Annotated in this window: 48 protein-coding genes and 2 pseudogenes (1 of these 50 running past the window's edge); 34 read left to right on the top strand and 16 right to left on the bottom strand. The window is 54.6% G+C overall.

The features are described 5' to 3' along the window. The 7 genes from DMG62_03540 to DMG62_03510 all read left to right on the top strand — a co-directional run. Nucleotides 1-1719, top strand: partial view of a hypothetical protein gene (locus DMG62_03540; GenBank protein ID PYY24374.1) — the 3' portion only. The gene continues 1473 nt to the left of window position 1, outside the view; 1719 of the gene's 3192 nt are visible here — the last part of the coding sequence; its start codon lies off the left edge, out of view; its stop codon occupies nt 1717-1719. Continuing rightward, nucleotides 1713-4298: a hypothetical protein gene (locus tag DMG62_03535; GenBank protein ID PYY24373.1), complete on the top strand. Its 2586-nt coding sequence runs from the start codon at nt 1713-1715 to the stop codon at nt 4296-4298. Before DMG62_03540 ends, DMG62_03535 begins: the two co-directional genes overlap by 7 nt. A 99-nt stretch (nt 4299-4397) precedes the next feature. Then, complete coding sequence (locus DMG62_03530; GenBank protein ID PYY24372.1) at nt 4398-4823, top strand: hypothetical protein; 426 nt, start codon at nt 4398-4400, stop codon at nt 4821-4823. 171 nt (nt 4824-4994) lie between these two features. After that, nucleotides 4995-5768, top strand: a complete 774-nt coding sequence (locus DMG62_03525) for a hypothetical protein (protein ID PYY24371.1) — start codon at nt 4995-4997, stop codon at nt 5766-5768. A 165-nt stretch (nt 5769-5933) separates the two neighbouring features. Further along, on the top strand, nt 5934-6350 hold the full coding sequence (locus DMG62_03520; protein ID PYY24370.1) for a hypothetical protein: 417 nt from the start codon (nt 5934-5936) through the stop codon (nt 6348-6350). 32 nt (nt 6351-6382) lie between these two features. Next, nucleotides 6383-6871: a hypothetical protein gene (locus DMG62_03515; GenBank protein ID PYY24369.1), complete on the top strand. Its 489-nt coding sequence runs from the start codon at nt 6383-6385 to the stop codon at nt 6869-6871. A gap of 722 nt (nt 6872-7593) precedes the next feature. Further along, nucleotides 7594-10770, top strand: a complete 3177-nt coding sequence (locus DMG62_03510; GenBank protein ID PYY24368.1) for a hypothetical protein — start codon at nt 7594-7596, stop codon at nt 10768-10770. 51 nt (nt 10771-10821) lie between these two features. Here the strand turns inward: DMG62_03510 and DMG62_03505 are convergent, their stop codons facing one another. Together DMG62_03505 and DMG62_03500 are read right to left on the bottom strand one after the other, a co-directional pair. Further along, complete coding sequence (locus DMG62_03505; protein PYY24367.1) at nt 10822-11841, bottom strand: hypothetical protein; 1020 nt, start codon at nt 11839-11841, stop codon at nt 10822-10824. Nucleotides 11842-12092: 251 nt separating this feature from the next. Continuing rightward, nucleotides 12093-15314: a hypothetical protein gene (locus tag DMG62_03500; GenBank protein PYY24366.1), complete on the bottom strand. Its 3222-nt coding sequence runs from the start codon at nt 15312-15314 to the stop codon at nt 12093-12095. A gap of 317 nt (nt 15315-15631) precedes the next feature. Between DMG62_03500 and DMG62_03495 the strand changes: the two genes are divergently transcribed. After that, a complete protein-coding gene (locus DMG62_03495; protein PYY24365.1) occupies nt 15632-16654 on the top strand; it encodes a hypothetical protein in 1023 nt (340 codons plus the stop codon). Between the two features lie 178 nt (nt 16655-16832). Here DMG62_03495 and DMG62_03490 read toward each other — a convergent pair. The 3 genes and pseudogenes from DMG62_03490 to DMG62_03480 all read right to left on the bottom strand — a co-directional run bounded on the left by DMG62_03490 (nt 16833) and on the right by DMG62_03480 (nt 18845). After that, nucleotides 16833-17024: pseudogene (locus tag DMG62_03490) on the bottom strand (hypothetical protein). Nucleotides 17025-17364: 340 nt separating this feature from the next. Then, nucleotides 17365-18255 (bottom strand): hypothetical protein, encoded by an 891-nt coding sequence (locus DMG62_03485; GenBank protein PYY24364.1) that lies wholly within the window; start codon nt 18253-18255, stop codon nt 17365-17367. Continuing rightward, complete coding sequence (locus tag DMG62_03480; GenBank protein PYY24363.1) at nt 18228-18845, bottom strand: hypothetical protein; 618 nt, start codon at nt 18843-18845, stop codon at nt 18228-18230. The genes DMG62_03485 and DMG62_03480 overlap by 28 nt, the downstream gene beginning before the upstream one ends. Nucleotides 18846-18878: 33 nt before the next feature. Between DMG62_03480 and DMG62_03475 the strand changes: the two genes are divergently transcribed. Then, on the top strand, nt 18879-19151 hold the full coding sequence (locus DMG62_03475; GenBank protein ID PYY24362.1) for a hypothetical protein: 273 nt from the start codon (nt 18879-18881) through the stop codon (nt 19149-19151). Between the two features lie 142 nt (nt 19152-19293). On the opposite strand, the gene DMG62_03470 is transcribed toward DMG62_03475, so the two are convergent. Continuing rightward, on the bottom strand, nt 19294-19983 hold the full coding sequence (locus tag DMG62_03470; GenBank protein ID PYY24361.1) for a transcriptional regulator: 690 nt from the start codon (nt 19981-19983) through the stop codon (nt 19294-19296). A gap of 64 nt (nt 19984-20047) precedes the next feature. On the opposite strand from DMG62_03470, the gene DMG62_03465 reads away from it, so the two are divergent. The 3 genes and pseudogenes from DMG62_03465 to DMG62_03455 all read left to right on the top strand — a co-directional run bounded on the left by DMG62_03465 (nt 20048) and on the right by DMG62_03455 (nt 21807). Continuing rightward, nucleotides 20048-20452 (top strand): amino acid-binding ACT domain-containing protein, encoded by a 405-nt coding sequence (locus DMG62_03465; protein ID PYY24360.1) that lies wholly within the window; start codon nt 20048-20050, stop codon nt 20450-20452. A gap of 31 nt (nt 20453-20483) precedes the next feature. Beyond that, nucleotides 20484-20969 carry a peroxiredoxin gene (locus DMG62_03460; GenBank protein PYY24359.1) on the top strand — a complete coding sequence of 162 codons (486 nt, stop codon included), beginning with the start codon at nt 20484-20486 and terminating at the stop codon, nt 20967-20969. 105 nt (nt 20970-21074) lie between these two features. Beyond that, nucleotides 21075-21807, top strand: a pseudogene (locus DMG62_03455) (YfcE family phosphodiesterase). A gap of 65 nt (nt 21808-21872) precedes the next feature. On the opposite strand, the gene DMG62_03450 reads toward DMG62_03455, so the two are convergent. Beyond that, nucleotides 21873-22085, bottom strand: a complete 213-nt coding sequence (locus DMG62_03450) for a hypothetical protein (GenBank protein PYY24358.1) — start codon at nt 22083-22085, stop codon at nt 21873-21875. Nucleotides 22086-22104: 19 nt separating this feature from the next. Between DMG62_03450 and DMG62_03445 the strand changes: the two genes are divergently transcribed. The 4 genes from DMG62_03445 (at nt 22105) to DMG62_03430 (ending at nt 25076) form a co-directional block, all read left to right on the top strand. After that, complete coding sequence (locus tag DMG62_03445; protein PYY24357.1) at nt 22105-22887, top strand: hypothetical protein; 783 nt, start codon at nt 22105-22107, stop codon at nt 22885-22887. Between the two features lie 98 nt (nt 22888-22985). Beyond that, entirely contained in the window at nt 22986-23432 is a 447-nt protein-coding gene (locus DMG62_03440; GenBank protein ID PYY24356.1) for an ATPase, read from the top strand. Between the two features lie 48 nt (nt 23433-23480). Next, on the top strand, nt 23481-24392 hold the full coding sequence (locus tag DMG62_03435) for an RNA polymerase subunit sigma-70 (protein PYY24414.1): 912 nt from the start codon (nt 23481-23483) through the stop codon (nt 24390-24392). A 294-nt stretch (nt 24393-24686) separates the two neighbouring features. Further along, nucleotides 24687-25076 (top strand): helix-turn-helix domain-containing protein, encoded by a 390-nt coding sequence (locus DMG62_03430; GenBank protein PYY24355.1) that lies wholly within the window; start codon nt 24687-24689, stop codon nt 25074-25076. A 46-nt stretch (nt 25077-25122) separates the two neighbouring features. Here DMG62_03430 and DMG62_03425 read toward each other — a convergent pair whose 3' ends face one another. Then, the gene (locus DMG62_03425) at nt 25123-25524 is read right to left on the bottom strand and encodes a DUF3224 domain-containing protein (GenBank protein ID PYY24354.1); all 402 of its coding nucleotides are present in this window, start codon (nt 25522-25524) and stop codon (nt 25123-25125) included. Nucleotides 25525-25742: 218 nt separating this feature from the next. Between DMG62_03425 and DMG62_03420 the strand changes: the two genes are divergently transcribed. After that, complete coding sequence (locus tag DMG62_03420; GenBank protein ID PYY24353.1) at nt 25743-26594, top strand: AraC family transcriptional regulator; 852 nt, start codon at nt 25743-25745, stop codon at nt 26592-26594. 835 nt (nt 26595-27429) lie between these two features. On the opposite strand, the gene DMG62_03415 is transcribed toward DMG62_03420, so the two are convergent. After that, nucleotides 27430-27690 (bottom strand): hypothetical protein, encoded by a 261-nt coding sequence (locus DMG62_03415; GenBank protein PYY24352.1) that lies wholly within the window; start codon nt 27688-27690, stop codon nt 27430-27432. 163 nt (nt 27691-27853) lie between these two features. On the opposite strand from DMG62_03415, the gene DMG62_03410 reads away from it, so the two are divergent. Together DMG62_03410 and DMG62_03405 are read left to right on the top strand one after the other, a co-directional pair. Then, nucleotides 27854-28807: a hypothetical protein gene (locus DMG62_03410; GenBank protein PYY24351.1), complete on the top strand. Its 954-nt coding sequence runs from the start codon at nt 27854-27856 to the stop codon at nt 28805-28807. A 12-nt stretch (nt 28808-28819) separates the two neighbouring features. Further along, nucleotides 28820-29827 carry a hypothetical protein gene (locus tag DMG62_03405; GenBank protein ID PYY24350.1) on the top strand — a complete coding sequence of 336 codons (1008 nt, stop codon included), beginning with the start codon at nt 28820-28822 and terminating at the stop codon, nt 29825-29827. Between the two features lie 98 nt (nt 29828-29925). Here the strand turns inward: DMG62_03405 and DMG62_03400 are convergent, their stop codons facing one another. Both DMG62_03400 and DMG62_03395 read right to left on the bottom strand, forming a co-directional pair. After that, the gene (locus tag DMG62_03400) at nt 29926-33855 is read right to left on the bottom strand and encodes a hypothetical protein (protein ID PYY24349.1); all 3930 of its coding nucleotides are present in this window, start codon (nt 33853-33855) and stop codon (nt 29926-29928) included. A gap of 105 nt (nt 33856-33960) precedes the next feature. Next, the gene (locus tag DMG62_03395) at nt 33961-35064 is read right to left on the bottom strand and encodes a LacI family transcriptional regulator (GenBank protein PYY24348.1); all 1104 of its coding nucleotides are present in this window, start codon (nt 35062-35064) and stop codon (nt 33961-33963) included. Between the two features lie 308 nt (nt 35065-35372). On the opposite strand from DMG62_03395, the gene DMG62_03390 reads away from it, so the two are divergent. The 5 genes from DMG62_03390 (at nt 35373) to DMG62_03370 (ending at nt 43099) form a co-directional block, all read left to right on the top strand. Beyond that, a complete protein-coding gene (locus tag DMG62_03390; protein ID PYY24347.1) occupies nt 35373-37361 on the top strand; it encodes a hypothetical protein in 1989 nt (662 codons plus the stop codon). 129 nt (nt 37362-37490) lie between these two features. Continuing rightward, nucleotides 37491-39107 carry a hypothetical protein gene (locus DMG62_03385; protein ID PYY24346.1) on the top strand — a complete coding sequence of 539 codons (1617 nt, stop codon included), beginning with the start codon at nt 37491-37493 and terminating at the stop codon, nt 39105-39107. Between the two features lie 59 nt (nt 39108-39166). After that, entirely contained in the window at nt 39167-40063 is an 897-nt protein-coding gene (locus DMG62_03380) for a hypothetical protein (GenBank protein PYY24345.1), read from the top strand. After that, nucleotides 40060-41877, top strand: a complete 1818-nt coding sequence (locus tag DMG62_03375) for a CRTAC1 family protein (GenBank protein ID PYY24344.1) — start codon at nt 40060-40062, stop codon at nt 41875-41877. The genes DMG62_03380 and DMG62_03375 overlap by 4 nt, the downstream gene beginning before the upstream one ends. Nucleotides 41878-41896: 19 nt before the next feature. Then, nucleotides 41897-43099 (top strand): hypothetical protein, encoded by a 1203-nt coding sequence (locus DMG62_03370; GenBank protein PYY24343.1) that lies wholly within the window; start codon nt 41897-41899, stop codon nt 43097-43099. A 65-nt stretch (nt 43100-43164) separates the two neighbouring features. Here the strand turns inward: DMG62_03370 and DMG62_03365 are convergent, their stop codons facing one another. The 3 genes from DMG62_03365 to DMG62_03355 form a co-directional block, all read right to left on the bottom strand. Next, nucleotides 43165-44820 carry a CRTAC1 family protein gene (locus DMG62_03365; protein PYY24413.1) on the bottom strand — a complete coding sequence of 552 codons (1656 nt, stop codon included), beginning with the start codon at nt 44818-44820 and terminating at the stop codon, nt 43165-43167. Between the two features lie 199 nt (nt 44821-45019). Continuing rightward, on the bottom strand, nt 45020-45331 hold the full coding sequence (locus DMG62_03360) for a hypothetical protein (GenBank protein ID PYY24342.1): 312 nt from the start codon (nt 45329-45331) through the stop codon (nt 45020-45022). Between the two features lie 108 nt (nt 45332-45439). Continuing rightward, nucleotides 45440-45841, bottom strand: coding sequence for a hypothetical protein (locus DMG62_03355; GenBank protein PYY24341.1), 402 nt, complete (start codon nt 45839-45841; stop codon nt 45440-45442). A 114-nt stretch (nt 45842-45955) separates the two neighbouring features. Between DMG62_03355 and DMG62_03350 the strand changes: the two genes are divergently transcribed. The 4 genes from DMG62_03350 to DMG62_03335 all read left to right on the top strand — a co-directional run bounded on the left by DMG62_03350 (nt 45956) and on the right by DMG62_03335 (nt 49172). Then, entirely contained in the window at nt 45956-46627 is a 672-nt protein-coding gene (locus DMG62_03350) for a hypothetical protein (protein ID PYY24340.1), read from the top strand. Next, nucleotides 46627-47925, top strand: a complete 1299-nt coding sequence (locus tag DMG62_03345; protein ID PYY24339.1) for a hypothetical protein — start codon at nt 46627-46629, stop codon at nt 47923-47925. The genes DMG62_03350 and DMG62_03345 overlap by 1 nt, the downstream gene beginning before the upstream one ends. Before the next feature lie 245 nt (nt 47926-48170). After that, entirely contained in the window at nt 48171-48737 is a 567-nt protein-coding gene (locus tag DMG62_03340) for a hypothetical protein (protein ID PYY24338.1), read from the top strand. A 42-nt stretch (nt 48738-48779) separates the two neighbouring features. Continuing rightward, a complete protein-coding gene (locus tag DMG62_03335; protein PYY24337.1) occupies nt 48780-49172 on the top strand; it encodes a hypothetical protein in 393 nt (130 codons plus the stop codon). A 544-nt stretch (nt 49173-49716) separates the two neighbouring features. On the opposite strand, the gene DMG62_03330 is transcribed toward DMG62_03335, so the two are convergent. Further along, nucleotides 49717-49938 (bottom strand): hypothetical protein, encoded by a 222-nt coding sequence (locus DMG62_03330; GenBank protein ID PYY24336.1) that lies wholly within the window; start codon nt 49936-49938, stop codon nt 49717-49719. Nucleotides 49939-50070: 132 nt separating this feature from the next. Between DMG62_03330 and DMG62_03325 the strand changes: the two genes are divergently transcribed. Both DMG62_03325 and DMG62_03320 read left to right on the top strand, forming a co-directional pair. Continuing rightward, the gene (locus DMG62_03325) at nt 50071-50631 is read left to right on the top strand and encodes a hypothetical protein (protein PYY24335.1); all 561 of its coding nucleotides are present in this window, start codon (nt 50071-50073) and stop codon (nt 50629-50631) included. A 40-nt stretch (nt 50632-50671) separates the two neighbouring features. Then, complete coding sequence (locus DMG62_03320; GenBank protein PYY24334.1) at nt 50672-51223, top strand: hypothetical protein; 552 nt, start codon at nt 50672-50674, stop codon at nt 51221-51223. Between the two features lie 525 nt (nt 51224-51748). Here the strand turns inward: DMG62_03320 and DMG62_03315 are convergent. Then, nucleotides 51749-52222: a hypothetical protein gene (locus tag DMG62_03315; GenBank protein ID PYY24333.1), complete on the bottom strand. Its 474-nt coding sequence runs from the start codon at nt 52220-52222 to the stop codon at nt 51749-51751. 70 nt (nt 52223-52292) lie between these two features. Here DMG62_03315 and DMG62_03310 point away from each other — a divergent pair, with 70 nt between their 5' ends. The 4 genes from DMG62_03310 to DMG62_03295 all read left to right on the top strand — a co-directional run bounded on the left by DMG62_03310 (nt 52293) and on the right by DMG62_03295 (nt 57300). Continuing rightward, nucleotides 52293-52760, top strand: a complete 468-nt coding sequence (locus tag DMG62_03310; protein ID PYY24332.1) for a hypothetical protein — start codon at nt 52293-52295, stop codon at nt 52758-52760. Nucleotides 52761-53002: 242 nt separating this feature from the next. Continuing rightward, nucleotides 53003-53674 carry a hypothetical protein gene (locus DMG62_03305; GenBank protein PYY24331.1) on the top strand — a complete coding sequence of 224 codons (672 nt, stop codon included), beginning with the start codon at nt 53003-53005 and terminating at the stop codon, nt 53672-53674. Nucleotides 53675-54038: 364 nt separating this feature from the next. Further along, nucleotides 54039-56855, top strand: coding sequence for a membrane protein (locus DMG62_03300; protein PYY24330.1), 2817 nt, complete (start codon nt 54039-54041; stop codon nt 56853-56855). A 67-nt stretch (nt 56856-56922) separates the two neighbouring features. Further along, nucleotides 56923-57300: a hypothetical protein gene (locus DMG62_03295; GenBank protein ID PYY24329.1), complete on the top strand. Its 378-nt coding sequence runs from the start codon at nt 56923-56925 to the stop codon at nt 57298-57300. Nucleotides 57301-57671 lie beyond the last annotated feature (371 nt).

The raw sequence follows: 57671 nt of genomic DNA, 5'->3' as shown, positions 1-57671 counted from the left end.
CAGTATCCAGGTGGATTCGGCGCGACCGGCGAATACGATTTTCACTTTAATTCTTTCCAGGTATATGACGACGCGTTCGTAACGAAAGGTGCACACAGCCTGAAATTCGGCGCCGTAATCGAACGCATTCAGGCGAATCAGGAAGGCAGAGCAAATCCCGCCGGTTTCTTCCAGTTCGGTTCATTGGCCAACTTTCTCACCAACAAGCCCACGGCTTTTACGGCCGCAATCCCCGGATTGATTTCGCCCCGTGATTTACGACAGACAATCTTCGGGACTTACGCAGCAGATGACATCCACTTTCGTCAGAACCTGACTTTTAACCTCGGGCTCAGGTACGAAATGGCCACCGTGCCGACCGAGGTAGCGGGAAAACTATCGAATCTTCGCAATCTGACGGATGCCGCACCTCACCTTGGTTCACCATACTTTTCTAACCCAACATTGCTCAATTTCGAACCGCGCGTCGGGTTTTCCTGGGATCCTTTCAGCACCGGCAAGACCGCGATACGCGGAGCGCTTGGGATGTATGACGTCTTACCGCTCACCTACATGTTTGAGACCCTGACGATCTTGCCAGCTCCGTTTTTTGCTCAAGGGCGGGTGACGGGACTGGCGCAGGGAAGTTTTCCAACCGGAGCCTTTCCGCGCTTAGGAGCAACGACTTTCCGCTACGCGCATGTGGACCCAGACCCTTCGCGCGCGTACGTCTTCCAATGGAACTTCAATATTCAGCGCGAACTTGCCCCGAACCTTACGGCGCTCGTCGGATATGTAGGTTCAAGAGGTGTTCACCTGCCATATCGCACCGAAGACGCCAATATGGTGCTCCCTACGCTAACGCAGCAAGGATACGTGTGGCCTTCCCCCGTCGGCAGCGGCAAAGTGCTTAACCCCAGTTTGGGACAGATCAGCGCGCTGTTTTGGGATAACAATTCCATTTACCATTCTCTACAAGTCCGTCTCTCCAAGCGAATGGCACACGGTTTCCAAATTGGTGGGTCTTACACTTGGTCTAAGAGCATCGATGATGGGTCCTCTACGCTCGCCGGAGACGCGTTAGCGAATGCCATTGGAAGTCCTCCTTTTTTTGATGTGAGACTGACTCGCGGTGTCTCGGATTTCGACATCACCCACAATGCCGTGATTAACTACACGTGGATAATTCCCTCTCCGTCAACGTTTTCTGGCCTCGCGCACTGGCTCACCGACGGGTGGCAGTTAGGCGGAATTTATCAAGCTAGCACTGGAGAGCCATTCAGCGCGCTGGTAGGCGGAGACCCGCTTGGCGTGAACAACGGGATCGTCTTTGATTATCCTGACAGGATTCGGGGATCGGCTTGCGATTCGCTCACCAATTCCGGTGATCCGATTAATTATGTTCGAACTCATTGCTTCCAGTTCCCCAATCCCAGTAACCGCCTCGGCAATGCGGGCCGGAATATTCTCAGAGGTCCCGGTTTATCAGCCTTTGACTTTTCGGTCTTCAAGAACAATCGCATTCGCAGGATTTCCGAACAGTTCAATGTCCAGTTTCGCGTCGAGGCCTTTAACATCTTGAACCACACTAACTTTGCCCCGCCGCTCAAAAACAATGCCCAAAATTCAGCGTGCTGCGTGTTCTTTGATCAAACTGGGAATGTGATTTCAAGTGGAAAGCTCGATTCGACTTCGACGACGTCGCGACAGCTTCAATTCGCTCTAAAGCTCACATGGTGAGCGACAGAAAACGTGCAAAACTCAGGGTCGCCATTGCCTTTGTAGCTGCAGCTCTGCTCGCTACTCTAGACTCAGCCAGCGCAGGTTCACGTTTGCCTGAAGACCGCGGTTCTACCGCCCTGGCTCAATCTTTGCGCAAGCTGCAGACTACCGGCCGTGTTGTGTACATGATTGCGCACCCCGACGATGAAGATGGCGGGACCGTCACCATGCTTACGCGTGGGAAGGGATACGAGGTCAGCCTTCTTGCTCTGAGTCGCGGCGAAGCTGCTGGTGACGCTGTCAGCAGCGATGCCGGTCCGCCACTTGGCATTCGCCGCACGTTGGAGATGATGCGGTCCAGCGAGTACTACGGCGCTAGGCTTCGTATGTCACGCTTCCTTGATTTCGGCCTATCCAAGACACTAGCGAAAACCTTGCGTTATTGGAATGAAGAAGACGCGCTGCGCGACATGGTCCGATTTATCCGCCGAGAGCGCCCGCACATTGTGCTTTCACGCTGGCAGGGCAATCCGGGTGACAGATTAGGGAATCACGAGATCGACGGACTCGTTGCCCGACAGGCATTCGATGCGGCCGGCGATCCGACGCGCTTCCCTGAGCAGATCGCCGAAGGATTGTCAGCATGGCAGCCTTTGAAGTTTTATAACGATAATCGAACAGAAAAAGACGACTGGACAATCAAGATCGATTCGGGGATGTACGATCCGATACTGGGACGCACTTATGGAGACATCGCGAACGAGGGCTTAGGACAACAGATTTCTCAAGCCGCTGCCGGTGCCATACTCCCTGTCGGCTGGCCCTCGGTGAGTTATTACAAGCTCATTGCTTCAAAAGTGGGAATGGCCGACAAGGAGTCAGAGCTCTTCGAGCGCATCGATGTTTCTTTGGCCAAGTACCCGATACTAGAAAAGCACGTCCAGGCGGCGACGAAAGGGTTCGATGCACAGCACCCGGAAACGTGTGTTCCACATTTGAGTGCGGCTCTCATCGAAGTACGACGTCTGAGGCAGTCAGACGCCAAGAATTTCGATCTCGAGCTCAAGGAGCGTCAACTTGAAACCGCATTGTCTCAAGCCTTGGGCCTGGAGTTCGAAGCTTTAGTTGAACCGGCGAAGCCAGGACGCAGCTCGGGCGAGTACAAAGCGATCCGAACACCGTTAACCTTTGTGCCGGGAGACAGCTTTCGTGTCACAACTAATTTCCATGCTGCTGATAGTGCAAAGGTGAATCTGAAGCAGACTCGGCTGCGCGGGCCGGCAGACTGGAAGATAGCAGAGTTGGCGCCGAATCGATTCGAAATAACGCTTCCGCACGATACGAGTTTCACTAGCGCCTTTTGGGTCCGCAATTCCCCGGATGAGGGCTTCTATCGCATCACCCGGCGGGAACTGTTGGGTGAACCGATCACTCCAGATCCTCTCAAGGCCGAACTGACATATTCGATTAGCGGCGTAGACTCTGTGATCAGCGCAAACGTAGAAACAAGTTCGATCGGAAAGATTGGGACACAGTATCGACACGAAGTTGCCATTGCCCCACCGGTTTCTGTTCGCTTTCATCCTGAGGCGATTGGGTTTCCGCTGGGCCGCCAGCGACAAAAAGTTGTTTGTTCGATTCGCAATTACGTGAACGGTCAAAATCAAGGAACCGTTCATCTAGAGCTCCCGCAGGGCTGGCGGTCGGAGCCGGAATCGGCATCCTTTGCATTCCAAAAGCAGGACCAGGAGGCAGACGTTGTCTTTGAACTGGTGGCTCCTTCGGATGCGAAAGATTCTGAATATCACATTCAAGCAGTAGCTGAACTAAACGGAAAAAGTTATCGGAACAGCTTCGTGCCCGTAACAGAACCGGGACTGGAAACGGTATATATGGAGAATGCCGCGACGTTGCTGGTCCGTGCGGTCAACGTGGTGATTCCGAATGTGCGAGTCGGGTACGTGATGGGCACAGGAGATGAGGTTCCGGATTCACTGCGCTTGCTCGGCATCGATGTCGATCTGCTCGACCGCGGAGCGTTAGCGCAAAGTGACCTTTCCCGTTACGGTACGATCGTTTTGGGAGTACGCGCCTACCTAGCGCGAGAGGACCTCAGGGCTTACAACTGGCGCTTGCTTGAATACGTGAAAGGCGGAGGCGTCCTGATTGTGCAATACAACACTGAGGAATTCGACGAAAGCTTCGGGCCGTATCCATACGCCGGGGCGGGCGCGGCTCAGGACGTGACTGAAGAGGACTCTCCGATCGAAATTCTTCAGCCACATCACGCTGTCCTAAACCAACCCAACAAGATCGGCCCATCGGATTTTCAAGGGTGGGTCGAGAAACGAGGGCTCCGGTTCTTATCGTCCTGGGACGATAGATACGTTCCAATTCTGTTAACACATGACCAAGGACAGAAGCCTCAAGCCGGTGGTTTGTTGACGGCCCGATACGGCAATGGGTTGTGGGTTTACAACGGCTACTCTCTATACCGCCAACTCGCGTTCGCAATTCCCGGCGGTGTACGTTTGTTCGCGAATCTTATTCAGCTAGGCTCTGACAAGGCAAGTTGGCGAGACTCCCAACCAAAGTAACTTCTCGCTCACCATGAGGGATCTCTTCACCTCCTCCATCGTTGATGTCGAGCATTCGCGTCCCGGAACGATGCGCTCTGGGTTGTGGCTCGGTAGGGATTGTCTGTGAAAATTCGGGTACTCGTGGTGGATGACTATGAACCTTGGCGTCGTTACGTCTCAACGGCGCTTCAAACACAGCCGGACTTGGAGATAGTCGCCGAAGCGGTGGATGGGTTAGAGGCAGTTAAGGATGCCGAACAACTGAAACCAGATTTGATTTTGCTAGATATTGTGCTTCCGGAGCTGAACGGAATCGAAGCCGCTCGCAGAATCCGAAAGCTCTCGGACAATTCCAAAATTCTTTTTGTCAGCATGGGTCGAAATCCGGAGGTTGTATGGGGAGCTCTAGGCACAGGCGCTCATGGCTATCTCGTTAAGTCCGATGCCGGAAGCGAACTCTTCGTTGCAATCAGGACCGTTATGGGAGATAAACGATTTGTCAGTAGCAGCGTGGATTTGGCAAAAAGCCGCCTCAAGTTATGAAAGATTCCCGATGACTTTATTCTCGTGAATGATCTGCCCCAACATGTACATCAAAGCGGGAATTGAGTACGTTGTAAATTGGCATCAGCGAAGCCCGACGTTGAGTTTTGGTCGGATTCAAGTGATTACGGAGACTTAAACTTGAGACGGCTTCAAACCCTATCGAGGTCCTTGCTGTGGGTGCCAATCGCGATTGGGTTCCTTGCGATGTCGGCAACGACTTTTTCGCAAACGGACGAAATCCAGGTGTACGATGCCGAAATTGCTGAGCCGGGAGTCTTCAATTTGATGATCCACACCAACTTCACTCCTGTCGGCCGGAAAACTCCCGCATTTCTCGGAGGCATCATCGCCAACGACTCCGTCAACGGCGCTGCGGAATGGGCTTACGGCGTGAAGCCATGGTTCGAACAAGGCTTGTATCTCCCCGTGTACAGTTTCAACTCAACCAATCATGGCGCAACTCTTAATGGATTCAAGATTCGCGAGCTCTTCGTAAGTTCTCACGCTCATGATCGCAAGTTGTTTTACGGGCTGAATTTCGAATTCAGCGTCAATGCTCTTTATTGGGAAGGGAGACGCATTACGTCTGAGCTTCGACCCATTGTCGGTCTACACCTTCATCGTTGGGATCTCATCTACAACCCAATTATGGATACGGATTACACCGGAGGCGTGAAAGGTCTGGAATTTAATCCGGCAGGACGAGCTGCTTACAATCTCAGCAGCAAATGGGCGGTCGCCGTAGAGGAATACGACGGCTTCGGTCAACTGCGTGGCTTCGTTCCTTCCGACCGGCAGTTCCATGAAACTTGGGCGGTCTTGGATCGTAATAGCAGATTCGTGAATGTCGAGACGGGAATCGGCGTGGGCTGGAGCGGAGGCGCCGATAGGGTAACTCTAAAGTTGATGCTATCCCGCGATCTAAACGTCCATTCTCACTAAAATCGAGTTGAGTTTCTCGCTCCGAAAATGATAGGCGCATCACAATCGCGTTCACGTCACCCCTTTCTGCCGGCAAAATGCATTCATAGGTTCTTTCAGAAAGCCTTAAGACTTTGCTGTTACGATCACGCTCGGTAAGTCTGAAAGCTTGATTCACGGAGTCTGATGAAGCTGATTTCCTTTTTGGCAGGCGCCTTGCTGCTGACACTGCCCGTGTTCGCACAGAAGGCAACACTCCGAGGCCAAGTGACAGATGAAACCGGCGCTATCGTTCTTGGCGCTCAAGTGACACTTAGCGAACCGGCTGCCGGACTTTCGAAGACGAGTACGGTAGATAGCAATGGCTCGTATTCATTCAGCGATGTGCCGCTCGGAAATTACACGCTGCAGGCATCGGCGCCTGACTTGGCGCTACGGCAACCAGCGCAGATCTCGCTGAAGGCGGGCGTGCAGTTTGAATCTCGTATTGAGTGTGGTCACAGTAAAACAGCAGATCGCTGTCGAGGAAGATTCTTCACCCACGATCAATACGGACGCCGGAAGCAATGCGAGCGCGACGGTAATCAGGGGAGCGGACCTTGACGCGCTGTCCGACAATCCAAACGACCTGGCGGATGATCTTCAGGCTATTGGCGGGACCTGCTGCCGGACCAAAGGGGGATTACATCGATGGATTCAGTGGTGGCCAGTTGCCACTGAAGAACGCGATTCGCGAGATTCGCATCAACCAGAATCCGTTTTCTCCGGAGTACGACAAACTCGGTTTTGGCCGAATCGAAATCTTCACTAAGCCCGGTTCGGACAAGTTTCATGGCACGTTTGGCTACAACTTCGCGAACGACTTCTGGAACTCGCGCAATCCATATGCGGCAGAGAAAGCTCCTTTCCATTTGCACGAAGTCGGCGGAAACGTGAGCGGTCCGCTCAATAGGCGGGCATCGTTCAACATCGATGTGACTCGCGAGATGAACGACAACGGCAAGGTGATCAATGTCGTCGCACTCGATCCCTTGACGCTGATCACAGCTCCTCTCACCGGCAGTGTGCTTTCCTACGATCGCTGGAAGTACGTGAAAAGCGGAGGCGTTCTGATTGCACAATAAAACACAGAAGAATTCGACGAAAGCTTTGGGCCTTACCGGTATTCAGCAGCCGGCGCGGCCCAGGACGTGACTGAAGAGGACTCACAGATCGAGGTTCTTCAGCCAAATCATGCAGTCCTGAACCAGCCCAACAAAATCGGCTCCCAACAGACTTTCAAGGGTGGGTCGAGAAACGAGGACTCCGATTCTTGGCGTCATGGGATGACAGATACATTCCAATTCTTTCGACGCATGATCAAGGACAGAAGCCACAGGCCGGGGGTTAATTGATGGCCCATTACGGCAATGGACTATGGGTTTACAACGGCTACTCTCTCTACCGTCAGCTCCAATTCGGAGTTCCAGGCGGTGTGCGTTTATTCGCGAACCTGATTCACCTGGGCTCTGCCAACGCAAGCTGGCGAGACTCGCAACCACATTACTAACTTCTTGCGCATCATCAGGTAACTGCGGCATCCGCTCTCCATCCGTGATGGTTCTCTATTCGAGCATTAGCATGGACGATCAATGCAGCTTCGGATAGCGGTTGGCTGATAAATAACAATTAATCTTATGTTTCTGTTCTGCAGAGCTATGCTTTGCGGCGACGAACAGAGTTCCGATACCGCAAGAACCACTTACGCCTGAAGCGGTTCTCGATCTCCTATTTTGGCGAATCGCCACTCAGTCGCGTCGTCTTCCGAAATCGGCCTTGTCCCGCAGCTTGAGAGGAGGCATTGTCAATGCACTCGAAGAAACAATTGTGCCTTTTGCTTCACTGGTTGGCAGTTGTGGTTCTTGCTCCTCTGTTGGCAAGCAATCTATGGTCGCAAGTCGCGGCTGGGACGATTCTGGGTACCGTCACAGATACTTCTGGAGCGCGTGTTCCCAGGGCGAACATAACGATCAAGAACGTCGCGACCGGCTCGGTCCGAGTGGTCACGACGAACAGTGATGGCCTCTACCGTGCGCCGGATCTGTCACCTAGTACGTACGAGATTGCGGCCGGAGCTACTGGGTTTGCGACGGTTGTTCGGGCAGGTGTTCAACTCGACGTTGGTGTCGAACTTGTCATCGACTTGCGATTGCCTGTCGGAAGCGTTATCGAAAGGGTTGAGATTAAGGAGGAAGTGCCTTCCATTGAAACGTCGAGTTCCACGATGAGCGCTGTAATAGGCTCAAACATCGTGCGCGAGTTGCCGCTGAATGCGAGAGACTGGACGCTACTTGCAAACCTTGAGCCTGGCGTTGCCACGGTTCGTACGCAGAACGTCGCTGCGACCAGTGGCTTTGAAAGAAGCAATCGTGGATTCGGAACCCAACTCACCGTGGGCGGAAACCGACCACAGCAAAATAACTATCGATTGGACGGAATCAACATCAACGATTACTCAAATGGTGGTCCCGGCAGTGTTCTTGGTGGAGACTTAGGCGTTGATGCGATTCAGGAATTTTCTGTGGTGACAAGCAACGCTACGGCGGATTATGGGCGCACGTCGGGAGGCGTCATTAACGCCGTCACACGTTCTGGAACAAACACGTTCCACGGCTCTGCTTATGAATTCCTACGCAACAGTGCGCTCGACGCTAGTAATTATTTCGATCTAAAAAAGCCGCCCTTTAAACGCAATCAGTTCGGCGCAACAGCTGGTGGGCCATTTCGAAAAGACAGGGTATTCATCTTTGGTGACTACGAGGGACTTCGCCAAAGCCTAAACATAACGCAACGATCCACAGTACCCTCAGTCGCAGCGCGCAGCGGCCAATTGACTAGTGGGAATCTAACTGTCGATCCAAAGGTTCAGCCTTTTCTAGCCATCTTTCCGTTGCCTAACGGCCCTGCATCGGGTGACTTTGCTACGTTCACCTTCTCCATTCCTCAAGTGTCACGAGAGAACTTCTTTACGACTCGGCTAGATGGCAAGCTGTCGGAGAAGGACAATCTTGCCGCAACATTCATGTTCGATGACAGCAATATCACGAATCCCGATGTCTACAACTTCGTTCTCATGGAATCCATTTCAAGGCGGGAGCTGGTAACGCTTGACCATACTCACACGTTCACGCCGAATGCCATCAATTCCCTGCGATTTGGATTCAGTCGAGTGATTTCCGAGTCCCCTAAGACTCTTTCGGCGATTAACACTCTGGCAAAGGATCCATCTTTAGGTTTCTTGCCCGGACGTAACGTGGGACTCATCAATGTCTCGGGCCTGCCGATTTTTCCGGGCGGACTAGGTGCAACCGGAGAGTTCGATTACCACTTCAACACCTTCCAGTTGTATGACGATGTATTTCTGACTCGAGGAAGAAATTCCTTTTCTTTCGGCGGATATGTCGAACGCATCCAAGCCAATCAACTTGGACGATCGAATCCCAGCGGCAATTTCCAATTTGGATCGCTGCTGAATTTCTTAACCAACAAGCCGCGATCTTTTAATGCCGCCCTACCTGGTTTAATCACTCCTAGGGACTTACGGCAAACGATTGCGGCAGGATACGTTCAGGACAACGTACAGCTCTTCTCGAACCTCACAGCCAACCTCGGGCTGCGTTACGAAATGGCATCGGTTCCAACCGAAACGAATAACAAGCTCAGCAATCTACGAAACGTAACTGATACTCAACCCTTCTTGGGGTCACCGTATTTCGCCAATCCCACTCTGCGGAACTTCGAGCCGCGAGTTGGCCTCTCCTGGGACCCCTTCAAACGCGGAAAATCGGCAGTCCGTGGTGCCTTTGGAATCTATGACGTCCTGCCACTCACATACCAATTTGAATTGCTCTCCATACTTGCGGCTCCATTTTTTGAAAGAGGAAATATCACGGGTTTAGCGCAAGGTACGTTCCCAACGGGAGCCTTTCCGTTATTGGGACCGAACCGCCTCCGTTTCTTTCATATGGACCCAAATCCACCTCGTAACTACGTGATGCAGTGGAATCTGAATGTTCAGACCCAATTGACGCCAACTGTTACCGCACAAATAGGCTACGTCGGCAGCCGTGGAGTACATCAACCATTCAGAGTTGATGACATGAACATTGTTCTGCCCATTGCCCATACAGCAGATGGCTACTTTTGGCCTTCTCCGGCTGGCAGCGGCAAGACACTAAACCCAAACTTGGGCCAGATCAGTTCGTTGACTTGGAATGATTCTTCCATCTACCACGGAATGCAGTTAAGGGTAACGAAGAAATTGAGCCGTGGATTGGAAGTCGGCGGTTCTTACACTTGGTCGAAAAGTATCGACTCCGGCTCTGCCTCTCTCGCTGGTGACCCGTTTCTGAACTCGATAACGAGCTTACCGTTCTTCGATTTGAAACTAAGTCGCGGCCTTTCGGACTTCGATATACGACAGAACTTCGTAATTAATTACACGTGGCGGCTTCCGAGTCCATCCTCAGCGGGATTCTTGAATGTTCTAGCAGGCGGTTGGGAGCTTGGGGGCATATACCAGGCGAGTAGTGGACTACCCTTTACGGCAATCTTGGGAGGAGACCCGGTGGGTCTAAACAGCTCAGATACGATTGAATTTCCTGATCGGCTGTTCACGCCCGAATGTAAGTCACTGGTTAATCCGGGCAACCCAAACAATTACATCAAGACACAGTGCTTTGCATTTCCGAATCCGAGAACCCGCCTCGGCACTGCTGGGCGAAACACTTTAATTGGACCGGGATTGTCCAATTTTGATTTTTCAATTTTCAAGAACAATCCCATCCACAAAATCTCGGAGAACTTCAATGCACAATTTCGAGTGGAGATGTTCAATGTTCTCAACCATCCTAATTTCGCTTCTCCGCTGCACAACAACACGATTTTTGACACTAACGGTAATCGACTCGCCACCGCCGGGTTAATTGACGCGACTGCTACGACATCGCGACAAATCCAGGTCGCGCTAAAGCTCATTTGGTGATCGTCGGCATTCCGAATCGCGCTGCAGCAATTTTCGTCCGATCAGTCCGCGTTATTGGCCGAGATACTTGCCTAACCACGCCACCGTCCTGCGAAGGCAGTCGCGCCCTTCATCTGTATCGGCGAAGGGAAACATGTGGCCTCCGGGAGCGTTAGTGTAGACGTGCGAGTCGAAGGTTTTTCCCTGAGCTTTTAATGAGTCGATCAAGCGCCCGGAGTGCAGCACGAATGGAACTGTCTGGTCAAATGTGTTTGCCAGCACCAACAATGGTGTTTGGATGTCCTGCACGTGATTGATCGGGGATACGCGGATGTATGCTTCCAGGTTTTCGTACGGCAGCTTTCCGCCAAATGACGCTTCCTTTGCAACCTCGGCGCGCCGGTAGTCGGGCTTGTAGCTCATGTACGCGACGAAATCAGTCAAACCGGCAATTTCGATCGCGCTCTTGAAACGTTGCGGCGCCCTCTCGATTGACAGCAGCGTGACCATGCCTCCGCGGCTGTGACCCACAATCCCGATGCGATTCCCATCCACATAGTCCTGCTTGGCCAGGAAGTCAGCGCTGGCAATCGTATCGGTGACATCGATTGTGCCATAGGCGTTTTGGTAATGATTCTCACCGTATCCGCTGCTGCCGCGGTACTCGGGGAAGATGACGACGTATCCGGCGGAAACAATCGCGTTGAGAAGGGGAAAGATATAGGTATCGAAGCGATCATGGAAGCCACCGTGCACGAGCACCACACCCGGATATCGCTTCCCCTTGTCGCGATTTTTCAGAGAGAAGATGTAGCCGGGAATAGTCAACAGCTTCTCCGAAGGGAACTGAACGGTGTCGACTTGGATCCGGTCGCCGTATCGTTGGTTGAAGAGAATCAGAGCCGACGCAACCTGCTGCTGATAGAGGCCCTGGATGAGCAATTCAAATTGAGTGCTCGCATCCTTGGCATCCATGTTGATGAATTTCTCCAGATCAGCTTGCGATTTGAGAGTTTCCTGGCCTCCCATGGTCGCCACGCCCAAAACCATGAGCGCGAACACGGTTCCGAACAGTCTCACGATGCGTTTCATCCACTCTCCTGAACAAGAATTGCAGCCCCCACCGACATTTCTTCCGGCCAGTGCGTGCGGCGGAGCCTTAGTTGCGTGATTTCGTGAAGTCAAGTCAAAGACATCATCGAAAGCAGAATTGTTAGTGCACAGACGTCAGTTGCAGATGACGTCGTCCTCCTCGCACGAACTTGTCTGAGAGGTTGTCCGCCAAAGTCGGATTGGCTCACCAGCTTTGTCGGCGTTCGGTGTCCTATGTTTCAAGTCGCGATTTACCAGATCAGCTTTAGTCCGAACTGAATCTGACGCGCCGGCGTCGCCATCGTGTCGAGCTTGCCGGCCAGAGTAATCGCATTGCCTTTTGTGTCGAACAACTTGTTGTTCGTGATGGGCGGACCGAAGTTCGTGTGATTCGTGGCGTTGAAGAATTCGCTGCGGAATTGCAGCTTCGAAGCTTCGGAGATAAACCGCAGCGGGATGTTCTTGTAGAGCGAGAAGTCCAGTTCCTGCAGTCCCGGCCCCGTCAAACTATTTCGGCCGGCATTGCCCAGCAGCGTGCTGGGGTTCGGGAACGTGAAGCACTCCGTTTTGATGTAGTGAGCGAAATCGCCCGGGTTAACGGCTGTCCCGCATCCCGCAGATCTCACGCGGTTTGGAAGGTCAATCGTAGTGCTCGTGGTGAGTCCAAGTGCGTCACCGGAAATTTGCGGAGTAAACGGCATGCCATCGCTGATCTGATAGATGCTGCCGACCTCCCAGCCGCCCAACAGCCCTGTGACGGCAGCATTTCTATAGTGTCCCGGAATCTGCCAGATGCCGTTCAGCACAAGGTTGTGGGCGAGATTGAAGTCGGACGGACCACGCAGAGGTACGGCAAAGAGTCCGCCGGAAATGGAGTTCTGGAAGGGGCCGCCGGCGATAACCGACGAACTCGTGTCGAGGCTCTTCGCCCAGGTGTATGAACCTTGCAATTGCAGGCCGCGCGCCAGCGTCCTTTTCACGGAGATCAGCAGCGCATCGTAGGCCGAACCGGCAGTGAACGTTTGACCGTCGATCTGCCCAAATGCTGGGTTGACCTTCGTTCCTGTGCCGGGCTTCGAGCAAATCCCGTTGACGATCGCGCCGCCACACGGCCAAACGTAACCCTGCGGCGCGAGCGTCGGCGGCACCGCGTTCGCGTCGGTCGTTCGGAACGGCAGGTGCACGCCATGCGAACCTACGTAGCCGACCATCGCCGTCAAATTGTGTGCGACTTCACGTTGGACATTCAGGTTCCACTGCATTACATACGACCGCGCCGGATTGAAGTCCACAAAATCGGCGCGCAAGGCGCCGCCGGCCTGTATCAGTGGCAGCGCCCCTTTCGGGAACGAACCCGCAGGCGGATTGTTCAGCGTGGGAAAGAGAAAGAACGGCGCCGAGAAGGCGTCCATCAGATTGAACTGGTAAGTGAGCGGCAGCATGTCAAAGAAGCCAAACCCGCCGCGAATCGCCGTCTTTCCATTCTTGAATGGATCCCACGAGAAGCCAACTCGAGGGTCGAAGTTCTTGAGCGTCGGATTGTGAAAATACGGATCGCCGCTGAAGACCTGGGGTGAGTCCAAGGTGCGAAGATTCGCAACCTTCCCGTGTGCTTCGGTCGGAACCGTCGCTGGCTCGTAACGCAACCCGGCGTTGACCGTAAGGTTCGACGCCAGCCGGATGTCATCTTCGAAATATCCGCCGAAGACTCTCTGCCGCAGATTACGCGGGTTTGCTCCGCCGAGCTGGATTTGAAGGGATAGCGGTTTGTTCTGGAGGAAATCGGAAAGAGAGTTGAAGCGAAAAATCCCGTCCGGCGACGCGCTCAGCGTCATGTTGGAATCGATCCGCTCATACGCGAAGCCAAACTTCAGCGAATGGATTCCGCGCGTTAAGAATGCGTCATCGTAGAATTGCCATGTCGTAAATCCATAGTTAGCGAACGACGTGCCATTCAAACCGCCCTGGAATTGGGTGACCCCGGATCCAACGTTGAGCTGCGGTGCGAACAGTCCGGGCCCGGCTCCGAGTGATGGGTCGTTTCCCAGCGGATTCGCACCCGGCAACGTGTCGAGCGTGTCGGCGACTTCACGGTTCGCGCCGACACGCACGGCGTTGACGAATGTCGGCGTAAACACGTGATTTTCTTCGATCGACACCGTCTGGCGGCGTGTGCGGTTGGTGTTCAGCAGAACATTTAGGTTGTCCGGCAGCGTGGTGCTGGCGTTGTCGAAAAGATAGGTGACGTGTGCGCTGTCTTTCTGCGACAAAGTGTGGTCGACGCGAGCCGTTATGAAGTCTTCGGGCGTATCCGATTTCCCGACAAAGCTGTACGTGCCGATATCGCCCTTTTCACTCCCGGGATCCGGAACGTGCCAGAGTGGCAGGTAAGGCTTGACGGCGGGATCAACAGTAATCGGCGTCTTGCTCGTGGTGAGGATTCCGTTACGCGCGTTCAATGAGGGAACCGTGGTCAAGTTGGTTGTCGATAATGCCTGGCGAAGCCCTTCGTAATCGACAAAGAAGAACGTATGGTTCTTGCGGATCGGACCACCGAGGGACGCTCCGAATTGATTACGTTTGAAAGGCGGCCGTACCGTGTCAACGTAGTTGCGCGCATCGAGTTTGTCGTTGCGCAGGAACTCGTAGGCGGTGCCATGGAACGCATTTGAGCCAGCCTTAGTGCTGGCGTTGATTACGCCACCCGAGGTTAGTCCGTAGGCCGCCGAGTAGTTGCTGGAGACGACAGAGAACTCCTGGATGGCGTCCACACCAAGGCTGACGCCGAGCGTGCTACCCGGCGCAGAATTGGCGTAATCGTTCACGCTGATGCCGTCGATGCGGTAGTTATTCTGTTGCGGGCGCGCACCATTGATCGTCAACTGCGAGCCAAAGCCGCGATTGCCTCGATTGTTCAGACCGGCGGCCGAAGGCTGAGTGCGAATGTTGGCGATGCCAGCTTGTAAGGAAGCAAGTTGCGTCCAGTCGCGACCATTCAGCGGAAGCTCGCGCGTGGTGGTCTCGTTGACGACGTCGCTGATCTCAGAGCTGGCGAGTTGCACGGTTGGCGCGCCCGCCGTGACCTCGATATTTTCGCTGACCTTCGCGACCTGCAAGGTCGCGTTAAATACTTCTTTCTCGCCGACCATTAATGTCAACTGCGGCTGCTGAACCGTAGCGAACCCGGGCGCCGCGATGTTGACCGAATATGGTCCCGGCGCAAGATTCGGCAGGCTGTAAAGTCCGGTAGCATTCGTCGGCACGGTTCGTGTCACGCCCGTCTCCACACCGGTAACGGTAACTTGCGCGTTTGGTACAACTGCGCCCGAGGAGTCGGTCACTGTGCCTGACAGTGTCGCACCGACTACCTGAGCGGCCGATGGCGCCGCAAGGGCGCAGAGCACGATAAAGATGCTAGCGATTCTTAAACAGCGGTTCGCGAATAGCATGGATGGTGCGAGCGATGCCTGCATCGATTTACTCCTTTGCGGCGCGCCTGGCACTCCGCATCGTCTCTCGACGAAGCGGACGCTGTATTAGAGGTCGGAATTTTGTTCGGAATGCGCCCCACGTGCTTCCGGCTTTATTGGCCGCGCGAAGTTTACCAACACCGACTGCAGGCAACAATAAAAAAGAGATTAAGTTGCACTCAGGAACACCAATCGCGGCTTTGCCTTGACCGCGTGCAAGCGAAATAGTACGTTGCCGGCTAATCGCCCATCTCTTCGTGCCCGCGTTGGAGCCGTGCGTCGACGCTTGAAGTGGAGATGACTTGTGGGAGGACCTATCGATGGTGATCGTGCGAAAGATTGCCGGCTTGATTGCAGGCGCCGCTGTTATTGCTGCCGCTACTACGTTTGTCAACGCTCAAGAGGTTCCGGCGGACACCACTGCGCCTCGGATCGCGGTGAATCAGGAAGCTAAGGATGCCGCGACGAAACTTGACCTGCTGCAGCAGGAGATTTACATCGCCGAACAACAACTCACGTGGCTCACCCTCCTGCAACAGTATGGCGATCGGTTGCACGTCGAACGTGTGATGTTTCCCAGCCAGAAGGAACTCGTTCCAGGTTATATCTTCACGCCGGTAAAGCTGGACAAAAGCCAGAAACACCCTGGGCTGGTAATCGTGCACGGTGCGTTCCACGGGCACTTGGATTGGCGCTTCTTCGACCTGATTGAGTACGCCGTCTCGCGCGGCTATGTCGTAATCTTCCCCGACTATCGCGGCAGTTCCGGCTACGGCGACGTCGTTTACAAAAACGACTATGGCATCACCGACACGGCCGACGTACTCAACGCCGCCGACTATCTCCTCAAGTCGCACCCGTATGTGGATCCGCAACGTCTCGGAATCTTCGGCCACAGCCGGGGCGGCATGGTGACGCTGCTGGCCATCGAACGCTCTCCGAAGAAGTTCAAGGCGGCCGTCGATGTTGCGGGCCTGACAGATTTCGTTGCCTTCATGGCATACAAGCCCGACTTCAGAAGGATGGAAACCGTGGTTGAAACCCAGTTCAACGGCAAGCTGCCGTCCGAAAATCTCGGACCTTACATGGACATCTCACCGCTCAACCACGTCGACGACATTGAGACACCGCTGTATGTGTTTGCAACGACCGGCGACAGGACAGTCCCACTGACGCTCCATTCAGGACGTCTGATCGACGCGCTTCGTGCGCGCGGGAAAGTATTTGAGTCAAAGATTTACGATCATGCGCCGGGCGATCATGTCTTCCTTTTCGGCGACTCGGACGAACGCCGCGATATGTTCGAGCGCGCCTTCGACTTTTTAGGCAAATATTTGAAATAGCTAGTGAGAGAGTTTGGGGTTTGCCGCACCCGAACGCTGTAAACATACAGTCCTGGTTGGCGAACCGACTTGGCACCGAGAAGAAATCCATCGCGGCGATCACTTCACCATGGTTACTCAGAAGTGTTTTCCATCGCATGCTTCGATCACGAAGCCTGCGTGCACGTCGCATCCAGCGCGAGACCGTTCTCTCGGAGACATCAAATCCAAGCTGCAGCAGTTCACCGTGAATCCGAGGCGCACCCCAGGTAGGATTCTCGACGACCATCCGGAAAATCAGTTCGCACAGTTCCCTGCTGATTCGCCTTCGGCCACGGCCGACCTCGTGGCGGCAACGCCAGCGCCAATACTGGGAATCTGAATATCGCAGGCGCCGGAAACGGGATCAAGTTCCCAGACGGGACGATCTTGACTACGGCAACCAACAATTCCGGCGGTGCTGGACCCAGTAGTAGCTCATTGCTGCCTGCATTCCTTCCCGGTCCGCTGACGAAAGCGTATACCGCTGCGTCTTTCGTGCCGGATTCTCCGATTACTGTTACGCGCATTTCCGCTGCGTTAAAAACACCACCCGATGCGAACTGTCGTCCGACAGTGCTTCGGGTCAGCGCAACCAACGGGAACTCCGGACAAAATACCTCAAACCCAGCTATCACAGGACAGGATGTCCGGTTATTAGGCGGGCGAAGTCGTTTGTGCGAGGCCGATGGTCAAGGCTTGACGCTTGCCAGGACTACTTTTTCACCGTCTCTCAGCAGGATATCGATAGACCTAAAGCCAGCATCCGCGAGCAGACCGACCCACCGCATTGCAGACAGCCCGTCCCCGATACGATTTTGATTGTCAGGAGGGTCGCCGAGGAAGCCATAATCGTACCCCAATAGAGCATCCACTCGCGACCAGAAGCGGCGCCAATCTTCGTACTTGTGCTGGCTTGGCTGTTCCTTCCGCCATGCGTCGAACCCGGACGCAAACGGCGGCTCGACTCCTGCGGGTTCCATAAGCAGAAAAACGCCGCCTGACCGGAGCGACTGAAAGATGCCACTGAAAAGTCCTGCTGCCTCTGCCAAGCTGAACCAGTGCACGCTGTTCACGGCCACCACGACTTGATAGTCGCTCGCCAAATCGCGCCGCCAGTTTGGTTCCGACAAATCACGCGCCCACGTCCGCCCGCCTATGCCATCACGGCGATTGACCGCGCCGCAGAGCGAGACAAAGAACTCATTCCTATCCACGGAATCGATCCGAGCGTGCGGAAATCGCGAATGAATGGCGCGGCCTGCGTCGCCTGGCCCGCAGCCCACGTCCAAAACCCGCAGGCTCTGGTCAATCGGAAATGGAATCACTGCGGCGATGACCTTCAGCGCGCCTGGCTTGGCGGGACCCTGCTCCGCGTGCCACAAGTCGAGCCATGCATCGAGATCTTCGCCACGAAGTTTATCCTCAATCTCGGCCTGAGTAGGGATTGCCACTGGTTTCTTCCTTTGCAGGTTCGCAATGCACCGATAGGTCGTTATCGCATGCGAAGGGCGACCGGGTATTGGAAAAATTTGACCGCACTGATGGCGGCTGGTTATTCGTGGCGTGTCCGGCGCAGGAATTCGAGGGGACTCAGTCCGGAAAAAGACCTGAACTCATTGATGAAATGAGGCTGGTCGTAGTAGCCGCAAGTGAGCGCCAGATCCGTCCAACGTATCGCCCTTTGGTTGGCGGTACGAACAGTGCCGACTGCCTGATAATCGAGATACGGTTTTCCCTCCGCATACGATAAGGGATCTCGCCACCCCACGCGATGGACCGCTGCGACAGCCAGATGGAAGCGGCTGATCCTGGCGATCGTTTTTGGAGCCATGCCGAAATATGTGTGGAATTGCGCGATCAAATGGCGCCGGCTGCATCCGAAGTCCTCCGGAAGCCGTGCCAGATCCACATCATTTGGAGACTCCTGGAGTATCCGCCATGAATGGAGCAGACCGGCTGGAGGCGGTGGCGCGGACGCCAATCGTTCAGCGATGATGTTTTCTACGATGTCAAACCGAGCGGCCCAGTCATGTGCGGCCTCCGCATGCCCCGTGAGGAGCCGCGAAAATCGACTATCGACATCTTCCAGCGCGAGAATACGATCCGTAAGCAGGTCCATCGGCATCCCCAAAAGCATCTGTGCGCCGACTGGAGTGAGGCGAATCACCATAAAGTCCCGAGCTCCGAAGGCCTCGCGGATTTGATGACGATGCTGCAGCGCGACGATCCATGCGTTTCTGTGCTCGGTTCTACGCTTCGGGTCCGATGGATCGATGATTCGATGAGGCGCGGCGAAGTTCAGGACGAGCGCGACTTCAAGCGCTGGGAGGTGCCGCTCATGCAATGGCCTGGGCAAGAAGCCCTGACTCGCGAAGTAACCAAGGACGTAATCACGGAGGCGCGATCCGGAAGACCGCCGTGCAGCCCGCCAGCGACCGAGATCACATCTATGGGCGCTGACTTCGATACGCTTTGAACCTACGAGTCCCATTGCCAATATTCTGTCATCCTGCTTCGGCCTGCCCGTCATCAACTTGGGTCGGGTCGGCGATGTCGACGACTGTCGAGTAGTCGGCAAGGCTTCCCTCACCGATTGCGGAATTTGCTCGTGATCCGGACTAGATCAGTCGTGCCCGGAGTGCGGCACAGCGGATGCCGAAAACATGCTCGAACCCACGTTCCCCAGCATGCGTCAGGCGCACTGCGCGAGTTTCGCGCACGCGAGCCACCCAATTCATCTCCAAAAAGCGGGCAAGCAGAGCAGCTCCCATGGCGCCTCCGATGTGGTGGTGTCGCTCTGTCCAGTCCAGACATTTGTGTGCAAAGGACCGCCTCAGCCGATGAAGCAGATCGGTATCGATGTCGAGGGTACGGAGAAGCTGTGTGCCCAAAGGTGTCACCGTAAAGGCGTCCTTCCGCTGGCGAAGCGCGCCTCTCCTCAGGAGTTCATTTCGTAGGGCTATAGCGAGTACGCCCCCTAAGTGGTCGTAGCAGGTGCGAGCAAAACGCATTTCAGGCATGGAGGACGCGGCGGAGTTGTCAGCGAGCGCTCCCAGGGCCTCAATCGCTACGGCGACATCGGCATTCTTCAACCGGAAAAGCCGCTGTCGCCCACTGCGTTCGGAAACCACCAAGCCCCCGGAAAGAAGTTTAGAGAGATGTGAACTCGCAGTTTGCGGAGAGACGGAGGCTGCAATCGCCAACTCCGACGCCGAATGGCCATTGCCGTCGAGCAAGGTAGTCAGCATCTGGATGCGACCGGCTTCTCCGATCAGGCCTGCAATATTCGTGATTGATGTGACATCCATAGTTCGATCTAGATTTAAACATATGCGAAGCGACGCCGCTACTCTTTTAATCTGAGGAGATCGCATGAAAGACCTGACAATCGCGCTAGACGATCGGCCAGGTGCGTTGGCCGATTTGGGAACGGCGCTCGGTCGTGCTGGTGTAAGCATCGAGGGTGGGGGCGCATGGGTGATCAAAGGCGAAGGGGTAGCTCACTTCCTCTTCGAGGATGGAGCCGCCGCACGAAGCGCGCTGGAGGCGTCTGGCATCCGGGTTCTTCAAGAGCGTGACGTGCTCATCCAGAGGCTAAACCAGGCTGAAGCAGGCCAGCTCGGCAGAATTTCGCGCGAGATGGCGCAAGCAGGGGTCAACATCGAGGTCCTCTACAGCGATCACGATAATCGGTTGATCCTTGTCGTGGATGACATGGCCAAGGGGCAGGCGGTTTCTGAGCGATGGTCGCGTGAATGGGACGCAAAGTCTCACTAGATCGTGAATCCTCGTAGGATAAAAAGCAAACATGAAACACCACAACTACGAGGTTCGAATCGATTGGAGCGGCAACGATGGTCAGGGTACGAAAACCTATAAAGCCTACCGCCGCGATCACACGATTTCCTGTGTGGGCAAGCCCCAGATTCACGGCTCAAGCGACCCAGCCTTTCGTGGCGATCGGTCCCGTTACAATCCGGAGGAACTCTTAGTCGCCAGCTTGTCCTCCTGCCACATGCTTTGGTATTTACATCTGTGCTCGGTGAACCATGTAACCGTCCTCGACTATCGGGATTTGGCTTCTGGCGTGATGGAGGAACAGGATGACGGTTCTGGAGAGTTCGTCCGAGTAGTGCTGAAACCAACGGTGAAGATCTGCGTCGGCGACGACCAAGCCAAGGCGCTCGCGCTCCATAGCGAGGCTCATCGCCATTGTTTCATTGCGCGCTCTGTCAATTTCCCTGTTGAGATCATTCCCGAAATCGAACAAGCAACGGGAACGACTCCCCAGTAGTCGCGACCCCTTCGCCTAGTCGGATTGGGAAGGTTTGGCCGTCACCGGGATCAATCGCTCGTTGATTTCGGTACACACGAAGCCTATTAAGGCCGAGCGTGATTTATGAGAGCTGCTGTAATCTCTGACATCCACGGCAACTTGGGGGCGTTAGAGGCTGTGCTAGCGGATATCAAAGCCCGGAAGGCCGATACCATTATTAACTTAGGGGATATTGTGTCTGCCCCTGTTTCCTGCTGAATGTGCCGACCGACTTATACCGCTCGGGCTTCCAACCATCCGCGGCAATCATGAGCGTCAATTGCTAACTTTCGCGACGAAGGAGATGGGACCATCTGATGGGTATGCGGCAAGCTGTCTTCGCTCGGCCCATTTCGCTTGGATTGCCCAGCTTCCGGAAACGATCCAGCTTTGGGATGACGCACTACTTGTGCATGGAACACCGGAGAGCGATGTCATGTATTTTCTTGAGACCGTGGATGAGCGTGGGGTGCGACCCGCCGACAGGCAGGAAATAACCTCTCGGGCGGCAGGAATTGACGCCGGTCTGATCCTTTGCGGACATACTCACATGCCCCGCTCTGTCAGGCTTGACGATGGCCGCCTGATTGTGAACCCCGGTTCCGTTGGCATGCCTGCCTACGAAGAGAACCGGCCCTATGCACACAAGATGGAAACCGGTCCTCCGCACGCGCGATATGCGATTGTTGAGAAACGGAACGGAAAGTGGATGTCGGAATTGTTTGCCGTTCTTTATGATTGGGAGAAGGCAACGACTGTCGCCGAAAAACGGGAACGCCCAGATTGGGCGCGCACTTTGCGCACTGGACTAGCGTGAATCCATCGGAGAGTCGGGCTGCTGTAAGTCGGGAGTGCACAACTTCCAAAATAGCCGACAACCCATCAATGATCGCCGGCTACGCACATCGGCGTAAACACATCGCTCGCTTTTCTCTGCAGGTAAGCCAAGATTTCCGTGTAGCGAACGGAATCTTGTTCCCCGCTGGAGGTCAGAATCTTAGAGGACAGCGAAACCAGAGGGGCCTTTGCGCCAGCACGTTCCTGGGTTCGCGTATCCAAACGCTTCTGGCATCCGTAATAGGAAGTGAAAGACAAAAACCGGCAAGGAGACGCATTGCAAACGAAAGTGCTGACGCTCAAACTCGTCGTATTCCTCGCAACCATGAACGCCATTTCGGTTCTGGCACAAAATGCACAGCACCATCCACCCAACTCTTCTAGCCGAGCGACTGAGACCACGATCGAACAAATGCCAGCAAAGCTCGAAACTCAGTTCGCGCTAAGCGCATTGCCTCCGGCCATGCGAGACCCAACCACCGTTTATGTTCTTGACCCTAACAAGGGCTATCAACTGTCCAGGCAGGGGACGAACGGTGTGACCTGTCTTGTAGAGCGCACTGCGTGGGAGCAGGCTAATTTTCGCAATGACATCTATGTCCCTCTCTGCTACGACGCGAAGGGCTCAAAGACCTTCTTGAAAGTCATTATGGAAGTGGCTGAGCTTCGCATTCAAGGAATGACTCCCGATGCTTTGAAGGCTGAAATTGAAAATCGTTACAAGAACAAGACCTATCACCTTCCGGACAAACCAGGATTGTCTTACATGATCGCGCCGGTCATGCGCACATGGATGATGCCTGACTGGCAAGTCCATACCATGCCCATGCCTCACCTGATGTTCTACGCTCCGAACATGAAAAACGAAGACATTGGAGCCCTTCCAAATTCCAATGTTCTATATCCGTTCATCTTCAAAGAGGGAATCGCCGAGCAGAGCTACATGATCCAGCTTATCGGAGCGTCAGAAAAGACGAGGATCCCGGCTGACGAGAAGCCTCTTCTTCATGATCTCTGCGCCTTCCGCGACGTTCTTTGCCTCGCGAACAAGGAGCAGTGACCTGATCGAGCGCTAGGACGCAAGCTTCGTGCCGGAGATCGAGCGGGCTTGGGTAACATATCAAATGGCAGCGACAGCTAGGGCAAAAGGAGCGCCTCATGAATAAACAGAATTTCACGACTACCATTTCGGTGGATCAGACTCCGGAAGAGGTCTTCGCTGCCATCAATAATGTTCATGGATGGTGGTCAGGGGAAATCGAGGGCCATACAGACAAACTCGGCGCCGAGTTCACGTACCGTTACAAAGATGTGCACCGTTCCAAACAAAAGGTCGCAGAACTTATTCCTGGCAAAAGAGTCGTGTGGCACGTGTTAGACAGTGATCTTAGTTTTGTGACGCGCAAGAGCGAGTGGAACAGCACGGACATTGTTTTTGACATTTCGGAAAAAGATGGCAAAACGGAGGTTCGCTTTACGCATGTTGGTCTAGTACCGCAATATGAATGTTATGGTGGCTGCTCAAACGCATGGGGCAATCTCATAACCGGCAATTTGCGCAACCTGATCACCACGGGTAAAGCTCAGCCCGACGCGTTCGCATAGGCAGAAAAATCAAAAGAGTGGATGTCGCCCTGCGCATATGCCATGTACATGAATGGTCCGACCGCGATCAGTGTTCCTGGAAAATTCGACACGCGTTACCTCGCGTTCCTTGAAACGATTACGAGTCTTCGCCCGAGCCTGCACCATTATTGCTCACGAATGACCGGATCGGTCATGGACGGCGAAGACGTTGTCCAGGAAGCTTTGTTCGAGGCTTATCGGAAGCTGGAGCAGTTCGACGACAGCCGACCCCTGAAACCGTGGCTGTTCCGGATCGCGCACAATCGTTCTGTAGACTTTCTGCGCAGACGTGAAGTCCGGGCTGAGGCGGAACAAGGCGTTCTCATGTCCGACGCGGTAGAACCTGCGGAGCCGGCAGTTCTCGGTCTGGGCAGCGCGGTTGAACGTCTGGTGACCAGCCTGCCTCCGAAGGAGCGCGCATGCGTCCTTCTGAAGGACGTATTTGATTACTCGCTTGACGAGATTGCCGAGCTGGTCGATTCCACTGTCGGAGGCGTGAAGGCAGCGCTCAACCGCGGACGAACAAAGCTAACTGCATCCTCTTTTCCGGCGAAATTGCCTCCAGGCCCGAGCCCAGAGTTGGCACGCATCATGCAGCTCTATGTGGATCGCTTTAATCGGCGCGACTGGGACGGGGTCCGTGAACTGATTAGTGCTGACGCCCGGCTCAACGTCGCCGAAAGGTTTGCAGGAAAGTTCGCGGACGCGCCGTATTTCTTCAATTATGACAACTGGCCTTGGCCCTGGAAATTGGCTGTCGGTGAAGTGGACGATGAACCGGTGGTGGCCATTCTCCGACGGGATGCGGATGCGTGGACGCCTCATTCCATCATTCGTATTAACCTGATCGGCGAGAAGATTCAAGAGATCGTGGACTACATTCATTGCCCATGGATCATCTCGGCCGCCGCCTCTGTGTCTGTAGCCGAGACGACCTAATTGCAGGTAGCGACGCTCGACGGCCTAAGCAAACTAAATCGACAAATCAATATCGTGGCTGATTTCTTTGTTTCGGGATTCAGTATTGAAATATTTGAGTGCCGAGTCGTCGGTCTCGTGGTCATGGCGTTTTAAGAGCTACCTCCCGGCTCCAAGGGCCAGGCCGCACTCTCCTCATATTCCATGGGATCGCAGAAGCCTTCGGTTTGCACGCCGACTTGGCGTAGAGCGTCCAAGGCCATCAACCGGCGATGCGCGTTGAATGTCAAACATCCTCCGTAAGACGCAGTGTAGATGGGGAACACGGCCTTGCAAAGCAAAAATCGAATCACTATAGTATTTACAACTGTAGTGATAAAAGAACAGTCGAGAGTGTTCGTGAACCTTTCCTTGGACAGCTACATTCTGGATGTACTAATGCGTGATCTCACCGAATATGAAAAGCGACCCTCAGCGTTTCTTGTTTACCTGCATGTGTGGAGACGGAGCCTGGCTGCGGGTCAGAAAGTCGCGTCGTTGAGCTACCAGGAGATAGCGGAAGGCACGGGATTGTCGAAGTCCGCTGTGCAAAGCGCTGTGAGGCTCCTCAAGAGGCGAAGGCTAATCTACGTTTCATTGAAGAACCCGACTGCTACTCCGATCTATAGAGCAGAACGTCCTTGGATTCGGCGAAAGCAAGGCTAACGGGCGGCCCCAACAGCCCAGCAGCGTTTTATGCAGTAATCCTAAGTCATTCGATGCTGTAGTCGAAGGTATAGGAATGCTTCCCGTCGGGGGCAATGATGATGTCCATCTTGCCGGTGATCCCCTTAAGTTCGCCCGTTCCCGAGTCAGGGACGACGATAATAGACAGATCTGGGACACCACGGGTCATGGTCGCGCTGTGTTGCAGTGCGAAGCTACCTCCGAGTCCTTTGAGTGTGCCGGTTACGCGCTCGATAGCGACGTAGCCGGCCGAACCCTTGACCTGGGTCTGGGCCGCGATCATCTCGCCCTTGCTGGTCGCATTTAGGTCACCGTGGAACTGCTTGTCGATGGTCATCCGGCCGAGATTCGCGGCTTTCGCGACCTCGCTATCCGGTTGTTGGGGCGTCAACTTCACGTCGAAGGGACCGCTGGCGTGCTGTGTCATGTGAGTTCTCTCCTGATGAACTTCATTTAACTTTGCTGAATTCCTCTGCGCACATGCGCACCCGACGAATACAAAAGCAATACTCAAGATAAGTCGTAGCGGGACATGAAACGCTCGTGCCGCGGAGCGCCATATTGAGCCCGTATCGTTTGTGGGATATAAGTGGTTCATTGCACGTACCTTCCTAGTCGCAACACTGTAATGAGTGTGCCAAGAGCATGATTGGAAAAACGCGACGGCGAAAAAAGGCCACGGTTGAAGAGATATTCGACGCCGAGCTGGGCAGGGCGCGAGGAATCTTGAGGTGGCCGCCGCCTACCGGACAATTCAGGCATATGAGACGACGCCCGCCGGCAGATCTTGAGCCTTGGATCGATGTTTATTGGATGGTAACGTGGGACCTTCCTCACCCATTTCTGCAGGAGACGCTGCCCCACCCTAATGTCCACCTGATTTTCGAGAATGGCAGAGCGGTGGTCGGCGGCGTTTCCACGAAGAAATTTTCACGTGTACTCGAAGGGAAATCGGGAGTGTTCGGTGTCCGATTCAGGCCAGGCGGGTTCCGCCCATTCATGAATGCCCAGGTGGCGACGCTTTTGGATCGCGTGGTCTCGGCGAAGCGGGTATTCGGCGCTGACATCGAGAAAATCGAGGATCTCTGGCGGGCATCGGCGTGGCAAGAAGACAAGATGATCGGAGCTGCCAATACATTCTTCCGCGGACGTTTGCCGGAAACAGATAAATCGTTGCAAGGGGCTGATCGAATAGTGAAAAAGATCCTCGAGGACCGCGAGATCAAGACGGTTGACGACCTGGTGGCCCGAACCGGAATCGAGAAGCGTGCCCTGCAACGGACCTTCAAAGAGTACGTCGGCGTCAATCCCAAGTGGGTAATCCGGCGCTATCGCTTACATGAATTGTTGGAGAGATTCAACGCAGGTCAGCCTCCAGATTGGGCGCAAATCGCGCTCGAGCTTGGATACTTTGATCAAGCGCATCTGATCAATGACTTCAAATCGATCACGGGGCAATCGCCGACCCAGTACCGCGACGAGTTATTGGCAGAATGACGCTTAGCCGTGTAATTCGATGCTTGACCTGCGAACTTACGGCGCTGCAACTGCAAGAGAGTTGGGCGACCAAGCTGCCGAAGGGCGAACGTGAATCAAATCATCCTCTGAGTTTCGTGTGCGACGTGTTCAGAGTCTTCGAAAAATCTGTCCACGTCTGTCCAGAATCTCTTGCCCACGTCTGCTCACTGCCGATCACGGGCAGAGGTCATTATTTCTCTGTCCAATCACTGTCCAATAAGGCTTACTCAGGGCGCTGAAACCGTTTTTGGACGCCGTCTGTGCCGTTCATTCTCATTAAGTTACGGTTTCAATCACCACTGTCACGGCAGAGGCCCCGCGGGTTCGAGTCCCCTCCCCGCCATTCTTTTCGAGAGGGGCCACTAGGAACGTTCAAAATGTTGCCGTGAACAAGGCTGGGGTTGCAATTCGAGGGTTTACATTAGGCCAAAACTGGCGTGATTGAGCAAGAATTAGACGGTTGAAGCACCACTTAAATGATTGAGTAGCAACGAAATTGGCTCTGTACCCCCAAGTTCGGGACCAAGGGGTCGGAGGTTCAAGTCCTCTCTCCCCGACCATTACTTTCAACAGCTTACGATCTCTTGATTGCTCGCAACTACGTCTCAAGTGAGCCCTTGGTGGGTCTTGATTGGGTGCCCCAGACCAAGTGTGTGGGCACAACAGACTTAGGCGGCGCCGACCATAGAACTTGGGACACCCATAAGAATATAAGGTGGGTGAAAAATAAAGGAGGATCTCTCCGGAGATCACGAAAATTGCGGCTCTTCTACAAATGCGGAGGCTGTTGAGCCCTCGGGCTAGCGCCAGGGGATCAGAGATTCAAGGTCCGCAACAGTCCCGGAGGCACAGCAACCCAGCCCAAACGTGGTCGGACTCCGGACACCACGAGCAGCAAATAAATCAGTGCGGCATTTAGCCGCAGCACCACCAATAGGGTCACTTCGGCGACGGCAACGCTGAGCCACGCGATCTCGCGGATGTGGGAACGACGGATTAAGCGCTGCAGCACGAGCTTGCGCTCGAAGTCATCAGCAGCAGGCGCGTCCAGCGGAGCGGAAACCCCAATCTTCAATGAACACCCGCATTCTTTCCCGAGGAGTTTTGTGCGATTTGCGGCGATGAGGACTTTTCCGAATTACTCACATTGATTTCATCAACACGACGACGCTAACATTTGAGGCCACGCTTTTGCCTGAAGTTGAAGGTGAGACTGATAAGGGCAAGTGTGCTGAGTAATGTTCGTAGATCTGCTTGGTAAGTTGGAAGGACAGGGGCATTCCATGGGCACTTCAATGGAGAATATCGACTCTAAATCTGTTTGGCTTGTAACAGCCCGGGCACTGGGTCTGCTTATTGGAGAATGCCTTCTCTTCTCGATCGGCCTAACCGCACAGACTGCGGGAAAACCCATGGATTTACCCCCAGAAGTTGCGAGTCGGCTTGCTCCGGGCGTCTCGGCTCTGAAGTCGGGCGATCTTGATACAGCCCAAAACATTTTCGCCAGCGCTTTGCGACAAGGGATCAAGCATCCGCTGATCTTTCATAATCTAGGCGTGATTGAACAGGAGCGGGGCAATCATCAACAGGCGATTGCGCGGTTTCGGGAAGCGATAGCGTTGCAGCCGGACTATGCCCCTTCTCGCCTCTTGCTCGGCTCAAGCCTGCTCGCAATCGGACGAAATGCGGAAGCAGTGCGCGAGCTCAAACGCGCCGCTGTGCTCATGCCGCAACAGCCGCAAGCTCACCTGCAGTTGGCAAAAGCATACGAGGCCGCGAATAACTGGATCGCAGCGGTGCTGGAACGGCAGACCGTTGTACAGTTGTCTCCTGCTGAGCCGGAATACTCGTATCAATTAGGCCGGGCGTGGACGAAGCTCTTCGAGTGGTCGTATCAGCAGATCCTTGATGTGAATCCCAAGTCGGCACGGTTGCAGCAGGCGTTAGGCCAGGAATATGCGGGTCAGGAAAAGTATGATCTTGCCCTCGACGCCTATAAAAAGGCCGCGCTCGCAGATCCAAACCTACCGGAAATCCATCTCGGAATAGCATTGATCTACCTGGAACTGAAGAGATTTGATGAAGCGCTGGAGAATATCAATCTTGAGTTGAGGCTGGAGCCCGAAAGCAAAACCGCGGCCGAAGCCAAACAAAAGATCGAAGCTGCGAAGAGTGCATCATCGTCCAGTTGAAAACTCAGTACGATGATTCAAAGATACAGGACCACGCGGCGAACGCTCGCGATCTTGGTGCTACTGAGCGCCTCGTTGTCATCGGCTCAGCCGTCGCAATCGTCCACAACTCCGCCGGCCGATAGTCGACTCGCAACTATCCCGCATGATGTTTCTAGCTTAGGCCTTGGTGCTGCTCAGCGTGCGCTGCTTGAGCAGGAGATCGAGAAACGGGAATATAAACCCGCTGAGCAACTCCTCGTAGATGAAGCTAATCGCGATCCTACTTCGATTCGCGCCGCCCGCTTATTGGAGGCGGCCGGGGGCATTTTTTTTCTCGACGGCCAATACCTCAACTCAGCTATCGCGTGGAAAAAAGCGGAAGCAATTGCTCCGCTCGACGAGCGCAGCAGCTTTACTCTGGCGATGGCATACGTTAAGCTCGGCCGGCAAGACTGGGCCCGTCAGCAGATGGAAAGACTCGCAACCGCAAAACCTGACGACGTCCTATACAGATATTGGCTGGCCCGCTTCGATTACGATGCCCACAATTACGCTTCGGCTATCACTCGGCTGCAAACCATAGTCAAGATTGATCCCAAAATGGTCCGAGCATATGACCTGCTCGGTCTCTGTTACGACTACTTGGGACAACTTGATGCCGCAGTGAAGAACTACAATCGCGCAATTGAACTGAATCGGCTCCAGGCGAAGCCATCTCCGTGGCCACACGTCGATTTGGCTGCCTCTCTAATTGCGATGAACCAGCTTACGGATGCGGAAAATAGGTTAAGAGAAGCGTTAAGCTATGATGCCGCTCTTCCGCAGGCTCACTATCAGTTGGGCCGAGTGCTGGAAATGCAGGGGCGATACAGCGAGGCGGTGCAGCCGCTTCAACAAGCTTCTACACTTGACCAAACGTACGCTGAGCCGCATTACTTACTGGGACGAATCTATCAAAAGCTCGGAGACACCAAGTCGGCGAAGCTGGAGATCGACCGATTTCAAGAGATCAAAAAGAAACAGAATTCAGTTAAATAAATTCCGGCGCCAAGCAGGGAGTGAATGACAGGCTTGCCAAAAAAACAACGCCGTCTGATTGTGCATCAGACGGCGCCTGCAAAACCGCGAACTGCCCGTTAGAACTCCAACCTTCCCGCGATCTGGATAGTCCGCGGAGAACTTACTCCACGGGTCCACTTCCCGAAATCGCTGCGACTGATGTCGTTGTTGAAGGCGAAGCTCGAACCTTGGTTGTTCACGTTGGCTGCGTCGAAGAAGTAGTGATTGTTAAAGGCGTTAAAGAACTGAAAACGAAGCTGGAAGTTTAGCTTCTCCATAAGTTTCGTGTTCTTGGTAAGTGCAAAGTCAAGATTTTTCGAGTTCGGCCCACGGAATCCTGAGATGCGAGAGCCAACACCCGTATAACCGAATGCCGAGAAGTTAGAGACCGGTTCGAACGCGTTGATGTCAAGGAGCGGTGCGCAGCCAGGGTTATTGGCAGCGCAACCTTTGTTGGGGTTGTAGTCGTTCGGATCCTGCAGGAACGGATTCTTGCCCGGCAGAACTCCTACCAGGCAGGATTGCCTGAACTGAGGAACGACGCCGCACGTACCAGATCGGAACCACATTGGGGTGCCGCGCGACCAGTGTATGAGCGGGCTTATCTGCCAGCCGCCCACGAGTGCATTCACCGCGCCGCCCTGATTTGCGAAGCGCTTGCCCTGTCCAAATGGAAGTTCGTATACAAAGGCGGCCGAGAGTACTTGCGGAACATCATCCGACGAAATCGAACGAGCGCGCCGCTTCTCGAATGGCGAGATTACTCCTTGAGTAGCATTCCACGAGCCACCAAGCTGCTGCGTGTTGTCCGAAGCGTCGGAGATCAGCTTCGACGCTGTGTAAGACACAAGCATATACAGCCCACGGCTATAGCGTTTTTCGGCCTTCACCTGGAATGAATGATAGATGGAGTTACCGTGGTTCTCATTCAGTCCTTGTAGGGGTCCGCAGAATTGCGGGAAGGGCAGCAGCGCCTGAGCGACTGTAGGCGAGCAACCGCCCCCGCTGATCAGCTGTTGCGCCCAACCAGCATACGGGGCAGGCACTCCGTCCTTAGACGTGTCAGTCACCGCAAAAGTGTCGCCCAGCTTGGTCCCCAGCGCTTTGATGTTGGCAGCGAACGGATTCAGAACGTTCACTGGTTCGAGGCTCGAAGTGAGCCGCGTGCCTTTGTTGCCGACATAGGCCACGCTGAACGAGACGTTGTCAGGAAGTTCGCGCTCAATGGTTAAGTTCCATTGCTGCGAGTAAGGACGACGGTTCGCGTCCACCGGCCGGTAGGCACTGCCGTTGCCATTGGCGGCAGTCGGAATCTTGCCATTGTCAAATGCAGACGAGATGAACGGTGGAGGAGTAAATGCCGGCACTCCCTGATCCAGGAAGAATGCTGGATCGATTCCGTTGCCGCCCGAGCCAATCGGTCCACTGGTAGAAAAATTGTCCTTGAGGTTGAATCCATCCAGCGCCATTCCACCGCCCCAGCCTGGATAAAACGCTTGGGCGAAGAATACTCCGTAGCCGGCGCGAACGACCGTCTTCTGGTCCCACGAATAGGCGACGCCAATACGTGGGGCAAAGCCTTTCTTCCACGGTTCTTCCGGAAAATCGCTGCCGAAACTCGACGCTCCAAACGAGTTGCCAGCGAATGCTAATCGACCCGCACGTCCGCCAGCAGCAGGATTGGTTCCGACAAGATCGATAAAGGAGAAGCGATCATATTTTTCCCGCGACGGTGAGTAGTAGTCCCATCGCAATCCGTAGTTGAAGGTGAGTTTGGGAGTTATCTTCCACGAGTCGTTTCCATGGAAGGCATACACCCACTGCCTCGGATACCAGCTGCTCACCGTTCGATAATCTACTGAGCCTCCTGCGACTGCTCCCAGCAGGAAGCTAGCAACAGGGCTGCCGCTCGTGAGGGTACCGGCCGCCGCCGTGGTGTCTCGGGTGAAGTTGTAGGTTCCCGACTCGTTGGCTCGATTGGTGATATTGCCTTGCACGTTTCGCCATTCACCACCAAAGGTTATCGTGTGGCTTCCGATGACGCGCGTAGCGATATCGTTCAGCACCCAGGTTGGGCGAGTGGTTCTGCTATTAGCGTTGTTGGATATCTGGGTAAATCCGTCGCTAAACGTAAACGCAGGTAGTCGCGCTGCGCTCGCTGCATTCTTAACCTGCGGCAGCTTTCCTATCTGGTCTAAGTTTAAGACCGTGTCTCCCTCGTTTCGATTGAGGTATCCCCACGTGACGTGATTGGTCATTTTGGGAGAGAACACGTGTTCCCAATTGAAACGCATGATAGGGGAATTCTGCAGATTCGTTGTTCTGTCGTTGGCTATGGCCGCAGGAAGCGAGGAAGCAAAGTTCTGGCCTACGAATTGGCGCCAGAAGGTGAAATAGAACTTGTCGCTCTCCCCGTAGTTATGATCAATGCGGAACATATACACGTTGCTGTTCGACGTGAGCGTATCTGGCACTGGTCGAGAGAGCGTGTAGTTGTTCGTTGCTGCCGCATTTGTTGGCGTCGGTAACAAAGCCATATAGGCGGTAGCAATCGGGCTGAAACAAGCTGCGGGAATCTTGTTACCGGGAAATTGTTGTCCCGGGGCGACGGCTCCGAGTGCTGACTGGCATCCGGCGCTAATGCCTTTTGGAACATAGACAGGAATCACGGCGCCTGCGGAGTTCACCCAGTCAGTGAAGTCGCCAGCCCTCTCCTTGATAGAAGGGATTGAAAGGGTTGGAACTGAAGAGCCGCCGGCGAGATGGTAGGACTCCCAGTTGAAATAGAAATACGACTTGTGCTTCGAGGTGCCTTCGTAGATTTTCGGAATCTTGATCGGCCCGCCGAAGTTCGCACCAAAGTTGTGCTCGTTGTCCGGCGGACGCTGATCGCAACCTGGCTTCGTCGCGGGACATGGATTGGCGTTCCAAGGCTTCGCGTTTAGTGCCTTGTTTCGCGCGTACTCAAAGATTGCCCCGTGATAGCTGTTACTTCCCGATTTCGTAACCACTGCCACTTGAGCAGAGGTGGAGCCGCCATATTGGGCATCGTAGTTTGAGGCGATGACCTTTACTTCCTGAACCATGTCCGGCGACATCTGGAAATCCTGGTGGATGGAAACCATGCCGCTTTGGCTCATAAAGCCTTCCTGCATCGTAGCGCCGTCCATGAGCGCCTCATCACCCGACTCCACTCCACCATTGATGCGCGCCTGGAATGCTTGATTTGAACTTCCCGTCGTTACGCCCGGCTCGAGTACCACCAACGCTGCCGCAGAACGCGGTTTACCTTCGACAGTCAGTGGCAAAGCTTTCAGGGTCTCGGGATCGATGCCGCCCTGAACAGTCGCGTTGTCGTAGTTGAGGAGAGTAGTGTCAGCCGAAACCGAGACAGTTTCTGTCTGCGAACCTACCTTGAGAGCAGCGTCCACGTGACCGGCCTGGTTGATGGTCAACACAATGTCTTTCTGCAAGTACGTCGAAAACCCGATTTTGGAAACCTTCAAATCGTAGGTTCCTGGAACCAAATTGCGGAAGGTGTACTCCCCTCTTTCATTCGACGTTGACTTCGCCTCGAAGCCACTGGCTGCGTTCGTGAGGGTCAAGTCGGCGCCCGGCATGACAGCGCCGGAGGGATCGGTCACGATGCCGCTCAGCGTGGCATTTGTGCCTTGTGGAAAAGCGTGAGCGGCGAAGACGAACAGCGCAACGCCAAGTGCCAAAACGAAACAGAATACCGAGCGTGTCTGTCGGAGTTCTCTCACGGACATGGTGGTCTCCTCACAGTTGAGGCCCGTCGCGAGATCTTCGGGTGCCCTAGCGTTTGGCGAAGATCCAACACGAGGGGCTGGCGGATACTGTTCTACTGATTTTTGGTTGTCAACATCGTTCTTCTTAACATTCCATTCAGAAGAACTGAACGATCGCTGACTGCTGGAACTTGGGGGCCGGCAACACATGCGCAAGCGTTTGCCGCAAGCGCTTGCGTCTGGCAAGCTAAGCCTCATCGAGAGTAGTTGTCAAGTGTTTTTACGGTCTCGGGTGGGGTGCTGGTAATGGCTTTTGATCAGCGGACCTGGAAGCCGAGCGGGAATCACGGGCGCAGGCTTGCTCTATGCGTGCTCGGGTACCTCTGGAGTGGCGGAAGAACCGCCCGCAGCCGCGGCGACTAAAGAATGCGCTCTGCGCATCGGGGCGGTTGACTGACGGATCACCAGGTGCGTCTCCAAAATGTACTCGGCACCTGCGTGACGTTTCGACCGCAGCATACGGCCGAGCGCTTCATAGGCCAGATCCCCGAGTCGATCACGCGACACGCTGATGGTCGTGAGGGGTGGATGAGATAGTTGGGACCAGTAGATGTCATCAAATCCCACTACGGAAACGTCGTCGGGAACCCTGACTCCAGCCTTGTCTAGTGCGCGAAGCGCCCCGATCGCGGTGAGATCGTTGCTGCATAGAAGGGCTGTGGGCAACGCACGAACCTGCAGTAACGTGTGTACCGCGGAGATTCCACCATCCACTTTGTGGTTGCCGTCGATGGTGCGGTAAGAGCGCACGCCACATCTTCGCAAGGCATCAATAAAGGCCGTCCGACGCGTAACGGACGACCGTAAGTTCATAGGGCCCGCGATGAAAGCGAAGTCTGAATGACCGTGATCGTGCAGGTGATTGATTGCCTGAAAGATGCCACGGGAATAGTCGATACGAAGGTTACTTGTGAGCGTTTGAACTGTGCCGAGATCGAGAAAAACCACCGCAACGTGGTTTGCCGCAAGTTCTTTTGCCAATGCCGGACTAAACTCTGAAGTCATTACTGCGACACCCCGCACTTTGTTCTCGATCATTCTCTTTACGGCTGTTTCCGTGCGGGCGGAGTCATAATTCGTGTTGCAGAGGAGAAGATCGAATCCTTGTTCGAGCGACCGAGTTTCGAAGCTCTTGATGATGTCGGGAAAGAATGGATTTCCGACATCGGACACGATTAGACCGAAGAAATCACTTTTGCCTCTCGCCAGCAGCCGCGCATGCGCATTCTTGTAGAAATTCAGTTCTTGAATTGCCTTAAGTACCTCGCGCCGGGTCTCCGGAGCGACCGGTCTGGTCTTGTTGATGACGTGGGAGACGGTGGTTACCGACACGCCGACCCGCTCGGCTACGTCTTTCATTCGAGACGTCGTTCGAAGTTCCTTACTTGACATGCCACTTATACCCATCGCCCGCCCCTACACTTGTCAGGGGGAGGACCGGCTTGTCTAGGGACAAGCCGAAGCGTTGAAGTGATTTCCGCATAGACATCGCTGAGCCTGAACGGCAGGGGGAGCGTGCACAACTTCGAAAAGCGATGCTCGAGACATCTGCCTCTACAAATCGGTTTTCTGATTTGACACCGAAGCCCGCAAATAGTATCAAGGCGCAACCGTTTACCGCAACCGCTTGCGTGTTTAAATTTTGCTAATTCCGTGCCCCAGTGGAGGCAATCACTTTGATTACGTCCGGAAGATTCACCCGATCAGCCTGCCGCTTGCTGGAGACAACCCTCCTGTTCATTGTCATTGTTCCGCTGGTCTATGGGCAGGTTGATACTCCAAAAGCGACGGAAGACGTCGTCATCCGAATGGGCAATTATCTCACTCGCATTTCGAAGGATACGTTTGTGATTTCCGTTAGCCGCGGAGAAGAACTGATCTTTGAGACAGGGCGCCCGGGAGACGCGGCTACGAGTCTCGAATTTTCCAGAGATGAGAAGCCACAGCATGTAACCAAGCTGACACGCGTCGAGAAGAATGGGAATACCTACATTCTTTCTTACGACACTACACACAAGGATGTTGTCGCCCGCGTCGAGCTACAGGCGGAAGAAAACGTCCTGCACGTGAAATCGTGGATTCTTGATGGGTCGGCGTCCCCTACGCCCAACGCTGCAGTGCGCCTTGCCCCCTCTGGTGATTGGTTTGGAGGTGGGTTTCAAGGATGGCGTGATCCTCTGGTGCTTCCTGTGAATGACGCTCACATCAGAAAGAAATGGTTCCTCGCCGATGGAAATACACAGGGAACGCCATTTTGGTACTCGACAAAAGGCGTCGGAGTTTGGATTCGCACTCCATTCGATTTCAAGTACAGCGTGAACGAAGAAGCCAGCGGCAAACGTGACGGACTCCTCAGAATCGAAATGCCCAACTCTTCAGAGCTCCGTTACGACATTCTGCTCGACAGCGACTTGAATGTTCTATTGCGTCGTATCATTAAGGAAATCGGATATCCAGCGAAAACTCCTCCTGCAGACTATTTCAGACTACCGATCTACACGACCTGGGTGGAGCACAAGACTGAAGTCTCGCAGCAAAAAGTGATCGAGTACGCAAACAACATTCACAACAACAAGTTGCCTTGCGGAGTAATTGAGATCGATGACCGATGGGAGAATCACTATGGGGATACTGAGTTCGATTCGGCGAAATTTCCCGATCCCAAAGCCATGGTCTCGACCTTGCACGGGCTGGGATACAAGGTAACGTTGTGGGTGCACCCATTCGTCAATCCCGACTCGCGAACCTTTCGCGACCACCAGGACGACGGCTTATTGATGCGAGATCATTCGGGAAAGCTTATGCTCACGCGCTGGTGGAATGGACCTGCAACCATCTGGGACGTGAGCAATCCCAAAGCCTCGGCTGAATTTCGGCGACGGCTGCATGACCTTCAATCCCAGTATGGTTTCGACGGCTTTAAGTTCGACGGCGCCGACGTGAACTTCATGGGAACTGATGCTGTGCCCCTCAATAACATCACTAACGCGCAGTACTCCGATGTCTATAACAAAGAGGCGACAGCCCAATTCATCTATAACGAAACCCGGGTGGGAGTTTATTCGCAGCCGCTTGGCATCGTACAGAGACTGATCGATAAGCATTCGGTTTGGACGAACATGAATGGCCTGCAATCGCTTATTCCAGAGGCAATCTTGTCGTCCGTCCGCGGGTTTCAATACTTGATGCCCGACATGGTTGGTGGAAATCAGTACGACAATGACAAGATCGACAAGGAGCTGATCATTCGCTGGGCGCAGGCTTCGGCACTGATGCCTTTGCTGCAGTTTTCCTGGGGTCCATGGCATTTCGACCGGGAAGCTATCGACCGAGCGCGCGAAGCGAGCGAATTGCACATCGAGTTCGCTCCCTACATTTTCGAACTCGCCACGCGTGCGCGCACAACCGGCGAACCGATTCTTGCGCCTCTTTGGTATCACGCTCCCAAGGATTCAGATACTTACAGAATCGTGGACGAATACATGGTTGGTGGAGATGTTGTGGTTGCGCCCGTAGTCACCAAAGAGGCCTCCAGCCGCGATGTTTACTTGCCGGCGGGCCATTGGCGCGATTACAACACCGGTGAATCGCTGCAAGGCGGAAAGTGGCTGCGTGGCTATTCTGCACCGCTCAACAGATTGCCTCTGTTTGTCAGGGACAGTTCACCTTTGATACAGCAGCTCAAAATCAAGGCAGGCAACTAGCTGTTTACGGTGAGCATTGGAAGCATGGAGTACCAGATTGAACAACCAACTGAATTTGTGCGGATTCAGGTTTGACGCTGTACATATAATTTTTCCGCACCTTCTTCAGCCTGCAGTAGTGAAACAGTGATGTCCGGCCCCATCACGGTGAAGAGCACGCCGATTTCGGTCATGGTCCTGACGGTGTTGTTCCTGGGGGCTACGAGCGCATTGCGCGCTGATTCCGGGAAGTCCGCGTCGAGCCAGAGAGATCAAAAAATCCTCCAGGTTCAGCAGCTGATAGAAGATCACAACCTGGCCGAGGCTCGCCGCCTGATTTCGACCGCCATAAAGCAATTTCCGCGAGATCCTGGATTCGACAACTTGCTTGGCGTCATCGCGGCGCAAGAAGGGAAGTACGAGGAAGCTGAGAGCAGCTTCGATCGTGCTGTGAAGCGTGAGCCAAAATTCACAGGCGCTTACCTGAATCTTGGGAGACTCTATCAGGAGAACTCCGGCGCAGACAGACAGGCAGGACAGAAAGCTTTGCAGGTTTACGCTCACGTACTTGCCTATGATCCGGAGAACTCAGAGGCGAATTATCAGAGCGCGCTGCTTCTACTGCAGCAGAATGCTTACCGGAATTCACTGCGGTACCTCGACCGGTTACCGGCGGAGATACAAACTCGGTCACAAGCTCTTGCCATCGCTTGCGCGGACTATTCCGCGTTGGGTGATCGGACTCGCTCTGATGGGGCCGCAGCGCGCCTGAGTTCTGCAGCGGATTTTTCCGAGTTAGACATGCGCCAGATGTTGGTGCCACTGCAAGCAGGAAAGCGCGACGATCTGATGGTTTCTCTGCTGCAAAATCTCAATACTCGTCAAGCCCTGTCAGTCGAGATGCGTCACACGTTGGGACTGGCTTATGAGCGCACACATCAACTGGCGGAAGCCCGGGCCGCTCTGGAACATGCCGTAACAAGGGAAACGCTCTCGGTCGCGCTCTTGCTGGATCTTGCACGAGTCGCGTACGAGCAACATGATTTTCAGGGTTCTCTGGGCTATTTGGCACACGCGCAGGACCTGGAACCGAAAAACGCCAGCCTCTACTACTACTTTGGATTCGTCTGCGTTGACCTGAATCTCATCGCTGAAGCCCGCAATGCATTTGAGAAGGCGGTTAAACTCGATCCGAAAAATCCCAATTACAACTATGCGATGGGAGCGGCCTCGGCTTTTCGCCATGATCCCGCCGAAGCCGTTCCTTATTTCCAAAAATATTTGAAGTTGAGGCCGCAAGATCCTCGAGGAAAGCTCGCTCTCGGCGCGGCTCTCTTCCGAGCAAAAGATTATGACGCCGCCGATCCCTGGTTGCGAGAAGCTGTCAAGACTCCGCCAACAGCCAGTACAGCGCATTATTATCTTGGCTGCATTGCTATACAGGAAGGCCGTCTCGATGAGGCTCACAGCGAATTAGAAGAAGCGTTGAAAGGGAACGCCAAATACGCAGACGCTTGGGCGGAGCTTGGGCAGTACCACCTCGTGCAAAAAGACTACGGAGAGGCTGGCAAAGACATCCGACAAGCCCTCGAGATCAATCCCGACCACTACGCCGCCAACTTCTATCTGTTGAACCTCTACACACGTACCCGTGATCCACAACGTGAAGCCCAGGCCAGGCGCTTTGAAGAACTCAAGAAGCTGCTCGACGAAAAAACACGCGAATTCCTGCGCATCGTTGAGGTGCGCCCCTTCGAGGAGCCTTGACTCCTACCCTACGCATTTCGTGTCGCGCCCATTGTTTTTGCCAATCTGCGTGGCTGCTCATGGTCGCTCTCGTACTGTGCTCCGAGTGCCTTGGGCAAGTGTCAGCTGTCAAGGAATGTACGGGAGCCTTCTACCGCGGAGACTATGCCCGGACGATCCAATTGGCGGAAAAGCATCTTCGAACTTATCCTGGCGACGCTCCAGTACGCGTGATGCTCGCGCGGGCTGAACTCGCTGAGGGGAAGTTCGTGAGAGCAGTCGAAGAACTTCGACGGACACTCGCATCCGATCCGCACAACATTGACGCGCTCTATTACCTCGGATTGACTGCGAAGGAGCTCTCGCAGCGGGAGTATCAGAGACTATTCGCGCTGAATCCCAATTCTGATCGCGTCCATCAACTTCTCGGTGAAGCGGCGCTGGCGGCCGAGAATCATGCTGAGGCGGAGGCGGAATTCCTGAATGCTTTGAAGGCAAATCCTCGATCGGTGGAGGCGGCAACGGAACTGGCTGAGCTGAAGCGCTCGCAATCCAAGTTTGACGAGGCGCTCAGGTTCTACGTGCAGGCCGAGCAGTCGGGAGCACTGAGTTATGAAGTCGCTTATGGAATAGGTGCTTGCTATACATACAAGCAGGATTACCCACAGGCAGTTCAATGGCTGCGGAAAGCGGTTTCGCTGGCTCCAAACGCTGCGGCCGGCCGCTTCGCTCTCGGCAACGCACTATTTCAGGGCGGTCAACTGGAGAGCGCTATTCCGGAACTGAAAGCGTCGCTAAGGCTCGAGCCACAAATGAAGCAGGGTTATTTTCTGCTGGGACGCGCATATTCAAAGCTCGGTCGTGAGCAAGAGGCCAAAGCCGCGTTCAAGAAACTTGAGGAACTGAACCGCTCGGAAGTCCCGAATCAGGACAAAGCTCCATCTGTAGCAAAGCAGCCGGAACCGGAGACGCATTGAGCAGGCTTATCGTCGTGACGCTCGTTCTAGCGACGTTGTGCTGCCCTGTTTTTCCTCAGGAGATCGAAAGCCGCAAACCACAACAGCCAGAATCGACGGGAGTTTCTACCGGCACCCCTCATCCAGCCATTAAAGACACGCAGTCGCGTCCGATCACCGCAGGTGGGTTCGTCACTGACGCCCCTATCGTATTTCTCAATGCAACCAAAGATGCAGGACTCGATAAATTTCAACATCGTTCCGGAGGAACAGAGAAGAAGAGAATCCTGGAAACTCCTGGTTCAGGCGTCGCCCTGCTGGATTACGACAATGATGGCTGGCTCGACATTTATCTGCTTAATGGTTCCACGTTTGCTGCATTGAAGGGCAAGGAATTAGCTCCGAAGGCGATGCTGTTCCACAACAATCACGATGGAACCTTCACCGACGTTACAGCCAAAGCGGGGGTCGCCAACGAACGATGGGGATTTGGCGTGGCCGTCGCGGACTACGATAACGACGGCTGGTCAGACATCTATGTCGCGAACTACGGTAAGAACCGTCTATATCACAACAATCACAATGGAACCTTTACCGACGTGACTGAGAAAGCGGGCGTTGCTCTCGGAGGGTGGTCGACCGGACCCACTTGGGGTGACTACGACCACGATGGCCTGCTGGATCTGTTTGTTCCTGGCTATGTGAAGTTTGATTCCGATCATCCGCCCATTCCGGGACAAGCCGGCATTCCAGCAAGTGCGTGCCAGTTCCGCGGCGTTACTTCGATGTGTGGTCCGCGCGGTCTGCCCGGCGAGAGCGATCACCTCTTCCACAACAACGGTGATGGCACATTTACAGACGTGAGTAAAAAGGCTGGAGTCTCCGATCCGCAGGGCTATTATGGCCTCGCCTCGGTCTTTGTGGATCTGGACGACGATGGTTGGCTCGATCTCGTTGTGGCGAACGACTCAGTTCCCCGATACCTCTACCGCAATCGTCATGATGGGACTTTTGAAGACATGAGCTACCTGTCTGGTTTTGCGCTCACCGATACGGGACTCGCTCAAGCCTCTATGGGCATTGCAGTCGGTGACTACAATCGCGACGGCAAAGCGGATCTCTATGTGACTGTGTTTTCGGATGACTACAATACACTTTACCGTAACGACGGCAATATGACGTTCTCTGAGGTAACGTTCCAAACTGGGCTGGGTAGCGCGACTATACCCTTTCTGGGCTGGGGAACAGGCTTCATCGACTTTGACAATGACGGACTGCTGGATCTCTTCGTAGCTAACGGCCACGTGTATCCCTGGGTAGATCAACGTGATTGGGGAACAACGTGGGCGCAGCGGCCATTGCTGTTTCGCAGCATCGACGCAAAGAAGTTCATGGAGGTATCTCCCGCAACCGGAAGCGGACTCGCAGATGTGATTCCAGCACGGGGAGCCGCTTTTGGCGACATCTTCAATGATGGTCACATTGACGTAATGCTGAACAACATGGACACTGCTCCGACTCTCCTGCGCAATGTGGTAGAGAATGACAACCACTGGATTGCTTTCAAGCTAGTCGGAGGTGCTAAGAGTCCACGCGACGCTGTCGGAGCAAGGGTCTTCGTAACCGCAAGTGCTATCAGGCAACGCGGCGACGTGATCAGCGGAGGTAGCTACGGCTCAACTTCCGATCAACGCATTCACTTTGGCTTGGGGCCAGCTACAAAGGTGGACAAGGTTGAGATCTATTGGCCGAGTGGCAGGAGGGAAGAAATAGGGGCTTTCGAAGTCAATCGTTTCTTTACCGTTGTCGAAGGGCAAGGAGTGCTCAATCAGTAGCTCCGGAAGTTGCGCCAGCTTGATCACGAGGGTCTTGCAAACTCTCGCTCGGCTCAGGTCGTTTCTCTTCCTGTTCTTCTCGGAGGCCCTTTGCCTGCTCGCGTGTTCCTGTTTTGGTTTTTCACAGGCGGCGCCGCACACTTCCGATCCTTTCTTGCATTTCCGTCCGCGAATGGAGATGCCCGGTGAACAGTTTGTCGGACGTGAAGTGTGCGCCGGATGTCACGCTCAAAAGTCCCGCTCTCATACTGCAATGGAACATGCGCTGCTCAAGCCCGAAGCCAGCGCTGTGCTTAAATCTCATCCCCGAATGCAGTTCAGCTTCGAAAAATACTCTTACGAGATCTCATATGCGGATGGCAAGGCTTTTTTCTGGGTCACAGATGGGGAGAACACCATAATTGAGCCCGTCCTGTACGCATTTGGGAATGGCTATGTCGCACAGACCTACGTTTTGCAGCACCACGGCAAGCTCTACGAGGGTCGGGTGAGCTACTACTCCCGCATTGATCGCCTGGATTGGACCATCGGAGATGTCCAGAGCTCTGCGCCAACTCTCGAAGAAGCATTCGGTCGTGACATCAACAGCGATGAAGCGCGGAACTGCTTCAGCTGCCATGGAACCGGAGCGCTTGTGGATAAGAAACTAAATCTTGAGCATCTGATGCCCGGTGTCTCCTGTGAAGCATGTCACGGACCGGGGGCAACCCACGTTGTCGCGATGCGCACTGGCAGCGGGGACGGTACGTATATTTTCAATCCCAAAAACGTCGATCCAGACACTTTATCGCAGCAATTCTGCGGAGCTTGCCACCGCAGCGCTGACACTGTCGGAATGATGCCCGATTTGGGAGGCATCAATAATGTGCGCTTTCAGCCTTACCGTATGGCAAGCAGCCGTGGCCACAGCACGAGCGATCCGCATTTTGCCTGCACAGCCTGCCATGATCCTCATGTCGATCTAAACAAGGACGCTGTCGCCTACGACGCAAACTGCTCGAGTTGTCATTCCGTCCGTAGGACTGCCGTCAGCGCAGCAAATCAATCTTCCAAATCGGCAGGTAAACGATCGCCTGCAAGCGACCTCGCGAGAGCATGTCCTGTAGGGAAAGACGGATGCGTGAGCTGTCACATGCCGAAGGTGGAATTACCTGGCGCACACTTTCAGTTCACGGACCACCGCATCCGCGTTGCACGTCCTGGCGAGAAGTATCCGGTCTAGTCATCGATTTACAAACCAAAAACAAAGCCGATTTGGTTCGAGCCCGAGCAGCCGACATCGGATCTTTACTTAATGCCGGCGCCTTCCACGATTGTGATGTATCGATCAATGGGAACATCTGTGAACGTTTCCACGCGGCCGCTGGGTTGCGGCCATCGGATGTCGAGCCTATCGATCTTCGTGCGCTTGCCGATGCCCAGCACTTCACGCGGGTCGTGGGATGACAGATAACTGCCCCCACCGACTTTTAATCTGCTGCGTTTTAAGTCGCCTGCCTGCCACGTAATTCTTGCGCCGATCGCGTCCGGGTTCACCTTCTTACCGATGAGGCGCACACCCAGCCAGTGATTGCCAGCTGCCGCGGTGTTTCTCAACAAAAGCGGGGGCCCATCATTCACTGCCACCACAACATCCACCGCGCCGTCATTGTTGAAGTCGCCGATCGCCATGCCACGGGCGGCGAAACTCTGAGTGAAAGCTGGACCAGCATTGGCGCTTACATTCTCAAGATCCTTCCCATTGTTGCGGAAAAGCAGCAGCGGCTCTCGGTAGGTCACGTGCGTGGAGTGCTGCTCGATCTTGTCATCAGGATGACCGTTGGCAATGAACAAATCGACGTTCCCGTCGTTGTCATAATCGAAAAACTTCAGGCCCCAGCCGCTCATCAGCCGCGTCAAACGTCCAAGGCCCATCGGTCCGGCGAGATCATCGAAAGTAAGGTCGTGACTGTTGTGGTAGATCGAATACATTTCCTGATCGACGTTTGTGACGAATAGGTCTTGCCAACCGTCCTGGTCGAAGTCTGCCGAATCTACTCCCATTCCGGAACGCGTGCGACCATCCTGGCTATACCCAACTCCCGCCTCGAGTCCCATTTCCTGAAACTTGCTGTTACCTTTATTCACGAAGAGGAAGTTCGCAACTGTGTCGTTGGCCACAAACAGATCTATCAAACCATCATTGTTCACGTCAGTAGCAACCACTCCCCACGCTTTTCCCGGGACTTTGCCGATACCTGACTCAAGACTCACATCCGTGAAAGTGCCGTCGCCGTTGTTGTGGAACAGCCAGCTGCGAGCAGGTTCATACGCATTCGGTATGCAATAGTAGCGCTCGCCAGTGTGCTCGTTGCCGCAAAATTTGTTTTTGGACTTGTCGAAATCCACGAAACGACACACGAAGAGATCCAACTTCCCATCATTGTCGTAGTCGAACCACACCGCACTGGATGCCCAGCCCGGAGCCGTTACACCGGCCTTTTCGGTCACGTCCGTGAACGTTCCGTCGCGATTGTTGCGATAGAGAATGCTGCGCCCGTATTGGCTCACGTATAGATCTGGCCATCCGTCCGCATCGTAGTCCCCAACGGCAACTCCCATGCCATATCCGCCTGCCGCTACGCCAGCCTTTTCGGTCACATCGGTGAAGGTCCCGTTTCGGTTGTTGCGGTAGAGCGCATTGCGAAGCGGAGGATCCGGTGCGAAGAAATCGCACTTTCCGCTGTTTACGAGATAGATGTCCATCCAGCCATCATTGTCGTAGTCGAGGAATGCGCAGCCTGCTCCCGTAGTCTCGGGCAAATAGTATTGCTGTGACCGGCCGTTCACGTGCCGCCAATTGATCCCGCTGATTGTAGATGGGACTTCCTCGAACAGCCCTCTGCCTTTGGCTGGTAGTAAAAAATTTGAGTTGGTGGATGCGTTCCAGGATGAGAACTGCATCTCAGCAAGGCTAGCGCAGCATCCTGCAGCAGCAAATGAGAGGGCCGCCAAGACTTTGCGGCGCGTTAGTTCGGACATTAGAACGCTTTCGAATGAAGTTTAGTCGAAGATGCGATAAACGTGTGCGTCTGCAATAAATAAGCCCGCTGGAAGAAGAGTTGGGTTGTCCCCCGCTATGTTTTGTCCATGAGTTCCCTTTCTAGTCGGCCACATGCGCAAAATGACCGTCACTAACCGTTCGAGGATAAAGATCAATTAACTCTTCCAGCCTTCTTTGATTTGCGCGACTTGGCTCAGATCCAATTCCCATTTTTGGATATTTGTCTTCAGCTAACGGAGTACATCTCAGCAAAATCGAGGGGCAGGCCCTCCGCTTACATTGCTGCCCATCCAGATTGACGGGCCTGTGGCCACGTCTTTGTAATTCAAGAGCAATCGCGAGATAGGGATGCAGATCCCCAAGCGTCCCATGGGTGGTCAGGATAACGCGTTTGCCACACCCACGGCTCACCTTGTCACCTTCGCTCTCCTTGAACGCTCACCATCCTCTAACAGCAAGTGCCAATGAGTTGTGTATTTCTCGTCAATTTTCATTGATTTAAAGCACATCGGCGAATTCTCAGTACGCTTTGATTGCTATGCACACCAACCCCGCCACCGCCACCACTAGCGCAATCACGAACGTATGACATCCGTGCCGATGTACGTCTAAGACTTGTAGACACTGCGGATCAGTCGCGAAGCGCGTTCCGCCCAAGACTGCCCACACCGCGGCAGAGGTCCACCCTGCCCATCGCTCGCCACGACGTAGCGGGATCAGAGCCAGCACAACGCCGACAAAGGCGAGTGAGAAGATGAGCGCATTCTCCCACGCTGCGGCGCCAGGCTGCGCGGCGGGCATTGCTATTCCAGGCATGACATGCTCGCTGACAAACGGACGGCCGTGCAGCAACCGCGCAATTCGCCCGTTGACGAGCACGAAATAGCTCAGGGTCAGCAGGACGACAGAAGCTTTACGCATGGCAGTTAATCCTATCTCAGCCTCGGGGAGGCAGTTTAGCAGCTATCCGCATTTAGTAAGAAGCGGCATTTACAAATATGAGCATGCTCATGATAATAATGAGTATACTCATCTATTGTGACACGAGAAAAGCCGAGGTCAAGAAAGGCGCGATCGCGACGTCGACCCAAACGTCAAACTGGCAAGCGGGCTGAGACTAAGGCTGCAACTCAGCGGAAGATTCTGCAGGCGACTCTGCGGCTGTTTCAACGGCGGGGCTTCGACGCGACCACCACCAAACAGATCGCGCGTGCGGCAGGGATCGCCGAAGGCACCATTTTTAACTACTTCCGGACGAAAGAGGAGATTGCACTATTCTTTTTCGAGGAAGAAGTGGAGCACGCGATCACTGCGGTCCGCGCAAACAGGCGCCTCGCCCGTGCACGACTGGACGAGAAACTCTTTGCGCTTCTGCAGTACCAGTTTGAGTATCTGGCAAAGCACGAGCGATTTATATGGGCTGCGCTGTTAGAGGCGCTGCGGCCGGGTTCGCCGCTTGCGTTCAGCGCGCGGGCTCTGTCGATGCGAGCACGCTATCTTGGTTTCGTTGAAGAGTTGATTGCGTCATCGCTGCGTCGCCGGAACCGCACGCCGGTACAGGCCTGGGCGGCGCAAGCGTTCTGGATCTACTACCTGGGCGCGCTCCTCTATTGGCTGAATGACAAGTCACCCGGAAAACAAAACACGATCGCATTCGTCGATCGGTCATTGAAGGCCGGGGTGGCGCTGTTCGTTCCGGGGGCTTGATGGCGAAGAACCGAGAGGCGGTCAAACGGGCGCTCCAAATGGCTAGCATGACCGCCGGCGTGACCGGCAGCTATCTCGGGTATTTCGCGCAAAGAATCTTTCTGGATGAAAACGCCCGGCAGCGGGCGTTGAAGCAAACGCACGCGAAGGCCGGCCGGCGCATGACGGCTCGGATGGCAAAGCTTCGCGGGCCAGCAATGAAGCTTGGACAAACGTTGAGCTTGCAGGCCGGGCTCTTGCCTGATGAGGCGCTCGCCGAGCTAACGTCATTACAGATGAGCGCGCCACCTATGCATGCATCTCTCGTGCGTGCGATGTTCCGCGCCGAATTTTCTCGCGAACCAGAGCAGATGTTCAAGCAGTTCGCGATAGAGCCGTTCGCGGCAGCCTCACTCGGCCAAGTCCATAAGGCGGTAACGAAGAATGGGCAGGCGGTCGCGGTGAAAGTGCAGTATCCAGCGATCCGCGAGGCGATCAAGGCCGATTTTAGCTGGTTTCGGACGGCATCGAAGCCAGCGCAGTGGTCGAAGCATCTGCCTCCGGAAGTGCTGGATGAGCTTGAGCGTCAATTCCTAGAGGAGACTGATTACCGTGTCGAGGCAAATAACACTGCATTCTTGCGGAAGAAGTTGAAGCCGCTGCTCTATGTCGAGGTTCCGCAGATTTTTCCGGACTATTCGAGCGAGCGCGTATTGACTATGTCTCTACTTCAGGGCATGCACTTAGACACCTTTCTCGCGACAAAGCCGTCACAAGCGCTGAGGGACAAAATAGGTGAACGAGTGTTCGAGCTCTACTATTTTCAAGTGCTGAAAGTAGAGGCGTTTCACGCTGATCCCCACTGGGGAAACTATCTATTCCGCAGCGACGGCACGATCGGGCTCGTGGATTTCGGATGCGTAAAGCGGCTGAGTCCGGAATTCGCGGCGAACCTCAGGGCGATGTACTTGTATCCAGGCAGCTCTGAGTCCGCGGGATTTCAGCGGCTCCTCGAGCAGCGCTATCGGATGTTCGGCAATCGGTTGAACCAGTCCACCAGGCGCGCGCTGGTGCGATTTGTCGAGACGTTCTATCGCAAGGTGTACCCTCCGGAGCGAGAGAAGGAACACCTCGCGATCGATTTCGCGGACGCAGCTTTCATCCGCGAATACATGCGGCAAGCGACCAATCTAGCTAACAGTCGCGGCGCCACTCCGGAATGTGTCTTTCTATCGCGTGCCGAAACGGGCTTATATCACTCGCTTCATCGGCTGCAAGCGCGCGTGCATACGAGCGCGATCGTTAGACGTTGGCAGTAATTCTTCATGGTGACGGGATGATTACGGGCCGGGATTGTGGTATTACTAAAGATCGGAACGCCACGATCCCGTGCTCCATAATCTCGGGGTTGGATTTGAGCATAGCGACCCAATCACCCTAACAATCGGTGACCGCTTTAGGCGACTTCGGCGAGCGATCCAGTCCGTAACAATCAGGTTGCCCCTCCTTAAACAACGCTTGCTTTTTATATAAACGCCATCTAATCTTTAGATGGTTAATCAAAATGCAAAGCCTTACACTCAAACTCAAGCAGGCCAGCGCTGTGCTGGGAGTGCCGCCAAAAGACCTTCAAAACTTGGTACAGCTGGGGGTCATCCGTCCTGCACGTCGCAACGCTGTATGCTGGTTTGACAGGAATCTCCTCTTAGAAGCGAAAGTGGCTTTTTATCTCAAGGAAACCCTCGGCAGTTCGAGTGATCTCCTGGCCAGATTCACCGAGGTACTTTCGAAGAATCTCGGCAAATCCAAAATGGGCGATTTGGGGGACATCTGCCTTCGCTCTCGTCCGCTTAACGGTACCGATGCCGTGGAAATTAAGATTCCGGTTCGCTCCTTGGCACGGGAATTGGAAAAACAGATTCCTCTGGCGTCGGCTTACAAGGATCTTCCCAAGGGCCGAAAGAGGGCTGGATGGAGGAAGGATTTCTTGCGGAGTGTTCAGAAGGCCGCCGCCGACCTGCGCGACATCTCGGAAGAAGAGATTCTAAAAACCGTGCGTGAGAGCCGTTCGGCACGAAAGAAGCTGCCGGAGATCACCGTCGTTGCCCGCTCAAAAAAGCAAACGGCCTAGAGGCGTTGTCGATACGTCCGTTCTGGTGGCGGGAATTGCTGGATTCAGGTTTCCGGACATCGCTCCCAAGAATCCAAGCGCCAAACTGCTCCGGGACTGGATCGAAGGGACACGTTTGTCTGGCTGGTGAGTGATGAGATTCTTCTGGAATACAAACGAGTCTTGGGAAAGCTGGGTGTCCGGCGCCCACTCATTGGGAAAATAATCAATCTGCTGCGCGAGGAGACGGAACTTATTTCTACCTCTGGGCTGCCAGACATCTCTCCCGATCCGGGAGACGATCCCTTCTGCGCATGCGCTGAGAATGGCCGAGCCGATTTCATCGTGACGCTGAATCCGAAAGATTTCCCGCAATCGCGCTTATCAGCTCACGTGATTAAACCTGGCGAGCGCATTCCAACAACAGCACGCCGGAAACAACTCCGTGGGACTTAGCGCAGGAGAGGAAAATTCATGGTAGGAAACCTGTATCAATTACGCCGAATGGCACACCACTTAATCGCGTGATGATCGCCGCGAATAAGCTTCGGTTGAGATATCTGAGGGTCCGTTAAGGGTCCAATAAGACTTACCGAACGTTACCGAAAGCGACTTTAGGAGCCATCCGTATCACCTGGTTTCAGTAACTTACGTTACATCGCTGGACTGAGACGGAAAGAGCCAGCGCGACTGCGGCGGCGATTGTGATGAGTGAAGTCTTAACGGATTTCATTTCATTCTCCTTTATCAAATTCACGGTCTGTTTGTGCCTGACTATTCGTTGTCATTATTCTTATTGGATTGGTCATCTGTGTTCTTTTCGTTTCTCGATTTGCCACCCATGCCCCTCCCATCATGAACATCATGACCAGGCAGCACACCACGAGTGCCAACGCGATAATTCCCGCGCCAGACCACCATGACCTCACCTTGAAGGGCGAGTAATGTTCCACTAAGCGTTTGCGTTTTTCTTCTTCTTTCCGTCCACGGAACGGTGACCCTACGTCGTGGCCCATCTCTTGGCAGCCGTAACGGAACTCACGGTCACGGTGTCGCGACTGACGGAGCCTTTGACTGTCGCGCGCTGACCCGCCATCCTGTTCAGGTCGTCCTCATGGCCTTGCAGCGTGTACACCTTCTGCCCGACGACTAACGCATACTTCTGGCCGTGCTGGACGGTGTGTGGGTTGGATGCATTTGACAGTTCACCAGTTCTGGACATTAAGCCCGTATTTGCAGAGTTTGTTCCTGACAAGTCGCTTTCTCGGTCAGCCGGTGTGGTCGCACGAAATGATGTCGGACTATTTTCGAAAAAGCTGCTAACTCCCGAATAGATCCAGCGACCGGCACCGCCATGCCGCTGGCCAGAACGACTATTTCACGAGGTCTTCACGGCACGGCGACGCTGCTGCCCGATGCGTCGGTATTCTTTGCCGGAGAAAACCGGGAAGCGCTAGTTCAGAATAATGATCCATCGTATCCGCTCATCGCATCTTACGGCGTGCTGTCACAGGGCGATCCGGATCAGGGTGTGCCGGCCGTGCAAATCTTGTCACCACCGTACCTGTTTAATAAGAGCGGCACTTCGGCCACGAGACCGAATATTGTGGATGCTCCGAAAGAGATCTCGTATCGCGGGCATTTCGATATCACCTTTGCTGGCGATTCCGATGACATTGCTTCAGTCGTCATGCTGCGAAGCGATCACAATACTCATAGCTTCACGGGCGGTGATCGCTATGTGAAGCTAGCGTTCCGTCAAAAGGTTGCAGAGCGCAAACGGGAGCTGCGCGTGGTGACGCCAAAGCTGCCTGCGCAGGCTATTCCGGGCATATATATGCTTTTTGTGGTCGACCACAATGGTGTCCCCAGTGTCGGCAAAAAAATTGTGTTGCCGTCGGATACAGGAGACTAGCATCTAAGTTTGGCATTCAAATGAATGCAAGGAGGGTAACGTGAGGAAGAGATTCATCTCTGTAGCGGTTGTGGCGATTGTCGTGGGAGTGCTGACGGTGACCATGGTCAGCTACGCGGCGAGTGGCGGTGAAAATGAGAAACAAAACGTGAAAGCCGAGCCGTTGCGCGGTTTTCACGAAGCACCCAATGCCATTTTTTCGGACGGTAGCGGATCCTTCAGCGCAGAGATCAACGATGATGCGCAAGCTATCACTTATGAGCTGAAGTACAGCGGCTTGTCAACGCCTGCGCTCGCTGCTCATATCCATTTCGGGAACCGCTTCCAAGCGAGCGGTGTCTCAGCGTTCTTGTGTGGCGGCGGCAGTAAACCGCCCTGTCCGCCTGGAACCGCAACCGAGGCTACCGTTACGGGAACGATCACAGCCGCCGACGTTATAGGCCCGGTTAACCAGGGAATTGCACCCGGGCAGTTCGACAAGCTAGTTCGCGCGATTCGCGAAGGAGTGGCCTACGCGAATGTTCACACATCCACCTTTCCAAGCGGCGAGATTCGTGGGCAGATTAACGACCAGAACCAACGGCAGCAGTAGGGACATCAAGAACGTCGCAGCCCAGTGCGGATTGCTAACCCGCAGAGAAGGGCGCGAGTCTGATCGGCAGGAGGACGGAGATGACCCTACACTGGCATGAGAGGCCGACAATTGCTTCAAACCGGTTATCGGCACCCTCATTCGTAGTTGCTCTTGCGCTTTTTGGAGCCTTCTTTGTTCCTCCTGGCTCATTCGCTCAAAATTTCACGGAACCCTCGGAGTTGCCTTCCATCACCCTCATCTTCGGGGGACGACAGTTCACGACTGGCCGCTGAACGTCTTCAATGACAAAGATGCAGCGGACCAATTGTCGATACTTCGGGCCATAGCATCCAGTGATCTGCACAATTTGGTCTATCGCGCGAACTATCGGATCGTCCCCGCGGTGAAAGGATCAGACGCCGGGGCCAAGAATCCGGCCAATTCATGAGGCTGCCTGGTTATTGCAAGGTCACTTCCGAATAGCCGACCATCCTGAAGTAATCCAAGCACGAGAGCGAACGGCCGCTTCGTAAGGCGGTTCAATCATCGCACGCTTGCTGGAAGCGGCATTGATGAACGCTGCGATGGAACAAATTTGTTGTAGCGCGTACGCGCAATCATAAGGGCTGCAATCGCTGCAAGAATCGCGATGGCCGCGTATGTTCCGAGTCTTCGAAACCACGTACGACTCGCCCTCCTATTGCGTTGACAGCTTACTGGACCCAGGAATCTGTACCCCTTCCTGGGAACAGTCTCAATATAACGTGGGCTTTTCCCACTGTCGCCGAGAACTGATCGCAGGCGATTTATCAACACATCAACGCTGTGTTCGAGTTCCACGTTGCTGTCTGGCCAGAGGCGACCCTTTATCTCTTCTCGAGTAATCAACTCGCCCGAGCGTTCAACCAAAAGAGAGAGCAGGTCCAGGGCCTGTCCTGAAAGCCTTAGCCGTCGTCCCTTTCGGCCGAGTTTTCTCAACGTATCGTCAAGCTCAAAGTCGCCGAAGGCTCTTATCATTGCGGAAGCTTCCGTTCACAGCGCATCGCAGCGGCAGATTGTAGCTCACATGAGCATTTGAGAGGGCGATTTGAGGATATTTGAGTTGACCCTGCAAGCAGACCACGATGGTATTGACGCGGTGATAGTTCCCGAGAAGCGAGGGCCAGCTATCCGAACCGGAGCAGGGATGAAAAAACTTCCGCGAACAATATCGTCCGTATTATCCATATTCTTGGCCCTTGTATTTGTCGCCGTCGGTTTGTCGAAGCTCGAGGGATCATCTGCGACCCGGTGGGCTCAGAGATTCCTGCATTGGGGCTATCCGGCCGGTTCTCAATACGTCGTCGGGGCAATTGAAACCCTCGGCGGTATTGCAATAGTGATTCCTCGGTGGAGGAAAGCCGCCGCCGGGATACTGATAGTCGTAATGGCCGGTGCTCTTTACACTCACGCCCGTAATGGCGAGTTCCCGCGAGTGATCCCTCCTCTCGTCCTGGGCAGTCTGGCCTTCGTTGTTTTCTTTTTGCATTCTCGGGCAAGAGCTTCGAGCAAGTAGAGGAGAAGCAACTCTCCGTAGCCGGTTGAGCCCTGTTATCTCAGCATCATGATTGTTGCAAATCGAAAATCCATCCGTTGGTCAGATCGGCGAACTACGCCAGAGTGAACGGGCTACACAGAACTTACCAGTATGGGAATTCTGCTTCCGAGTTGCCGAGGATTTATTTGGAACCTGGGGCTTTGTCTTTCCGGGAATTTTTCTAGCCGTGGGTCAGGGTCGGGTTATCATTGCAGTTACTCATGTCTGAACTCATCTCGCGCTTTACGGCTCTTCCGGCTTACGGGATTGGAGCCTTGATTGTGCTGCTGCTATACGGGCTGCAATCCGAGATCCGCTTTGGTTCCCGCGCACGCAAGGTCCGCGCTGGCGAGTCGGATCGTAAGAGCACTCTTCTCGTTGCGGCCTCCTCCGCTGTCCCAGTGCTTGGTTTCGTACTGGCAATGAAAGCCGGCTCTCCGGCCGGTTCGATGTTGCTGCCGCAGTGGTTCCGTCACGCTCTCATACCAGGGCTGCCCGGGGTGGCTTGGATGGGAGTGGCTTTCGGGATCTGCGGTCTGGGGCTGCGATTGTGGGCAGTGCTTACTCTGCGGGATCGCTACACCAGAACGCTTCTTGTTCAAGATGAGCACTCCGTCGAGCGCGGTGGCCCTTACCAGTGGGTCCGGCATCCGGGCTACCTCGGATCCTTGCTTTGTCTCAACGGGATTGCAGTCGCATCGGGCAACTCTGTCACACTGCTTGCATCCCTTGCCACCACATGGGGAGCCTACAGCTATCGCATCAGGGTCGAAGACGCGATGCTGGTCGCCGCCTTCGGCCGCTTCTACGGCGAGTACCGCCGCCAGGTGCGAGCACTGGTGCCGTCCTTTCGCTCATCACCCCTCGCCAGTCGCTCGGGAGTCGACGCCTAACCCGCTCGTCGCAGGGGGCGCTGCCCGGCGTCGCAACCGCGGTCGCGGCGGGGTCAGTCGTTTGCGATTCCGCTCAGCAGTTCTCAGGGGTAGCGCCGCTGAACTCCTACGGTGTCAGACACTGCGAAAGTCCCTGACGAATAATAGACCCGGCTGTGATGCAGGAGTGAAAACCGAGATTCAGGATTTGTTCTGAGTACCTATTGGGCCACTACAATCCGTCTGTATGATGGGCTATCCGGACGTTACCAATATGGGAGCGCAACTTCTGGATTGCCGACAATTCGGGAGTTGTTGCACTTCGGCGAAGATGCTGAGTCCTGTCGCCGTCGCCTGAAAGCCGAGGAGTATCATGCGATAACCAATGCCTGAGTCCATTGATTGGCCCGCGATGCGCCAACCGCGTCGCCGCCGCTTCTTATTCATTCTCATTCTGGCAATCTTTGCAGGCATTGTCCTTGGCGGTCGCATGGCGTTGTCTTTTTGCGTCGACGCGCTCTGGTTCGGTTCGCTTGGTTACGGAGACGCATTTTGGACGACACTGAGAATTCAGTCGGGGGGCTTCACCGCATTTGCCGCGGCCACATTTCTTATTCTGTACGGATCGTTCTTAGCTCTGAAGCGAACACACCTTCCCAACTTGCCGAGTAGTCACACGATTTTCATCGCCGGAGAGCCCATAAGATTGTCGGTTGAGCCAGTCCTGCGCTTTGCTGGACTCGGCGTTTCGCTGGTTGTCGCCGCTGCGATTGGCGCCAGCATGATGATGGAGTGGCCGACGCTCGCGCTCTATTGGTACGCGCCACGCGTCACTGGCAACGTTATCGATCCCATCTTTGGCAAGCCCCTGAACTTCTATCTTTTTACTCTTCCAGCCTGGCAACTCGTCGTGGGCTGGCTGATGACGTTGTCGGCAATTACCTGCACGGTCGCCATTCTCTTCACCTTCATCACTAGAAGTACGCGCGCATTCGCCGGACGCCGCGCCGCCACTTACGCGCCGTTTTCCTGGCGCGGGCTGTCCATCACATTTGCATTCCTGTTGCTGATCGGTGCGATGCGTATCTATCTCGCCCGGTTTGAGCATCTGTTCGACGCTCACACCATCTTCGCCGGTGTCACCTATACCGACGCGCACGTCACCCTCGCGGGGATGCTCGTTGTCTGCGCGGCGCTAGGTCTCGGCGCGGCGATCGCTGTCGCCAACGCCGTGTCACTATCACGATTGCGCTGGCTGGTCGCAGCCATGGTTCCGGCCGCGCTGTGTTATCTCGGCGTGCAGTTTTTCGCGTGGTATGTGAGCAGCTTTATCGTGAAGCCGAACGAACTGGTTCGCGAGCACCCGTACATTGCCCACAACATCGATTTAACGCGGCAGGCATATGGATTGAATCAGATTTCGGAACGCGAATTTCCTGCGGAGACGACCGTCGAGGCAGCGGATCCGGCGACCAACCGGGCGACGCTGCAAAACATCCGGCTTTGGGATTGGCGAGCATTACAGGACACGCTGCGCCAAATACAGGAGATCCGCACCTACTACGACTTTCCCGATATTGATATTGATCGCTATGAGATCGATGGCACCATTCGCCAGGTCATGCTCGCCACGCGCGAGCTGAACGTCGAGAAGCTTCCGGAGAGCAGCCGCAACTGGATCAACGAGAAGCTGATCTACACCCACGGGTACGGCATCACGATGAATCCCGTAAATGGTTTCACCCCAGAAGGGCTGCCGACGCTGATCCTAAGCAATATGCCGGTCCAGAGTACGGTGCGCTCTCTGAGCGTGACGCGTCCGGAGGTCTACTTCGGTGAGCTGACCAACACCGACGTATATGTGAAGACACAGCAGAAGGAATTCAACTACCCGCAAGGCCAGACCAACAACCTCACGGCGTACGAAGGTAACGGTGGCATCGTTGTCGGCGGTTTTTTGCGTCGCTTTATTCTTGCGCTCGACCGTGGCGATATTGCGAAGCTGCCATTCAGCGACGACGTGAATAAGGACAGCCACCTCCTGATGCGGCGCAACGTGCGCCATCGGGTATCGGCATTAACGCCGTTCCTTACGTATGATCCGGATCCGTACATCGTGCTGGGCGATGATGGCCGGCTGTCGTGGATTATGGATGGGTTCACGACCTCAAATAACTATCCATACTCCAGCCATTACGATCTCGACGGCAATCCGATCAACTACATGCGGAACAGCGTCAAGGCGGTAATCGACGCCTACGATGGCACGACGACGTTTTACGTGTTTGACAAGGACGATCCGATCATCGCCGCGTACCGCCGTATCTTTCCTAACCTCTTTAAGGACGCGATGGTGATGCCGCCGGATCTTCGAAAGCACGTACGCTATCCAGAGCTGTTGCTCAAGTTGCAGGCGGCGGTATACGGCCTGTATCACATGACCAATCCGGAAGTGTTCTACAACCGTGAGGATCTATGGACGGTCGCCAGTGAAGTCGGGATGAACGCCAGCGGCGAGCAGGCGACGCTCCCGATGGAACCGAATTTCGTGCTGATGAGACTTCCGGGTGAAACCAGCGTCGAGTTCGTAGAGATCCTGCCATTTACCCCGGCCAACCGGAACAATCTGATTGGTTGGATTGCGGGCCGCAGCGACGGGGCACATTACGGCACTTCGGTGATCTATGACTTTCCCAAAACGAAACTTGTGGACGGACCGCTGCAGATCGAAGCGCGAATCGATCAGAACGCGCAGCTTTCGGGACAATTGAGTTTGTGGAACCAGCAAGGCTCGCACGTTCGTCGCGGAACCCTGCTTGTGATTCCTTCAGGACGCGCGCTGTTATATGCCGAACCGATTTACCTGCAGGCTGAGCGCAGCCCCATGCCGGAGCTGCGTCTGGTAGTACTTGCACTGCAGGACCGTCTCGCATACGGACCAACCTTCGAGTCGGCGATGGCAGCACTCTTTGGCGGAGCGGCATCCTCGGTAAGCCCGGCACCGGCTTCCGCCCAGCCTCTGCCCCGCGGTCCCGCGCCTGCATCCGAACACGCCGCGGATCTCAACGCACTCATCGCAGAAGCTGCGAAAGACCTGGCCGACTACCAGCGCCTGACGGCGGAAGGCAAGCTCGGCGAAGCAGGGCAGAAGCTGGAACAATTGAAACGCATACTCGAAGACCTCAATGCGCACCAGAAATGATTTCGCTGGCACCATCACTCACCTGCGGTCGCATTCGTTTTAGTGATCGGTACCGAGAAACGCGCTTGTGTTCACAAAACAAGATCATTTCCGAATGGCCGACGATTCAGGAACGCCGCAGAACGGATGCGACCAAATAGCGACTGCCCTTGGGGGAGATACCATTGAGGGGCGCGCAGGCATCATTTATCGCAACCATGAACGGTTGTGGGAACCGTACGTAATCCATACGCTTGGATCGGCGACTCCGTTCCCTTACACCTTCGATTTCGGGCCAATTACTCTAGCGCCGGGGCAGATGTTCGTAATGGCAGACAATCGTGACGTCAGCTACCATAGCCGCCAGCCGAAACACGGTCCTGTCAGTTTGAGTACAGAATCGGGAAAGCCTCTCTACTTCGTGTGGTCGCCAGATCACCGCCGGATCGGCAGAGCAGTGCGCTGATTGACCACAACGGGAAACAAATTCAGGGGGACAGACGAACGTTATCTATTGTGTAACACGATGCCGGAACGGGAAACGTCCCGTCCCCCGGTTTGGACCAAAAGGGGACGGTTTGAACTGCACCCATTATTTCCTCGGATCAGGCTGTTTGGATGCATAAGTGTGAATAAGAAGAAGGGCTCTCCCGAGGGCTACTCTGCCGGGTTCTATAAAAGGGCGGGTTCTATATAAGGCGATGTCAAGAGCAAACACCTCTCCCGAACAGATCGGAGAGGAGTTGCTTGGCATCGAGCCCTCTGTGGGATCTGCAGACTGCCGGTATGGACCTGGGCTGAGACTGCGAACATTCCGGTTTTGGTTCTGTCAGAGCT

This window comes from Acidobacteriota bacterium (genome assembly GCA_003225175.1).
Classification (GTDB): Bacteria; Acidobacteriota; Terriglobia; order Terriglobales; family Acidobacteriaceae; genus Gp1-AA112.
The sequence above is the reverse complement of the archived record's forward strand: the minus strand, read 5'-3'. Positions and strand labels throughout refer to the sequence as shown.

Coding starts and splice junctions, on each gene's coding strand:
- DMG62_03535 (PYY24373.1), top strand. CDS start 1,713: ATGGTGAGCGACAGAAAACGTGCAAAACTCAGGGTCGCCATTGCCTTT.
- DMG62_03520 (PYY24370.1), top strand. CDS start 5,934: ATGAAGCTGATTTCCTTTTTGGCAGGCGCCTTGCTGCTGACACTGCCC.
- DMG62_03515 (PYY24369.1), top strand. CDS start 6,383: ATGATCTTCAGGCTATTGGCGGGACCTGCTGCCGGACCAAAGGGGGAT.
- DMG62_03510 (PYY24368.1), top strand. CDS start 7,594: ATGCACTCGAAGAAACAATTGTGCCTTTTGCTTCACTGGTTGGCAGTT.
- DMG62_03505 (PYY24367.1), bottom strand. CDS start 11,841: ATGAAACGCATCGTGAGACTGTTCGGAACCGTGTTCGCGCTCATGGTT.
- DMG62_03500 (PYY24366.1), bottom strand. CDS start 15,314: ATGCAGGCATCGCTCGCACCATCCATGCTATTCGCGAACCGCTGTTTA.
- DMG62_03495 (PYY24365.1), top strand. CDS start 15,632: ATGGTGATCGTGCGAAAGATTGCCGGCTTGATTGCAGGCGCCGCTGTT.
- DMG62_03480 (PYY24363.1), bottom strand. CDS start 18,845: ATGGTGATTCGCCTCACTCCAGTCGGCGCACAGATGCTTTTGGGGATG.
- DMG62_03475 (PYY24362.1), top strand. CDS start 18,879: ATGACGATGCTGCAGCGCGACGATCCATGCGTTTCTGTGCTCGGTTCT.
- DMG62_03470 (PYY24361.1), bottom strand. CDS start 19,983: ATGGATGTCACATCAATCACGAATATTGCAGGCCTGATCGGAGAAGCC.
- DMG62_03465 (PYY24360.1), top strand. CDS start 20,048: ATGAAAGACCTGACAATCGCGCTAGACGATCGGCCAGGTGCGTTGGCC.
- DMG62_03460 (PYY24359.1), top strand. CDS start 20,484: ATGAAACACCACAACTACGAGGTTCGAATCGATTGGAGCGGCAACGAT.
- DMG62_03440 (PYY24356.1), top strand. CDS start 22,986: ATGAATAAACAGAATTTCACGACTACCATTTCGGTGGATCAGACTCCG.
- DMG62_03435 (PYY24414.1), top strand. CDS start 23,481: ATGAATGGTCCGACCGCGATCAGTGTTCCTGGAAAATTCGACACGCGT.
- DMG62_03430 (PYY24355.1), top strand. CDS start 24,687: ATGGGGAACACGGCCTTGCAAAGCAAAAATCGAATCACTATAGTATTT.
- DMG62_03425 (PYY24354.1), bottom strand. CDS start 25,524: ATGACACAGCACGCCAGCGGTCCCTTCGACGTGAAGTTGACGCCCCAA.
- DMG62_03420 (PYY24353.1), top strand. CDS start 25,743: ATGATTGGAAAAACGCGACGGCGAAAAAAGGCCACGGTTGAAGAGATA.
- DMG62_03410 (PYY24351.1), top strand. CDS start 27,854: ATGTTCGTAGATCTGCTTGGTAAGTTGGAAGGACAGGGGCATTCCATG.
- DMG62_03405 (PYY24350.1), top strand. CDS start 28,820: ATGATTCAAAGATACAGGACCACGCGGCGAACGCTCGCGATCTTGGTG.
- DMG62_03400 (PYY24349.1), bottom strand. CDS start 33,855: ATGAGGCTTAGCTTGCCAGACGCAAGCGCTTGCGGCAAACGCTTGCGC.
- DMG62_03395 (PYY24348.1), bottom strand. CDS start 35,064: ATGGGTATAAGTGGCATGTCAAGTAAGGAACTTCGAACGACGTCTCGA.
- DMG62_03385 (PYY24346.1), top strand. CDS start 37,491: ATGTCCGGCCCCATCACGGTGAAGAGCACGCCGATTTCGGTCATGGTC.
- DMG62_03380 (PYY24345.1), top strand. CDS start 39,167: ATGGTCGCTCTCGTACTGTGCTCCGAGTGCCTTGGGCAAGTGTCAGCT.
- DMG62_03365 (PYY24413.1), bottom strand. CDS start 44,820: ATGCAGTTCTCATCCTGGAACGCATCCACCAACTCAAATTTTTTACTA.
- DMG62_03355 (PYY24341.1), bottom strand. CDS start 45,841: ATGCGTAAAGCTTCTGTCGTCCTGCTGACCCTGAGCTATTTCGTGCTC.
- DMG62_03345 (PYY24339.1), top strand. CDS start 46,627: ATGGCGAAGAACCGAGAGGCGGTCAAACGGGCGCTCCAAATGGCTAGC.
- DMG62_03340 (PYY24338.1), top strand. CDS start 48,171: ATGCAAAGCCTTACACTCAAACTCAAGCAGGCCAGCGCTGTGCTGGGA.
- DMG62_03330 (PYY24336.1), bottom strand. CDS start 49,938: ATGTCCAGAACTGGTGAACTGTCAAATGCATCCAACCCACACACCGTC.
- DMG62_03325 (PYY24335.1), top strand. CDS start 50,071: ATGCCGCTGGCCAGAACGACTATTTCACGAGGTCTTCACGGCACGGCG.
- DMG62_03315 (PYY24333.1), bottom strand. CDS start 52,222: ATGATAAGAGCCTTCGGCGACTTTGAGCTTGACGATACGTTGAGAAAA.
- DMG62_03305 (PYY24331.1), top strand. CDS start 53,003: ATGTCTGAACTCATCTCGCGCTTTACGGCTCTTCCGGCTTACGGGATT.
- DMG62_03300 (PYY24330.1), top strand. CDS start 54,039: ATGCCTGAGTCCATTGATTGGCCCGCGATGCGCCAACCGCGTCGCCGC.